At 71.9% G+C, this 57,671-nt stretch carries 39 protein-coding genes (1 of these 39 cut by a window edge); 23 read left to right on the forward strand and 16 right to left on the reverse strand.

Going from position 1 to position 57,671, the window contains the following annotated elements; genetic code table 11:
• Positions 1-56 precede the first annotated feature (56 nt).
• The 10 genes from H9Y04_RS03975 to ispG all read left to right on the forward strand — a co-directional run bounded on the left by H9Y04_RS03975 (position 57) and on the right by ispG (position 18,484).
• Entirely contained in the window at positions 57-1,703 is a 1,647-nt protein-coding gene (locus H9Y04_RS03975; RefSeq protein WP_187812234.1) for a PucR family transcriptional regulator, read from the forward strand.
• A 252-nt stretch (positions 1,704-1,955) separates the two neighbouring features.
• A complete protein-coding gene (locus tag H9Y04_RS03980; RefSeq protein ID WP_187812235.1) occupies positions 1,956-3,401 on the forward strand; it encodes an aldehyde dehydrogenase family protein in 1,446 nt (481 codons plus the stop codon).
• 91 nt (positions 3,402-3,492) lie between these two features.
• Complete coding sequence (locus tag H9Y04_RS03985) at positions 3,493-5,691, forward strand: serine/threonine-protein kinase (RefSeq protein WP_187812236.1); 2,199 nt, start codon at positions 3,493-3,495, stop codon at positions 5,689-5,691.
• 163 nt (positions 5,692-5,854) lie between these two features.
• Positions 5,855-7,885 (forward strand): outer membrane protein assembly factor BamB family protein, encoded by a 2,031-nt coding sequence (locus tag H9Y04_RS03990; protein WP_187812237.1) that lies wholly within the window; start codon positions 5,855-5,857, stop codon positions 7,883-7,885.
• A gap of 10 nt (positions 7,886-7,895) precedes the next feature.
• On the forward strand, positions 7,896-10,439 hold the full coding sequence (locus H9Y04_RS03995) for a serine/threonine-protein kinase (RefSeq protein WP_187812238.1): 2,544 nt from the start codon (positions 7,896-7,898) through the stop codon (positions 10,437-10,439).
• Between the two features lie 183 nt (positions 10,440-10,622).
• The gene (locus H9Y04_RS04000; RefSeq protein ID WP_187812239.1) at positions 10,623-12,560 is read left to right on the forward strand and encodes an acyl-CoA dehydrogenase family protein; all 1,938 of its coding nucleotides are present in this window, start codon (positions 10,623-10,625) and stop codon (positions 12,558-12,560) included.
• Positions 12,561-12,659: 99 nt separating this feature from the next.
• Positions 12,660-14,486, forward strand: coding sequence for an arabinofuranosyltransferase (locus tag H9Y04_RS04005; RefSeq protein WP_187812240.1), 1,827 nt, complete (start codon positions 12,660-12,662; stop codon positions 14,484-14,486).
• A 54-nt stretch (positions 14,487-14,540) separates the two neighbouring features.
• Positions 14,541-15,857 (forward strand): 1-deoxy-D-xylulose-5-phosphate reductoisomerase, encoded by a 1,317-nt coding sequence (gene dxr, locus H9Y04_RS04010; protein WP_236070576.1) that lies wholly within the window; start codon positions 14,541-14,543, stop codon positions 15,855-15,857.
• On the forward strand, positions 15,854-17,155 hold the full coding sequence (locus tag H9Y04_RS04015; protein ID WP_187812241.1) for a M50 family metallopeptidase: 1,302 nt from the start codon (positions 15,854-15,856) through the stop codon (positions 17,153-17,155). Before dxr ends, H9Y04_RS04015 begins: the two co-directional genes overlap by 4 nt.
• A 171-nt stretch (positions 17,156-17,326) precedes the next feature.
• A complete protein-coding gene (ispG, locus tag H9Y04_RS04020) occupies positions 17,327-18,484 on the forward strand; it encodes a flavodoxin-dependent (E)-4-hydroxy-3-methylbut-2-enyl-diphosphate synthase (protein ID WP_187812242.1) in 1,158 nt (385 codons plus the stop codon).
• Between the two features lie 628 nt (positions 18,485-19,112).
• Here the strand turns inward: ispG and H9Y04_RS04025 are convergent.
• Positions 19,113-19,655, reverse strand: coding sequence for a precorrin-3B C(17)-methyltransferase (locus H9Y04_RS04025; protein WP_187812243.1), 543 nt, complete (start codon positions 19,653-19,655; stop codon positions 19,113-19,115).
• Between the two features lie 883 nt (positions 19,656-20,538).
• On the opposite strand from H9Y04_RS04025, the gene H9Y04_RS04030 reads away from it, so the two are divergent.
• From H9Y04_RS04030 to H9Y04_RS04040, 3 genes are all read left to right on the forward strand, one after another.
• Positions 20,539-21,381, forward strand: a complete 843-nt coding sequence (locus H9Y04_RS04030; RefSeq protein ID WP_187812303.1) for a GNAT family N-acetyltransferase — start codon at positions 20,539-20,541, stop codon at positions 21,379-21,381.
• A 77-nt stretch (positions 21,382-21,458) separates the two neighbouring features.
• Complete coding sequence (locus H9Y04_RS04035; protein WP_187812244.1) at positions 21,459-22,001, forward strand: GNAT family N-acetyltransferase; 543 nt, start codon at positions 21,459-21,461, stop codon at positions 21,999-22,001.
• 127 nt (positions 22,002-22,128) lie between these two features.
• Positions 22,129-23,823: a proline--tRNA ligase gene (locus H9Y04_RS04040; protein ID WP_187812245.1), complete on the forward strand. Its 1,695-nt coding sequence runs from the start codon at positions 22,129-22,131 to the stop codon at positions 23,821-23,823.
• 238 nt (positions 23,824-24,061) lie between these two features.
• Here the strand turns inward: H9Y04_RS04040 and H9Y04_RS04045 are convergent, their stop codons facing one another.
• The 3 genes from H9Y04_RS04045 to H9Y04_RS04055 form a co-directional block, all read right to left on the reverse strand.
• On the reverse strand, positions 24,062-24,964 hold the full coding sequence (locus H9Y04_RS04045; RefSeq protein ID WP_187812246.1) for an aminoglycoside phosphotransferase family protein: 903 nt from the start codon (positions 24,962-24,964) through the stop codon (positions 24,062-24,064).
• A 134-nt stretch (positions 24,965-25,098) separates the two neighbouring features.
• Positions 25,099-25,584, reverse strand: coding sequence for a ferritin-like domain-containing protein (locus tag H9Y04_RS04050; RefSeq protein WP_187812247.1), 486 nt, complete (start codon positions 25,582-25,584; stop codon positions 25,099-25,101).
• Positions 25,581-26,108, reverse strand: a complete 528-nt coding sequence (locus tag H9Y04_RS04055; RefSeq protein ID WP_187812248.1) for a hypothetical protein — start codon at positions 26,106-26,108, stop codon at positions 25,581-25,583. Before H9Y04_RS04055 ends, H9Y04_RS04050 begins: the two co-directional genes overlap by 4 nt.
• Before the next feature lie 283 nt (positions 26,109-26,391).
• Between H9Y04_RS04055 and rimP the strand changes: the two genes are divergently transcribed.
• The 9 genes from rimP to H9Y04_RS04100 all read left to right on the forward strand — a co-directional run bounded on the left by rimP (position 26,392) and on the right by H9Y04_RS04100 (position 39,066).
• Positions 26,392-26,922, forward strand: a complete 531-nt coding sequence (gene rimP, locus H9Y04_RS04060) for a ribosome maturation factor RimP (protein WP_187812249.1) — start codon at positions 26,392-26,394, stop codon at positions 26,920-26,922.
• 2 nt (positions 26,923-26,924) lie between these two features.
• Entirely contained in the window at positions 26,925-27,911 is a 987-nt protein-coding gene (nusA, locus tag H9Y04_RS04065) for a transcription termination factor NusA (protein ID WP_187812250.1), read from the forward strand.
• 182 nt (positions 27,912-28,093) lie between these two features.
• Positions 28,094-28,372 (forward strand): YlxR family protein, encoded by a 279-nt coding sequence (locus tag H9Y04_RS04070; protein WP_187812251.1) that lies wholly within the window; start codon positions 28,094-28,096, stop codon positions 28,370-28,372.
• Positions 28,373-28,520: 148 nt separating this feature from the next.
• On the forward strand, positions 28,521-31,598 hold the full coding sequence (gene infB / locus H9Y04_RS47690; protein WP_187812252.1) for a translation initiation factor IF-2: 3,078 nt from the start codon (positions 28,521-28,523) through the stop codon (positions 31,596-31,598).
• 199 nt (positions 31,599-31,797) lie between these two features.
• Positions 31,798-32,091 (forward strand): DUF503 domain-containing protein, encoded by a 294-nt coding sequence (locus H9Y04_RS04080; protein ID WP_187812253.1) that lies wholly within the window; start codon positions 31,798-31,800, stop codon positions 32,089-32,091.
• A 48-nt stretch (positions 32,092-32,139) separates the two neighbouring features.
• Positions 32,140-32,580, forward strand: coding sequence for a 30S ribosome-binding factor RbfA (rbfA, locus tag H9Y04_RS04085; protein ID WP_187812254.1), 441 nt, complete (start codon positions 32,140-32,142; stop codon positions 32,578-32,580).
• Entirely contained in the window at positions 32,577-33,482 is a 906-nt protein-coding gene (gene truB / locus H9Y04_RS04090) for a tRNA pseudouridine(55) synthase TruB (protein WP_187812255.1), read from the forward strand. Before rbfA ends, truB begins: the two co-directional genes overlap by 4 nt.
• A gap of 376 nt (positions 33,483-33,858) precedes the next feature.
• On the forward strand, positions 33,859-37,380 hold the full coding sequence (locus H9Y04_RS04095; protein ID WP_187812256.1) for a S1C family serine protease: 3,522 nt from the start codon (positions 33,859-33,861) through the stop codon (positions 37,378-37,380).
• A gap of 735 nt (positions 37,381-38,115) precedes the next feature.
• Complete coding sequence (locus H9Y04_RS04100) at positions 38,116-39,066, forward strand: bifunctional riboflavin kinase/FAD synthetase (protein ID WP_187812257.1); 951 nt, start codon at positions 38,116-38,118, stop codon at positions 39,064-39,066.
• A 95-nt stretch (positions 39,067-39,161) separates the two neighbouring features.
• Here H9Y04_RS04100 and H9Y04_RS04105 read toward each other — a convergent pair whose 3' ends face one another.
• From H9Y04_RS04105 to H9Y04_RS04145, 9 genes are all read right to left on the reverse strand, one after another.
• Positions 39,162-41,303 carry a serine/threonine-protein kinase gene (locus H9Y04_RS04105; RefSeq protein WP_187812258.1) on the reverse strand — a complete coding sequence of 714 codons (2,142 nt, stop codon included), beginning with the start codon at positions 41,301-41,303 and terminating at the stop codon, positions 39,162-39,164.
• Between the two features lie 52 nt (positions 41,304-41,355).
• A complete protein-coding gene (locus H9Y04_RS04110; protein ID WP_187812259.1) occupies positions 41,356-43,557 on the reverse strand; it encodes a protein kinase domain-containing protein in 2,202 nt (733 codons plus the stop codon).
• Between the two features lie 192 nt (positions 43,558-43,749).
• Positions 43,750-44,724 (reverse strand): protein kinase family protein, encoded by a 975-nt coding sequence (locus H9Y04_RS04115; protein WP_187812260.1) that lies wholly within the window; start codon positions 44,722-44,724, stop codon positions 43,750-43,752.
• 96 nt (positions 44,725-44,820) lie between these two features.
• On the reverse strand, positions 44,821-45,801 hold the full coding sequence (locus H9Y04_RS04120) for an ABC transporter ATP-binding protein (protein WP_187812261.1): 981 nt from the start codon (positions 45,799-45,801) through the stop codon (positions 44,821-44,823).
• Positions 45,798-46,838: an ABC transporter ATP-binding protein gene (locus tag H9Y04_RS04125; RefSeq protein ID WP_187812262.1), complete on the reverse strand. Its 1,041-nt coding sequence runs from the start codon at positions 46,836-46,838 to the stop codon at positions 45,798-45,800. The genes H9Y04_RS04120 and H9Y04_RS04125 overlap by 4 nt, the downstream gene beginning before the upstream one ends.
• Positions 46,835-47,818 carry an ABC transporter permease gene (locus tag H9Y04_RS04130; RefSeq protein WP_187812263.1) on the reverse strand — a complete coding sequence of 328 codons (984 nt, stop codon included), beginning with the start codon at positions 47,816-47,818 and terminating at the stop codon, positions 46,835-46,837. The genes H9Y04_RS04125 and H9Y04_RS04130 overlap by 4 nt, the downstream gene beginning before the upstream one ends.
• Positions 47,815-48,891, reverse strand: coding sequence for an ABC transporter permease (locus H9Y04_RS04135; RefSeq protein WP_187812264.1), 1,077 nt, complete (start codon positions 48,889-48,891; stop codon positions 47,815-47,817). Before H9Y04_RS04135 ends, H9Y04_RS04130 begins: the two co-directional genes overlap by 4 nt.
• A 62-nt stretch (positions 48,892-48,953) precedes the next feature.
• Entirely contained in the window at positions 48,954-50,882 is a 1,929-nt protein-coding gene (locus H9Y04_RS04140; protein ID WP_187812265.1) for an ABC transporter substrate-binding protein, read from the reverse strand.
• Positions 50,883-51,337: 455 nt separating this feature from the next.
• Positions 51,338-54,469 (reverse strand): SCO5717 family growth-regulating ATPase, encoded by a 3,132-nt coding sequence (locus H9Y04_RS04145; RefSeq protein ID WP_187812266.1) that lies wholly within the window; start codon positions 54,467-54,469, stop codon positions 51,338-51,340.
• A 943-nt stretch (positions 54,470-55,412) separates the two neighbouring features.
• On the opposite strand from H9Y04_RS04145, the gene H9Y04_RS04150 reads away from it, so the two are divergent.
• On the forward strand, positions 55,413-56,651 hold the full coding sequence (locus tag H9Y04_RS04150; protein WP_214660830.1) for an outer membrane protein assembly factor BamB family protein: 1,239 nt from the start codon (positions 55,413-55,415) through the stop codon (positions 56,649-56,651).
• Between the two features lie 92 nt (positions 56,652-56,743).
• On the opposite strand, the gene H9Y04_RS04155 is transcribed toward H9Y04_RS04150, so the two are convergent.
• The 3 genes in view from H9Y04_RS04155 to mycP are tightly spaced (at most 51 nt apart) and all read right to left on the reverse strand, a layout consistent with a single transcriptional unit that may run on beyond the window.
• Positions 56,744-57,049 (reverse strand): WXG100 family type VII secretion target, encoded by a 306-nt coding sequence (locus H9Y04_RS04155; protein ID WP_187812268.1) that lies wholly within the window; start codon positions 57,047-57,049, stop codon positions 56,744-56,746.
• 43 nt (positions 57,050-57,092) lie between these two features.
• A complete protein-coding gene (locus H9Y04_RS04160; protein ID WP_187812269.1) occupies positions 57,093-57,434 on the reverse strand; it encodes a WXG100 family type VII secretion target in 342 nt (113 codons plus the stop codon).
• Between the two features lie 51 nt (positions 57,435-57,485).
• On the reverse strand, positions 57,486-57,671 hold the 3' portion of the coding sequence (gene mycP, locus H9Y04_RS04165; RefSeq protein WP_306660110.1) for a type VII secretion-associated serine protease mycosin. Its footprint extends 903 nt past the window's final position; the window shows 186 of its 1,089 coding nt (coding positions 904-1,089); its start codon lies beyond the right edge, outside the window — the gene reads right to left on this strand; its stop codon occupies positions 57,486-57,488.

Below are 57,671 nucleotides of genomic sequence, written 5' to 3' on the forward strand. Positions count from 1 at the left end.
GTGCGCCCCCAACGCACCCCGGCCCACACATCTCCCCCACGGATTACGGAAGGCCCATGCCGCCCACCCTCGCCTCGCTCGTCCATCACTCCGCGCTCAAGCTCCGCGTGCGCGCCGGACAGGACCGGCTGGACACTCCGGTGCGCTGGGCCCATGTCAGCGAACTCGCCGATCCCGTCCCGTACATGGAGGGCGGCGAGCTGCTCCTGATCACGGCGCTCAAGCTCGACGCCGAGGACCACGAAGCCATGCGCAGCTATGTGAAGCGCCTGGTCGACGCGGGCGTGATCGGGCTCGGCTTCGCGGTCGGCGTCAATTACGAGGACATCCCGGACGCGCTGGTCGAGGCCGCCTCCGGCGAAGGTCTGCCGCTGCTCGAAGTGCCGCGCCGCACCCCCTTCCTGGCGATCAGCAAGGCGGTGTCGGCGGCCATCGCGGCCGATCAGTACAAGTCCGTGACGGCCGGCTTCGCCGCGCAGCGCGAGCTCACCAAGCAGGCGCTCGCGGGCGGCCCCGAAGGGCTGCTCGCCGCGCTCGCCGCGCAGGTCGACGGCTGGGCCGCGCTGTACGACACGTCGGGCGCCGTCGTCGCCACCGCGCCCGACTGGGCCGCGCGCCGGGCCGCCACGCTCACACCCGACGTGGAACGCCTTCGTTCACGGCCGGCCCCCGCGAGCCTGGTGGTCTCCGGGGCGGACGACCGGGTGGAGCTGCACTCCATCGGCGCCGGACGCCGGCCCCGTACGGCACTCGCGGTCGGCACCGCGAGCAGCCTCGGCACGGCCGAGCGCTATGCCGTGCACTCCGCGATCGCCCTGCTCACGCTGACCACCGAACGGTCACGGACCCTGCACTCGGCCGAGCAGCGCCTGGGCGCGGCGGTGCTGCGGATGCTGCTCGCCGGGGAGCCGACCCATGCCCGTACGGTCGCGGGCGATCTGTACGGCGGACTGCTCGACGCGCCGTTCCGGCTGCTCGTCGCCGAGACGGTGTCGGCCTCGGCCCGGGTGCACGCGGATGTGCACGCGCCGCTGCCGCCGGAGCCGGCCGCGGACGCGGCGGCCGAGGAGGATCCGCTGGTGGCCCTGGCCGACGTGGTCGAGGCCGCGGCCGCGCACTCCGGTGAGGCGGTCCTCGTCGTACCCGACGGGGGCGACCGGCTCGTGGTCCTGATGACCGACGGGGGTGCGGCGGCCTCCGCCTGCGTCGAGCACGCCCGGCAGCTGGAGCGGGCCCGCGCGGCGGGGCGCGACCAGCCCGCGCCCGAGACCGACGACCTCGTGGTCGGGCTCTCCGCGCCGGCCGGTCCGATCGCGGCGGCGGCCGCGTACAAGCAGGCCGAACAGGCGCTGTCGGTGGCCCGGCGCAGGGGCCGCTTCCTGGTGGAGCACGAGTCTCTCGCCGCGGGATCTGTGCTTCCGCTGCTCGCCGACGATGCCGTACGGGCCTTCGCGGACGGGCTGCTCAGGGCGTTGTACGAGCACGATGCGACGGGGCGCGGGGATCTGGTCGAGTCGTTGCGGGCGTGGCTTTCACGGCATGGGCAGTGGGACGCGGCGGCGGCGGATCTGGGTGTGCACCGGCATACGTTGCGGTACCGGATGCGGAGGGTCGAGGAGATCCTGGGCCGTTCGCTCGACGATGCGGATGTCCGGATGGAGCTCTGGCTGGCGTTGAAGGCCACGGCTGCGGCGTCCGAGTGACGGTGCGGATCCGTGGGTGGGTGGCGCCTGCGGCGGGCCCTTCTCCCCGCCCCGCCCCTTCCCGAAACCGGGGGCTTCGCCCCCGGACCCCCGCATCCGCACTCCGTGCGGGTCTGCTCAAGCGCCGCAGGGGCTGAATTGGCCAAGTTGGCCACCCGACTGCTCCACCCCGGACAAACGCCTTGGCCGCTCCGCACCCCTACCGTGGAAAGTGACCCCACACCCGAGCAGCACCCGCGGAAGGGCCCGGCCATGACCGAAACCCATGCCTTCTGGCTCGCCGGCCGCCAGGCCACCGGCGAGACCACCCTCGATGTCACCTCTCCCTGGGACGGCCGTACGGTCGCCGCGGTGAGTGTGCCGACCGATGCCCAGGTCGAGGAGGCGGTGGCCGCCGCGTACGCGGTACGGGACGAGTTCGCCGCGACCCCCGCCCATGTGCGGGCCGCCGCCCTCGACCACGTGTCCAAGCGGCTCGTCGAGCGCACCGAGGAGATCGCCCGGCTGATCTCCGCCGAGAACGGCAAGCCCATGAAGTGGGCCCGCGGCGAGGTCGGCCGTGCCGTCTCCGTGTTCCGGTTCGCCGCCGAAGAGGCCCGCCGCTTCAACGGCGGCGAGGCCCAGCGCCTCGACACCGACGCCGGCGGCCAGGGCCGTCTCGCCCTGACCCGCCGCTTCCCCAAGGGCGTCGTGCTCGGCATCGCACCGTTCAACTTCCCGCTGAACCTGTGTGCCCACAAGATCGCCCCGGCCATCGCGGTCGGCACCCCGATCATCCTCAAGCCCGCCCCGGCCACCCCGCTGAGCGGCCTCGTCATCGGCGAGCTGCTCGCCGAGACCGAGCTGCCGGCCGGCTCCTGGTCGGTGCTTCCGGTCGCCAACGACCACATGCCGCAGCTGGTGCAGGACGAGCGGCTGCCCGTCATCTCCTTCACGGGTTCCGACAAGGTCGGCTACGCGATCATGGACTCGGTCCCGCGCAAGCACCTCACCCTGGAGCTCGGCGGCAACGGCGCGGCCGTGGTCCTCGCCGACTGGGCGAGCGACGAGGACCTGGACTGGGCGGCGACCCGTATCGCCACCTTCTCCAACTACCAGGGCGGCCAGTCCTGCATCTCGGTGCAGCGCGTCATCGTCGACGAGTCGCTGCACGACCGTCTCCTTCCGCGCATCGTCAAGGCCGTCGAGGCCCAGGTCACCGGCGACCCGTCGGACGACAGGACGGACGTGGGCCCGCTGGTCAGCGAGGACGCCGCCCGCCGTGTCGAGTCCTGGGTGGACGAGGCCGTGAAGGCCGGCGCCCAGCTGCTCACCGGCGGCCGCCGCGACGGCGCCTCGTACGCGCCGACGGTCCTCACGGACGTGCCGGCCGATGTCACGATCTCCTGCGAGGAGGTCTTCGGACCCGTCCTCACCGTGCAGAAGGTCAGCGGCGAGGCCGAGGCCTTCGCCGCCGTCAACGACTCCAAGTACGGCCTGCAGGCAGGCGTGTTCACGCACGACGTGCAGACCGCCTTCCGCGCCCACCGCGCCCTCGAGGTCGGCGGCGTGATCGTCGGCGACGTGCCCTCGTACCGCGCGGACCAGATGCCGTACGGCGGCGCCAAGCAGTCCGGCGTCGGCCGCGAGGGTGTCCGCTTCGCGATGGAGGACTACACGTACGAGCGCGTGATGGTCTTCACCGGCATCCAGCTCTGACGAACCCCGGCGGCCGCCGGCCGGCTCCGGCGGCTCCGACAGGGGAACTCCCGCTACTGAGGCGGGAGTTCCCCTGTCACCATGGGCCGCCATGGGGGAGCGGGAAGCGCAGCGCATCGGGCCGTACACCGTCGTCGCCGGGCTCGGCGAAGGCGGCATGGGCGCGGTGTATCTCGCGCGGGACGCCCGCCGACGGCCGGTCGCGGTCAAGGTCCTGCGGCCCGAACTCGCCCGCGACCCGGGCATGGTGCGCCGCTTCCGGCGCGAGGCCGACACCGCTTCGGCGGTACGGGGCCGTGGCGTGGCCCGGCTGCTCGGCCACGACCTCGACGGGCCGCTGCCCTGGATCGCCGCCGAATTCCTCGCCGGCCCCACCCTGCACGAGGCCGTCGGCCTCTGCGGCACCTTCGACGAGGCCGGTGCGCGGGCGCTCGGTGCCCGACTGGCCCGTGCGCTCACGGTGATTCACGGGGCCGGCCTGGTGCACCGCGACCTCAAGCCGTCCAACATCGTGCTCACCCACGACGGCCCGCGCGTCATCGACTTCGGCATCGCACGGCCCGAGCACGGCCTCACCCTCACCGATCCGGGCACCGCCCCCGCCACCCCCGGATACGCGCCGCCCGAGCAGGTCACCGGGCGCCGGTCCGGGCCGCCCGCCGATGTGTTCGCGCTGGGCGCGGTCCTCGTCTTCGCCTGTACGGGACGTGCCCCGTTCGGATCGGGGCATCCGGCGGCCGTCAACTTCCGTGTCGTACACGAGAATCCTGACCTGGACGGGGTGCCGCCCGCGCTGACCGCACTGCTGCGGGACTGTCTGGCGAAGGCCCCCGGGGCCCGCCCGGCGCCCGGCACCCTGGCCCGGCTCCTCGGACGCACAGGGCACAGTGGGCGGGCGGCGCGCGCCGGGCGGACGGAGCGCGGTGAGCAGGCAGCACGCGCTGAACTGCCTTGGCGCCGTGCGCCGTTGCGCGAGGAGATCGAGCGGCGGACCCGCCAGGCCGAGCAGGCGATCGCGGAGGCCGGGCAGACCGACGAAGGGAGCCGGTCACCCGGCCGGTCGGTCAGCCGCCGTACCGTGCTCGCGGCCTCCGGCACCGCCGTGCTGGCGGCGGGCGGCGGGGTGCTCGCCTGGTGGCTGCGGCGCGAGCGGCCCACGGGTCCGGAAGTCAGCGAAAGCGGTGTCCCGTACGCCGAACCGCTCGCCGACCCGCAGGTGGGATCCGTCCCCGACCCCCTGTGGACGGCCGAGGGCATCGCCCCGGACGGCCCCGGCCCCCTTGCCGTCGACCGCGTGGTCGTCGCCCCGGCCGGCGGCGGACTCGCCGCGTGGCGGCAGGACACGGGCGCCCCCGCCTGGTCCTGGCCGGGCCGCGGCGCACCCGAGCGCCGCGGGCCCCTCCTCGCGGTGGGGCGCACGCTGTACGTGGTGACGCCCGGCGGACGGCTCACCGCGCTCGACGCCCGCAGCGGTGAGGCCGCGTGGGACACGACGGAGGCCGAGGCACTGCAGGCGCTCGCCGCCGACCGTGCGCAGGTGTACGTGCTCGACGCCCAACGGCGGGTCGCGGCCGTCGCGTTGAGCACCCGCGAGGTGCGCTGGCGCTCCGCCGAGACCGTCGCCTCCGAAGGGCCGGTCGGCGCCGCCGTGGCCGACGGCCGGCTGCTCGTCTGCGCGCGCGAAGGGCAGGGCGTCGCGTTCGATCTCCTGACCGGCGAGGTGTGCTGGCGCAAGGACTTCGGGCCGGTCGCACCGTATCTCGCGGACACGGGTCTGACGCCCGCCGTGCACGGTGACGCGTTCTGCGTGGGCGGCGCACGCCTCGCGGTCGTGCGGGCCCGCGACGGCAAGGAGCGCTGGGCGCAGGACGACGACTCCGAGTTCGGCGAGCGGTCCTGGGGCGCACCGGCCGTCGTCGGGGACCGGCTCTATGCGCCGCACCCTTGGGCGACCCGGCGTGAACTGCTCTGCCTGGACATGGCGAACGGCTCCCGGATCTGGGCCACCGACGTCGGCTACGCGCAATCCTTCAGCTTTGACGACGAAGTGCTGCCGGTGCAGCCGCCCGTACAGGAGGGCAAGGCGCTCTACGTACCGCTCGGCGTGCAGCACCGTGACAACGAGGAGCGCCGGCACGACCAGGGCGTCGCCGCCCTCGACGCCGCCTCGGGGACCAAGCTGTGGGTGCACAGCGACGACTCGGGACAGCCGGGCTGGCGGCTCGCCGCGGCCGCGGGCCGGATGTTCGTGGCGCACGGAGAGCGGTTACGGGCGATGCCCACGTGGTGAGTGCGACGGGTGAGCTCCCGCCTCGGAGGTCCAGGGCCGCGCACCCTCATGAATCCGGCATTCCGGGACTACCCTGAGCCGGGTCCCGCCGTGGCACGACGGGACTGTGGCGCGCGCCGATCCTGGCCGGGGGGCGGGAGGCGGGCGCTCGGGGGACCTATCGATGGAAGACCTGCACCAAGGAGATCCGCGCGTCCTCGGTTCGTACCGGCTGCTCGCCGTGCTCACCGAGGCGGGTGGTGAACGCCGCTACCTTGCCCATCGGCCCGGGGGTACGGGCCACGTCGACATCACCCTCGTACAAGGGGACTTGGCGCGCTCGGCCGACCTGCTGCGGTCCGCCGCCGGGCCCGGCCTCGTGGCGTACGCCGACGCAGGGACCGAAGCGGACGCGCCCTGGCTGGCCTGCGTCCATGTCCCGTCCCTGACCCTCGCCGACGTGCGCGGACTGCTGTACGCGGGGCTGCCCGAGCCCGCCGTACGAGGCATCGGCGCGACGCTCGCCGGCGCCCTCGCGCGGCTGCACGCACTGGGCGCGGCCCACGGGGCGGTCACCCCCGGCGGGGTGCTCCTCGGGGCCTCGGGCGCGCGGCTCGTCCGGCCGCGCGGGACGGGACGTCCGCCGGACGACGTGGCCGCGCTCGCCGCCGTGCTCGAGGACGCGGCCGGCGGGCGCCCGCCGGACCGCGAGCTGCTCGACCGGTGCCGCGCTCCGGATCCCGTATTACGGCCGTCCGCCGCCGAGTTGGCCGCCCACTGGGCCGGACAGACCTCGTACGCCCTGCCCGCACGCCTGGTCGGGGCGCTCGCGCGGGAGGCGGAACAGGCCCTGGAACGCGAGGCGGTCCCGCCGCCCCCACCGCCCGCACACGCACCCGAGCCGCCGCCGGACGCCACGGCGGGCCGGCGCGCGGCACCGGCCCGCCGCACCCTGCTCGCCGCGTCGGCCGGAGTGCTCCTCGGCGCAGGCGGGGTGGCCGGCTGGGTCATGGGCCGCGGCGGCACCACGGCACTCACCTCGCCCGGCGCCCGGCCGGCCACGAACCGGCGCGCCACCCGCGTCCCGCGCGGTGTCGCACCCCCCACGCTGTGGCGGTACGACGCGAAGTCGAAGCAGCGGATCGCGCTGCCCGTCGCCCTGGGGGAGGGCGAGGTCTGCTGCATTCTGGAGTCCTCGCGGCTCGCCGCGGTCCACACCGGAACCGGTGAAGTCCTGTGGACCCACGAGGACTTGCCGGAGCAGGAGCCCGTGCTGACGCTCGCCGACCGGATCGTGACCGTACGGGCCGGGCGGATCGCCGCGTTCTCCCCGCGTACCGGCGAAGAACTGTGGACCGAACCCATGAGCGTCATGTCGGGCCGGGGGAGGATCGGCCTCATGGGCGGCTCCGCCGAGCAGCGCCTCGCCCTGTACCACGCCGTGCCCCCGGAGGGCGGCACCCCCGAAACGCATCAGCCGTACGTCGTGGCCCTGGGCGTGGACGACAGGGCGGAGCGCTGGAAGGTGAAGGTCGCCTCCGGTGCCCGGGGGGACGTGGTGGCGATCGCGGTACCGGGGCTCGATGACGTCTGGCATCTGATGCAGCGCCGCTACCCGGGCGGCGCCCGCATCATCCGCGTGGACGTCGCCACCGGCCGCGTCCGCTGGGACCGGGTCCACGACTGGCCCGAGGACCTGATGTCGGTGGTCAACTACGACCCGTACTCCGAGCAGTTCATCGCGCTCCTGCACGGCCGGCTGCGCGCCGCGCGGGCCGACGCGGACGCGCCGCACTGGAGCCTCGACCTGTACGAGGAGCCCGCGGGCGAGCAGTCCCGCAAGCCCCACACCACACAACCCCGACGGATCAAGGGAGTTCCCGGTCCGCTGTACTTCGTCGCCGGTCCGCATCAGAGCGTGCACGCCGTCGACCTCGGACGCCGTCGTGAGCACTGGCGCCACCGGCTGCCGGCCGACCCGCTCCGCGACAGCGTGACCGGCCAGGCGGTCCCGCCCTGGGTGCGGGTCACCGAATCGGGCCGCACGCTCCTGGTCGGACACCGCCTGGGCGTGGTCGCCCTCGACCCGGCCACCGGCGCCGAACGCTGGCGCTACGCCGTCGCGGAGGGCTCCGACGGCTACACCGTCCACTCGGCGGGCCGGCACGCCATGGTCGTCAACGGGCAGTCGGTCTATGCCCTTCCGGTTACGTGAGGACGCTGCGATGACGGACGAGGAACGCGGACGGGGCGGCGCGGACGCACCGGAGGATGGGCGGGAACCGGAGGACGGGCGGGTGCCCGAGGACGGACAGCCCGAGGACGCGCGGACACCGGAGGATGCGCGGCCCGTGGAAGACGTCCCGACGCCCGAACCGGACCAGCGGACACGGAAGTTGAGGCCGAGCCGTTCCAGCGGCGGGGGACCGCAACGGCCGGCCGCCGGCCCTGCTTCGCCCATCACCCCCACCCCAACCCCCGCCCGTACAGAACCCCTCGCCGCACCCCCCGCCCGTACAGAACCCCTCGCCCCCCTCACGCCCGCCGACCCCGAAGCCATCGCCGGCCACACCCTCCTCGCCCGCCTCACGCCCGCCGACCCCGAAGCCATCGCCGGCCACACCCTCCTCGCCCGCCTCGGCGCCGGGGGCATGGGCACCGTCTATCTCGCCCGTACGGCCACGGGCCGCACCGTCGCGCTCAAGACTCTGCGGCCCGAGCACGCACGGGACGCGTCCCTGCGGCAGCGGTTCGGTGCGGAGATCCGGGCCGCCCACCGGCTCGGCGGCGCCGGGTACTTCCCCGCGTTCGTCGACGAGGGCGAGGACTGGTTCGCGACGGCCTACGTCCTCGGACCCTCGCTCGCCGAGGCCGTCACCGCGTACGGCCCCTGGCCCGAAGCAGCCGTACGCGCACTCGCGGCCCGGCTCGCCGACGCGCTGGGCGAGTTGCACGAGGCGGGCTACGTCCACCGGGACCTCAAGCCCTCCAACGTCCTGATCACCCCGGCAGGCCCCCGCCTCATCGACCTGGGCGTCGCCCACCTGCGGGGTGCGGCGCAGGAGCCGGGAGCCCGCCCCGGCACCCCCGCCTACATGGCCCCGGAACGGGCCTCGGGCGAAAGTCAGGGCGACGAGTCCGCCGACGTGTACGCACTCGGCGCCCTGCTGGTCTTCGCCGCCACGGGACGCCCGCCCCACGGCGAGGGCGAGGCGGCCGACGTGCTCTACCGGATCACCCACGAGCAGCCGCACCTCGACGCCGTACCGGACACCCTGCGCACGCTGACCGCCGCCTGTCTGGCCAGGGACCCGGCCGCCCGCCCCACACCGGCCGCGGTGCGCGAACAGGCCGCCGCCACCGGCTGGTTCGGGGACCGGCTGCCCCCGGCGGTGCTCGCCGACATCGGCGCCCGTACGGAAGCCGCCGGCAGCATCGGCGTACGACGGCATACGGCGGATCCGCGGAGCGAGGCACGCCCCACCCGCCGGGCCCTCCTCGCCGGCGCGGGGGCGCTCGCCGTGGCGGCGGCGGGCGGTGCCACCTGGTGGCTGGCGAAAGACGACGGCGGGGCGCCGGACACCCCGGCCAAGGGCCCGGCGAGGAAGCCGACCCGTGACCCCGGCGGAGCCCCGAGGCCGCTGTGGACCTTCCGCGGCGAACTCGGCGACAAGGGCTTCGTGACCGCGTACCCGTTCGGCGACATCGTGGTCGCGACCGGGGAGGCCGAGGGTTCCCTGATCGGGCTCGACGCACGGACCGGCGCCGAACGCTGGAGCGTCACCGAGGGCATCGGGCTCGGCCCGGCCCCCTGCGCCGGAGCCTGTGTGCAGCCGACCGCGGAGCCCGACGGCCGGCTCGCGGTGGTCGAGGCGGCGGACGGGCGCACCTGGATGACCGGCCCCCTCGACCTGGACATGACCCGCATGCTGACCCCGTTCGCCGGCTTCGACGAGCGGGCTGTGTACCTCATCGGCCACCGTCCGGGCGCCGCCTCCACCGGGCGCCCGCAGGACGTCGACCGCTTCCTCGTCGCGTACGACGTCAAGGCCCGCAAGGTGCGCTGGCGCAGGCAGCTCGCCCGCAGCCCGATCGTGCTCGAACCGATGGTCGGCGACAAACGCATCGGCGTGCTCCTGGAGACCGACGCGGTGACCGCGTACCGGATGGACGACGGCAGGGCGGTGTGGCGGCGCGAACTGGCCACCGAGGGGACCTTCATCTCGACCGAGACCGGCGCCGCCCGCCGCGGCATCGCCGCCGACCACCGCACGGTGGTGGTCAGCGGCCGCGGTCTGCTCGTCCTCGAACTCGCCACGGGCAGGACCGTCTGGAGCCTCGATCCCGAGGAGGCCGAGGAGGGCATGACCGACAAGCAGAAGGGCCGGACCCTCTACGGGACAGCGCTCATCGAAGGCGACGAGATCTACCTGTCGTTCCTCAACCGCGAGATGTGGGTGATCCAGCGGAACAAACGCAAACGGGCCCGCAAGGAAGGCTCCTGGCGCTGGCAGTCCACCGTGCGGCTCGCCCCGCCGCCCGCCGCGGCGCCCGTGGCGGCCGGCGGCCTTCTCTTCCCGCCCGTCTCGCCGGACGTGGACGTCGCGGCCGTCGCCGTCGACCGCAGGACCATGAAGACGGTCTGGACGTACACGATCCCCGACGAACCGCAGGACACCTCCGCCGTCACGCGCTACGCCGCCGAGAAGAACCGCCTGTACATCACGCGGGGCCGCACCCTGACGGTGCTCCCCGTGGACGCCGGCTGAGCGGGCGCCTCCCCCTCCCTGCGCGAGCGCCTCCCCGGCCCCGCGTACGGCGAACGCTGCGCGAGGACTGGTGGGCAGGGGACGAATCGGGTACCAACGATCCAGTAGCACCAGCCAGTAACCGACCGGGTCAAGATCGGGTCAATCGGTCCGGCGGCCCCACCCCACGGCGAGGTGAGCCCGATGAGCGCACCAACTTCGAAACCGTCCGTGAGCGAGCGCGAAGCCCGGCAGGTCGCGGAGGCGGCCCGCGAGCAGGACTGGCGCAAACCCAGCTTCGCCAAGGAGCTGTTCCTCGGCCGCTTCCGCCTCGATCTGGTCCACCCGCACCCCATGCCCGCCGACGAGGACGCCCAGCGCGGTGAGGAGTTCCTGGCCAAACTGCGGGACTTCTGCGAGTCGAAGATCGACGGGGCGCGGATCGAGCGCGAGGCGAAGATCCCCGACGAGGTGATCAACGGGCTCAAGGAGCTCGGCGCACTCGGCATGAAGATCGACACCAAGTACGGCGGCCTCGGACTGACGCAGGTCTACTACAACAAGGCCCTCGCCCTCGTCGGCTCCGCCAACCCGGCGCTCGGCGCGCTGCTCTCGGCCCACCAGTCGATCGGTGTGCCCCAGCCCCTGAAGCTCTTCGGCACCCAGGAGCAGAAGGACACCTTCCTGCCGCGTCTGGCCCGCACCGACATCTCCGCGTTCCTGCTCACCGAACCGGACGTCGGCTCCGACCCGGCCCGCCTCGCGACCACCGCGATCCCCGACGGCGAGGACTACATCCTCGACGGCGTGAAACTGTGGACCACGAACGGTGTGGTCGCCGACCTCCTCGTGGTCATGGCCCGCGTCCCCAAGTCCGAGGGCCACAAGGGCGGCATCACGGCCTTCGTCGTGGAGGCCGCCGCCGAGGGCGTCACGGTCGAGCACCGCAACGCCTTCATGGGCCTGCGCGGCCTGGAGAACGGCGTGACCCGTTTCCACCAGGTCAGGGTCCCCGCGTCGAGCCGTATCGGCGCCGAGGGCGCGGGCCTGAAGATCGCTCTCACCACCCTCAACACCGGCCGGCTCTCGCTGCCCGCCATGTGCGTGGGCGCGGGCAAGTGGTGTCTGAAGATCGCCCGCGAGTGGTCGGGGGAGCGGGAGCAGTGGGGCAAGCCGGTCGCGCACCACGAGGCCGTCGGCGGCAAGATCTCCTTCATCGCCGCGACCACCTTCGCGCTCGAGGCGATCCTCGACCTCTCCTCGCAGATGGCCGACGAGGACCGCAACGACATCCGGATCGAGGCCGCGCTCGCCAAGCTGTACGGCTCCGAGATGGCCTGGCTGATGGCCGACGAGCTGGTCCAGATCCGCGGCGGCCGCGGCTTCGAGACGGCGGAGTCCCTCGCCGCACGGGGGGAACGGGCGGTCCCCGCCGAACAGGTCCTCCGTGACCTCCGTATCAACCGGATCTTCGAGGGCTCCACCGAGATCATGCACCTCCTCATCGCCCGCGAGGCCGTCGACGCCCACCTGAAGGTCGCGGGCGACCTCATCGACCCCGACAAGTCCCTCTCGGACAAGGCGAAGGCCGGCGCCAGGGCCGGCGGCTTCTACGCCCGCTGGCTGCCGAAGCTGGTCGCGGGCCCCGGCCAACTCCCGCGTACGTACGGGGAGTTCCACCCGGAAGGCCACGCCGACCTCTCCGGCCACCTGCGCTTCGTCGAACGCACCTCGCGCAAGCTGGCCCGCTCCACCTTCTACGCCATGTCGCGCTGGCAGGGCCGTATGGAGACCAAGCAGGGCTTCCTCGGCCGGATCGTCGACATCGGCGCGGAGCTCTTCGCGATGAGCGCGGTCTGCGTACGCGCCGAACTCCTGCGCACCACCGAGGACTACGGTCGCGAGGCCTACCAGCTGGCCGACGTCTTCTGCCGCCAGTCCCGCATCCGCGTCGACGAACTCTTCAACCGCCTGTGGACCAACACCGACGACCTGGACCGCAAGGTGGTCAAGGGCGTCCTGTCCGGCGCGTACGAGTGGCTGGAGAGCGGCATCGTCGACCTGAGCGGCGACGGCCCGTGGATCGCGGACGCGACCTCGGGACCGTCCAAGGTGGAGAACGTGCACCGGCCGATCCGCTGACGGGCGTTGCCGGGTGGCCAGATGGCCACCCGGCAACGGCTCGATGAAGTCTTCGCGTACCGGGCGAACTGCCGATAATTCGCCCTCGTTCACGAGGACATGACCTCGCTCACCGTGCGGCAGCGCACCAAGCCCGCCCCGGCCCCTGCCGGCCTGCCTCCCGCCCCGGCTGTTCCCGGCCGCCACCTGGCCCTCGGGGCGGTCCTGGCCGTGACCGCCGCCCTTCTGGTCCAGTTCGCCGCGGCCCGCTTCCCCATCGCCGAACCCACCCGCGCCGACACCGTCGCCACAGCCGCCGCGACCGCCACGCTCCTGGCCGCGCTCGCCTGGCTCACCCTGCGCGGCCGGCCCGGCCTCGCCGCGTACCCCCTGCTCGGCGCACTCCCCGCCGGCATCCTCGCCCTGCCCCTGCACGGCACCCCGCTGTTCCTCGGCGGCCTCACCGGCGACAACCAGTTCCGTACGCAGTACGTGACGCGGTACGCCGCCGAAGCAGGGCTCGCGGACGTCACCTTCGAAGGACTGCCCCCGCTCTACCCGCCCGCCTGGTTCTGGCTCACCGGACGCGCCGCCCACCTCGCCGGCGCCGAGGCCTGGACCGCGTACAAGCCGGCCGCGATCACCACGGTGGCGCTCGGCACCGCGCTCGCGTACGGCCTCTGGTCCCGGATCGTGACGCCCCGCTTCGCCCTGCCGCTCGCCGTGGCCACCCTGCTGAGCGCGTTCCAGGCAACCGCGTTCGGCGTGCACGAGCCGTACGCGTGGATCGTCGCCGCCCCCATGCCGCCGCTCGCCGTGCTCGCCCACCGCGCCCTCGCGGCCCGCCGCGCCCCGCGCGCCGTCCTGCTCGGCTGCGGGCTCTACCTGGGAATCGCCGCGCTCACCTACACCCTGCTCGCCGCGTTCTGGGCCCTCGCCCTGACCGTCATGGCCCTCACGTTCCTGCGCCGCCGCGGACTGCGCACCCTGCTGCTGCGGCTGAGCGCGGTGGCGGCCGTCGCGCTCCCGCTCGCGCTGATCGTCTGGGGTCCCTACCTCGCCGCCGCGCTCCCCGCCGGAATGCCGCCCAATCCCGCCCTGCGATACATCCCCGTACAGCAGACCTCCTTCCCGCTGCCGATGACCGAGCCCTCCGTCACCGGCGTGCTCTGCCTGGCGGGCACGGCCTGGCTGCTTGCCCGCGCCCACCGCGACACCCTCGCCCGCGCCCTGCTCACCCTCGTCGCCGCCTGCTATCTGTGGTGCCTGCTCAGCCAGTTGGCGGTCCTGCTCGGCGCTAGCCTGCTCTCCTTCCGCGTGCACCCCGTGCTCTTCGCCGCGCTGTACGCTTCCGGCGTACTCGCCGCGGCCGAGGCGCTGCCGTGGCTGCGCGAGCGGATCCGGCCGGCGGCGGTGGCCGCCCTGGCGGCCGTGCTCGCCCTCGGCGCCGTACAGACCGTCCCCGACGCGCTGCACCACGAGTTCGACACCGCCTACGGGCCGCGCCCGCCCGCCGACATCATCCGCGTCCTCGCGCAGATCACCGGCCGCCCGCCCCAGGAGCTGACCGTCCTCACCGACAACTGGCGCCTCATGTCCGGCGCCGCCTACCACGGCTATCTCACCGCCGAACCCGTCTACGCCCACCCGCTCGCCGACTTCGCCGGCCGCACCGAGGAGGTCCGCGCCTGGTCCCGGCTCACGGACCCCGCCGCCTTCACCGCCCGCCTCGACCACGGCCCGTACGACGCCCCTGAGGCATTCGTGCTGCGCCGCGCCCCGCACGCGTACGAAATCGACCTCGGCCGCGACAACTACCCGCACCAGCCCAACCGCATCAGCCTGCCCACCCGCCTGCCCGCCGCGCTCTTCGACCCGCGCCGCTTCGAGCGCCGCGACGCCGGCCCGTACACCGTTCTGGTGCGGAAGGAAGTGATCCATCCGTAGGGGAAAGGTGACACCCGGTCCTGGGAGCACAGGCGAAGGGGCAACAATGGGGGAATGAGCGACAGTCCAGCCCCCCTCGCCGATCCGCATCTCGTCTTCGACCCCGTCTCCCTCGAAGACGGAGCACGCGAGCTCGCGCTCCTCGGCTCCACCGGTTCGATCGGCACCCAGGCCGTCGACCTGGTCCTGCGCAACCCCGACAGGTTCAAGGTCACGGCCCTGTCCGCGAACGGCGGCCGGGTCGGACTCCTCGCCGAGCAGGCGTACCGCCTGAAGGTGCGCACCGTCGCGGTCGCCCAGGAGGAGGCGGTGCCCGCGCTGCGCGAGGCGCTCGAGGCGCAGTACGGAAGCACCGAGCCGCTGCCCGAGATCCTCGCCGGACCCGACGCCGCCACCGAGGTCGCCGCCTCGGACTGCCACACCGTGCTCAACGGCATCACGGGTTCCATCGGACTCGCCCCGACCCTCGCCGCTCTGGAAGCGGGCCGCACCCTCGCGCTCGCCAACAAGGAGTCGCTGATCGTCGGCGGCCCGCTGGTCAAGGCGCTCGCCAAGCCCGGGCAGATCATCCCGGTCGACTCCGAGCACGCGGCCCTGTTCCAGGCGCTCGCCGCCGGCACCCGCGCCGATGTGCGCAAGCTCGTGGTGACCGCGTCCGGCGGCCCCTTCCGCGGCCGTACGAGAGCGGAACTCGCGGACGTCACACCCGAGGACGCGCTCGCCCACCCGACCTGGGCCATGGGCCCGGTGATCACGGTCAACAGCGCGACACTCGTCAACAAGGGCCTCGAAGTCATCGAGGCGCACCTGCTCTACGACATCCCCTTCGACCGCATCGAGGTCGTCGTCCACCCGCAGTCGTACGTGCACTCCATGGTCGAGTTCACCGACGGCTCCACCCTTGCCCAGGCCACCCCGCCGGACATGAGCGGACCGATCGCGATCGGCATCGGCTGGCCCGAGCGGATCCCGGACGCGGCACCCGCGTTCGACTGGACCAAGGCCTCCAGCTGGGAGTTCTTCCCGCTCGACACCGAGGCCTTCCCCTCGGTGGGGCTCGCCCGGCATGTGGGGGAGCTCGCGGGGACGGCTCCAGCAGTGTTCAATGCCGCCAACGAGGAGTGTGTGGAGGCCTTCCTGAAGGGTTCGCTTCCGTTCAACGGGATCATGGACACCGTCACCGAGGTCGTCGCCGAACACGGCACACCCCGTTCGGGAACTTCCCTGACCGTTGCGGACGTCCTCGATGCGGAGACCTGGGCGCGCGCCCGGGCCCGCGAACTGGCCGGGCTTCCGGCCCGATCCACCCGTACGTCCCGTACTTCCGGTACGGATGAGACCCAGCAGGCGACCGCGGAGGCTCGTGCATGACGACCTTGATGATGATCCTCGGCATAGTCGTCTTCGTGATCGGCCTGCTCTTCTCGATCGCGTGGCACGAGCTGGGGCATCTCTCCACGGCCAAGATGTTCGGGATCCGCGTACCGCAGTACATGGTGGGCTTCGGGCCCACCCTCTGGTCGCGGAACAAGGGCGAGACCGAGTACGGCATCAAGGCCATTCCGCTCGGCGGCTACATCCGCATGATCGGCATGTTCCCGCCTGGCCCGGACGGCAAGCTCGAAGCGCGCTCCACCTCACCGTGGCGCGGGATGATCGAGGACGCGCGGTCGGCCGCCTTCGAGGAGCTCAAGCCGGGCGACGAGACGCGGCTCTTCTACACGCGCAAGCCGTGGAAGCGCGTGATCGTGATGTTCGCCGGGCCGTTCATGAACCTCATCCTGGCCGTCGCGATCTTCCTCGGCGTCCTGATGACCTTCGGCTGGAACGAGCAGACGACCACCGTCAGCCGCGTCTCCGACTGCGTGATCTCCGCCAGCGAGAACCGTACGAAGTGCGCGAAGGGCGACCCGGAGACGCCGGCCAAGGCCGCGGGCCTCCAGGCCGGCGACAAGATCGTGGCGTTCAACGGCGAGCGGCTCGACGACTGGTCCACGCTCCAGTCCAAGATCCGCGACACCATCGGCCCGGCCACGATCACGGTCGAGCGCAAGGGCACCGAGAAGGTCCTGCACGCCGACCTGATCAAGAACCAGGTCAGCAAGACCGACGGTGACGGCGGCTATGTCGAGGGCCAGTACGTGGACGCCGGCTTCCTCGGCTTCACCCCGGCCTCCGGGATCGTCGAGCAGTCCTTCACCGAGTCCGTGGACCGCATGGGCGAGATGATGCAGAACGGCGTGGAGTCCCTGATCGCCCTGCCCTCCAAGATCCCCGCCCTGTGGGACGCGGCCTTCGGCGACGGCGAACGCGCGCAGGACTCCCCGATGGGTGTGGTGGGCGCGGCCCGCGTCGGCGGCGAGGTGTTCACGCTCGACATCCCGCCGGAGAACCAGATCGCGATGATGCTGTTCCTGGTCGCGGGCTTCAACCTCTCGCTCTTCCTGTTCAACATGCTCCCGCTGCTCCCGCTCGACGGCGGTCACATCGCGGGCGCGCTCTGGGAGTCGCTGCGGCGCAATGTGGCGCGGCTCCTGAAGCGCCCCGACCCGGGGCCCTTCGACGTCGCGAAGCTGATGCCGGTCGCCTACGTCGTGGCCGGAATCTTCGTCTGCTTCACACTGCTCGTACTGATCGCGGACGTCGTCAACCCGGTCAGAATCAGCTGATAACTCTTGCTTCACGGCGGTCGGGCACGCTATGTGCCCGGCCGCCACCATTGAGTGGACTTACGGCGCTGGTGTGCTCGGGCCAAGGCCCGTGGCGTAACCTCGAACGCCGGAGCCCGCCCATCCGGGGACTTCCGGGTCCATGATCCACACCTTGGGGTTGCACAGCAGATGACTGCGATTTCTCTGGGAATGCCGTCCGTACCGACCAAGCTCGCCGAGCGCCGTCGCGCACGGCAGATCCAGGTCGGCACCGTGGCGGTCGGCGGCGATGCGCCCGTCTCGGTGCAGTCGATGACCACCACGCGCACCTCGGACATCGGCGCGACGCTGCAGCAGATCGCCGAACTGACCGCGTCCGGCTGCCAGATCGTGCGCGTCGCCTGTCCCACGCAGGACGACGCGGACGCGCTCGCGACCATCGCGCGCAAGTCCCAGATCCCGGTGATCGCGGACATCCATTTCCAGCCGAAGTACGTGTTCGCGGCGATCGACGCGGGCTGCGCCGCGGTCCGTGTGAACCCGGGCAACATCAAGCAGTTCGACGACAAGGTCAAGGAGATCGCCCAGGCCGCGAAGGCCGCGGGCACTCCGATCCGCATCGGCGTCAACGCCGGTTCGCTCGATGCGCGTCTGCTCAAGAAGTACGGCAAGGCGACCCCGGAAGCGCTCGTCGAGTCGGCCCTGTGGGAGGCCTCCCTCTTCGAGGAGCACGGCTTCCAGGACATCAAGATCTCGGTCAAGCACAACGACCCGGTCGTGATGGTCAACGCCTACCGCCAGCTCGCCGCCCAGTGCGACTACCCGCTGCACCTCGGCGTCACCGAGGCGGGCCCGGCCTTCCAGGGCACGATCAAGTCCGCGGTCGCGTTCGGCGCGCTGCTCTCCGAGGGCATCGGCGACACGATCCGTGTGTCCCTCTCGGCGCCCCCCGCCGAGGAGGTCAAGGTCGGCATCCAGATCCTGGAGTCCCTCAACCTGCGTCAGCGCCGCCTCGAGATCGTCTCCTGCCCGTCCTGCGGCCGCGCCCAGGTCGACGTCTACAAGCTCGCGGACGAGGTGACCGCCGGTCTCGAAGGCATGGAGGTCCCGCTGCGCGTCGCGGTCATGGGCTGCGTCGTCAACGGCCCGGGCGAGGCCCGCGAGGCCGACCTCGGCGTCGCCTCCGGCAACGGCAAGGGCCAGATCTTCGTCAAGGGCGAGGTCATCAAGACCGTCCCCGAGTCGAAGATCGTCGAGACGCTGATCGAGGAGGCGATGAAGATCGCCGAGCAGATGGAGAAGGACGGCGTCATGTCGGGCGAGCCCTCGGTCTCGGTCGCGGGCTGACCCTCTTCTTTTCTTCGCTTACGCCCCGTGGGACAAGGATCCTGCGGGGCGTTGGCGCGCCTGGGCCTGGGCGGCGGCCGGGCTTGGCGCCCACGCTTGGCGGCACGCGCCTCCTGGCGGCATGGGCGCGCACCCCGGCGGTACGCCGCCTTCCGGCAGGACCGGCAGGACCGGCAGGACCGGCAGGACCGGCAGGACCGGCAGGACCGGCAGGACCGGCAGGACCGGCAGCACCGGCGTGCACGGCGGCAGAGCCGTCGGGCCTTGGCGGGAAAGGCCGGCTACCTGGCTGAGGCGGGCGGGTCTCCTGGCAGGGGCGACGGCGTTGTGGCTGAGGCGGGCGGGTCTCCTGGCAGGGGCGACGGCGTTGTGGCTGAGGCGGGCGGGTCTCCTGGCAGGGGCGACGGCGTTGTGGCTGAGGCGGACGGGTCTTCTGCCAGGGTCGATGGCTTCGTGGCTGAGGCCGTCGGGTCTTCTCTCAGGGGCGACGGGATTCATTGGCTGGGCCGACGGGCTTCCTGGCGCAGAGGGCAGGCTTTCGTGGCTGGGCGACGGGCCCCCTGGCACACGGGGCAGGCTTTCGTGGCTGGGCCCGGCGGGCTTCCTGGCAGGGGAGCGTCGCGCCGCGTCAGTGTCCGCCGTCTCCGGGAAGGCACGTGCCGTCGTTGGTGCGGCCGGCCACTTCGGCCCGCGCCAACCCCTCCGCATCCAGCGATCCGTTGACACACACCTTGCCTTCGCCACCGCCGACGGAGAGCCCGCCGTCGGGGACGCCGAAGCCGGCCGCCTTCACCTCGACGGAACTGGTGGGCAACCCGAGCGCCTCCGCCGCCGCGGCCCGCGCGGCCGCTTCGTCGGCCCCGGCCCCGAGCTCACGCAGGGCCGCCTCCAACGCCGCCCTCTTGCCCTCGGCATCCACCCGCTCCTGAGCGGTGATCGGCATCTCGGCGCGGAACGCGTGATTCTCCGCGTACTTGTCCGCCTCACTGGACGTGATGCACGGCGAGGGCTCGCCCTGCTCGACCGTCTCCGGCGGACAAAGCCCCAGCACACCGGAGCTCGCGGACGGTCTGCTCCCTGCCGTCCGCGGATCGTCCTGCACCCGCGCACATCCGGCCGCCATCACCACGGCCCCGAACACCACGACGCCCACCACACGAGTCCCCCACACGCGCGCCATTGTGCCGGTCCGGCCGGACACGGACCGCGGAACGGGAGATTGCCCGGCGCGGGGGCCAGGCCGGGACAGGCCACGTACCGGCCTCTGTGAACTTCCCGGTACGGGAGGCCCGGCACCAGGAGCCCAGGGGACGGGTGCCCGGAGAAGCCCGTCGCGGTGCGTCGGCCAAGCCGGTCTGCCGGAGTGGGCGGCCCAGAGGGCTCGGGGCGTCAGCCCCCGACCAACTCTCCGCAGCGGAGCAGCGGGGTAGCGGAGCAGCGGGGCAGCGGGGTAGCGGAGCAGCGGGGCAGGCAACCAGGGCACAAACCAGCCGTGCCTGGAGTGCCGGCGCCGGGGCCCAGAGGGAGGGCCATGGGGCTGGGGCGTCAGCCCCGCACCCCGATCACCGCCGCGCAGCGGCGGACAAGCGAGAGGTGCGAGCCGGCCGTACCCCGCGCAGCGGCGGAACAGCGCGGGGTACGCGCCGGCCGTTCCCGGTGCGAAGTCCCGGTGTCGGGGGTCCAGGGGGCGGAGCCCCCGGAGGTGTCCGGTGCGGAGCGGCGGCCGAAGGGGGCTGGCGGCGTGGGGCGCTGGCGGCGTGGAGGTCTGGGGGCGTCAGCCCTCAGGGCACCCTTCCGCCGCGGAGCGGCGGAGCAACAAGGGGCGAGAGCCCAGCCGCTCCCGGGGCGGCGCGCCAGGAGCCAGGAGCCGGGGGCCAGGGGCCGGGGCCGGAGTCCCCGCACCCGACCACCGCCGCGGAGCGGCGGAGCGGCATGGGGCGCGAGCCCCGGGGCACCCACGGAAAGGTCCCCGAAAACGCGAGGGGCAACCCACCCGCAGCCCAGGTACAGTGCGGAGATCCGCAACCCGTACGGTGAGGCTTCCGCGAACAGTGTTGACCCAGACGACCACCAGGGTCCTCGAACCCGGCGATCTCGACGCCGCGCTCGAGATCCTGGAGCGCGAGCCCGTGCACAACGCCTTCGTCACCAGCCGGGTCCAGGTCGCAGGCCTCGACCCCTGGCGCCTCGGCGGCGAGATGTGGGGCTGGTACGAGGGCGGCAGGCTCCGCTCGCTCTGCTACGCGGGCGCCAATCTCGTCCCCATCTGCGCGGGCCCCGAAGCCGTACGCGCCTTCGCCGACCGCGCCCGCCGCGCCGGCCGCCGCTGCTCCTCGATCGTCGGCCCCGCCGACTCCACCACCCTGCTGTGGAAGCTCCTCGAGCCCAACTGGGGCCCGGCCAGGGAAGTCCGCGCCCACCAGCCCCTCATGGTCACGGACCGGATGCCCGAGGACATCACCCCGAACCCGTACGTCCGCAGGATCCGTAAGGACGAAATGGACGTGATCATGCCGGCGTGCGTGGCCATGTTCACCGAGGAGGTCGGCGTCTCGCCGATGGCCGGCGACGGCGGCCTGCTCTACCAGGCGCGCGTCGCCGAACTCGTCGGCGCCGGACGGTCCTTCGCGCACATCGAGGGCGGCAAGGTCGTCTTCAAGGCCGAGATCGGCGCCGCGACCCCGACCGCCTGCCAGATCCAAGGCGTCTGGGTCGACCCCGCGTACCGCGGCCAGGGCCTGTCCGTCACGGGCATGGCGGCCGTCCTGCGCTATGCACTTGCCGACGTCGCCCCGGTCGTCAGCCTCTATGTCAACGACTACAACACGCCCGCGCGGGCCGCGTACCGCCGGGTCGGCTTCGAGGAAGTCGGCGCGTTCATGAGCGTCTTGTTCTGAGGCCTTCTCGGAGACCTGTTCCGAGACCTGCCCGGAGACCTGTTCTGACCACGCCCACCGGGCGTTAGGGTTCCCGCATGACAGACGACGTCGTGATCGGGGCCCTCGACCTCGCGCTGCGGGTCGACGAGGCGCTGGCCGTACAGGCCCGGGCCTTCGGGCTGAGCGACGACGAGATCGCGGTACGCCGACAGATCGTGCTGCGCCACCTCGGCTACCCCGGCGCGAGAGCACTGGGCGCGACCACCCCCGACAACCGTCTCGTCGGTTTCGTCTACGGCATGCCCAACGACCGCAGCCACTGGTGGTCCACCGTCGTCGAACCGTATCTGCGCAGCCGCGGCCTGGACTTCTGGCTGGACGACTCCTTCGTCATCACCGAACTCCACGTCGACCCCGGCCACCAGAACCAGGGCATCGGCCGCGCCCTGATCACCACGATCACCGACGCCGCCGCCCAGCCCCGCTCGATCCTCTCCGCGATCGACCGGGAGAGCCCGGCCCGCGGCCTGTACCGCTCCCTCGGCTACGAGGACCTGGCCCGCCAGGTCCTGTTCCCCAGCGCCCCGAAGCCGTACGCGGTGATGGGCGCCCCCCTGCCCCTGCGCAGAGCGCATTGAGCGCATTGAGCGCACCGGGCCTCACCGGGCGCAGGGGGCGAACCCCAAACCGATTACCGCCGACCGCCTGCCCCCGGCTAACCTCCAACGCACACACCACGAACAAAGCCCGCAGGAGAGCAGAACCATGGCCCAGGTCACGCGCATGTCGAAGTTGATGATCAAGACACTGCGCGACGACCCGGCGGACGCCGAGGTCCTGAGCCACAAGCTGCTCGTCCGCGCCGGCTATGTCCGCCGTACCGCCGCCGGTGTCTGGTCCTGGCTGCCGCTCGGCCTGAAGGTGCTCTCCAACGTGGAGCGCGTCGTACGCGAGGAGATGGACGCCGTCGGCGCCCAGGAGGTGCTGCTCCCCGCGCTGCTTCCGCGTGAGCCGTACGAGGCGACCGGCCGCTGGGAGGAGTACGGCGCCGAGCTGTTCCGCCTCAAGGACCGCAAGGGCGCGGACTACCTGCTCGGCCCGACCCACGAGGAGATCTTCACCCAGCTGGTGAAGGACCAGTGCTCGTCCTACAAGGACCTGCCGGTCATCCTCTACCAGATCCAGACCAAGTACCGCGACGAGGCCCGTCCCCGCGCCGGTGTGCTGCGCGGCCGCGAGTTCCTGATGAAGGACTCGTACTCCTTCGACACCGCCGACGAGGGCCTCGCCGAGTCCTACGCGCTGCACCGCGCCGCGTACCAGCGGATCTTCGAGCGCCTCGGCCTCGACTACCGCATCTGCGCCGCGACCGCCGGCGCCATGGGCGGCTCCAAGTCCGAGGAGTTCCTCGCCCCGGCCGCGGCCGGCGAGGACACCTTCGCCGACTGCCCGAACTGCGACTACGCGGCCAACACCGAGGCGATCACGTACGCGCTCAAGCCGGTGGACGCCGAGGGCGTCGGTGCCGTCGAGGAGCTGGACACCCCGGACACCCCGACCATCGAGACCCTCGCCGCCCACCTCGGCGTCGAGGCCTCCGCGACCCTCAAGAACCTCCTGGTGAAGGTCGACGGCGAGATCTTCGCCATCGGTGTCCCCGGCGACCGCGAGGTCGACATGGACAAGGTCGAGGCGCACTTCGCCCCGGCGCTCGTCGAGCTGGTGACGGCCGAGGACTTCGAGGGCCGCGACGATCTCGTACGGGGATACGTCGGCCCGCAGGGTCTGGAGAAGGTCACCTACCTCGCCGACCCGCGCATCGCCCCCGGCACCTCGTGGATCACGGGCGCCAACAAGGAGGGCAAGCACGCGAAGAACGTCGTCGCGGGCCGTGACTTCGAGGTCTCCGAGTACGTCGACGTCGTCGTGGTCCAGGAGGGCGACCCCTGCCCGTCCTGCGGCGCCGGCCTCAAGCTGGACCGGGCCATCGAGATCGGCCACATCTTCCAGCTCGGCCGCAAGTACGCCGACGCCTTCCAGCTCGACGTGCTCGGCCAGAACGGCAAGCCGGTCCGCGTCACGATGGGCTCGTACGGCATCGGCATCTCGCGTGCCGTCGCCGCGCTCGCCGAGCAGTCGGCCGACGACAAGGGCCTGGTCTGGGCCGCAGAGGTGGCCCCGGCCGACGTGCACGTGGTCGCCGCGGGCAAGGCCGCCCAGATCGAGCTGGCCCTCGAGGTCTCCGAGCAGCTCAAGGCCAAGGGCCTGCGGGTTCTGGTGGACGACCGCGCGGGCGTCTCGCCGGGCGTGAAGTTCACGGACGCCGAGCTGATCGGCGTCCCGAAGATCCTGGTCGCGGGCCGCCGTACGGCCGAGGGCGTCGTCGAGCTGAAGGACCGCCGCACGGGCGAGCGCGAGGAGCTGCCGGTGGCGGAGGCCGTGGCACGCCTGGTGGGCTGAGGCCGCGCCGCCGGCGGGTGACCGAACGGCACTGGCGGACGACCGCAGGGCGCCGCCGAAGGATGACCGAAGGGGCGGGCCCGGCCGGCACATCGCGTGCCGGCCGGGCCCGCCCCTTCGCCGTCCTGTCCGGTCCGTGCGCCGCCGCTGTTGTCAGTGGGCGCCGATAGCCTGGAAAGGGCTTCGGCCCCCGGGCGGGAGGGGGCTGCCCGCACACGAAGGCGCCCCCCCCAACCACCTACAACCAGGCCGCGAACTCCAACAACAACTCCGAGTCCGCCACCCGCCCGACCCGCCGCGCCCGCACCCCGGACTCCACCGCCCGGAACAGCGTCCAGCCGCGCAGCCGTGCCGCGTCCACGTCGAGGGACTCCGCCAGGCGCTTGACGCGGCGGCGGGTGATCGACGAACCCGACGGCGAGCCGACCACGTCCTCGACCCGGTCGCGTACGAGCCGGGCCAGATCGAAGGCGCACTCGCCGACCACCGGGTCCGGACCGACCGCGAGCCACGGCAGCCGCTCCGCCGAGAGCACCTTGCTCTGCCGGAACGTGCCGTGCAGGAGCCGCTCCTCGGGCGGCGTGGCCAGGAGCTCGTCGCGCGCGGCCAGGGCCTCCGTGACCAGCGGCTCCACCGGATCCCCTGCCGTCAGCGAGGCGCGCATCGCCTCGGCCTGCCGCCCGGTGCGCTCCGCCACGGTCTCGAAGGGGAACGCCGGCGGCTCCACCCACAGACGCCGCAGCGCCCCGGCGGCCTCCAGCATCGACTTGGCCTCGGGCAGCGAACGTACCGACATATCGGCATGGAGACGTTCGAGCAGCATCCCGCAGGCCGCCTGGTCCGCCGGGCTCAGCAGCCGCGCGGCGCCATGGCCGTCCCAGTGCGCGAGCGCCGCGGCCTCCGCCGCGGGACGCGATCCGGGCGGCGCCAGCTTGAGCGCCGCGGGTGTGCCCGCGGCATCCCGTACGAGCGCCACCAGACTCGAGCGGCCACCCGGCAACTGCAGCCGCTCCACGGTGAGTCCGCCCTCGGAGACGGCTGTCTCCAGAAGCCGCGGCAGTGCGTCGAGCCAGCCGTCGTCGGCCTCACGGACACTCTCGCCGAGCGCCCGTACCAGCCGTGTCGGCGCTTCGAAAGCCATGCGCCAGTGTGTCCTTTCGCCCTGCTGTCTGCGGCCCGCAGCCGCTCCTCAAGTCTGCGGTCTGCGCCCCGCACCCGCCGCCAGGGCCCTGGACGCAACGCCCGTCGAGCCCCGGCCGACCCCCTCGTCGGCCCTCAGGTCCGCGGCTTCGTCGCCGTCGCGCCCGCGGCCGGGTCCAACCGTTCCGCGAGACCAGGGAAGGCTACGCTGCCGCCCCGCCACCGCACCGCGCGGACCGCCGCCTCGCGCAGCACGTCCGCCGCGGCCCGCCGCCGTTCGCCCGCCGTGGCCCGTACGACATCGGCGTACACACCCGCGACCTTGTCCTCCAGCTCGGCCGCGAGCCGCGTCGCCGCAGCCGAGTCCGGCACCGGGAACGGCAGCGCATAGGCCGCCGCGGCCTGCTCCGGCAGCGCGCCGAGGTCGCGCAGCGTGCGCTGCAGCTCGTCGCGCCGCGAGCGGTGCGCGTCGTACGCCGACCGCGCCTCGTCCCTGCGCCCTTCGCGGATCCGCCCGCCGACGACCCCGTACCCGTAGACCGCGGCATGCTCGGCCCGCAGCGCCGCCTGGTACGCGGCGATCTCCGCGGCCCTGTCGCTCTCGTCGCGCTCGTCGTTCATCGCCCCGCCTCGCTCAGCAGATACGCGTGTACGTCACCGGCGGCCGCGATCGACGCGAGCAGCCGGGCATCCTCGGCGGGCAGCTCCGCCAGCGCACCGCGCCGGCTCTTGGCCAGCGCCCGCTCGGCGTCGGCAAGCCGCCGCAGGGTCACCTTCTCGCCGAGCGGCGCCTGAACGGGCGCGCTGCGCGCGGGACTCGGGCTCGCCTTCGGTGCGCCGCCGAGCGCCTTCACATGGGCGAGCACGTTCGCACGCAGCGGTCCGAGCCGGTCCGTGAGCGCGGGATGCGCGGCGAGCGCGGCCTCGTACTCGGCGAGCAGCCCGGAGCTGTCCTTGGCGATCTGTGCCCGCACCTGCGCGGCGCTCGGCCTGCGGCCCGCGGCTCCGGACGAGCCGGTGTCCTCGCCGTCGTCCGAGCAGGCGGTGAGCAGTGCGGCACCCGCGGCCGTCACGGCCCCGGTCAGCAGACTCCTGCGGCGCGGCCCGGTACGGGCGGGCCGGGGGAGCGGTTCGTCGTACGGCACGGCGGACGTCCTCGGGGCGGTCAAGGGGCACGGTGGTGGTCCCCGGGGAACGGGGCAGTGATCACCGTACCCGCGCAAGGGTTCGGGAACGGTGAGCGGGACACCCCACGGCGCCGTGATGCGCCCGACTGCGCCCCGATGCCGCCCCGCGGGGGCCGCGCGGCACGCATCGCGGCGGCGGTGACCGGCGACGGGCGGGCGGCAACACCCCGCGCGACCGGATACCCTTTGACCTGACACGCGAGAAACCCACAACAGCACACGCGGCCGAGGAGTCACCCGGATGAGCACCACCCAGAGCGAGAGGCTGCGCGGTCTGCTTGAACCGCTCGTCGGCGCCAAGGATCTGGATCTCGAAGAGATCACTGTGACTCCCGCCGGTAAGCGTCGTGTGCTGCGTGTCGTGGTCGACTCCGACGAAGGCGTCCAGCTGGACACCTGTGCCGAGCTGAGCCGTGAGATCTCCGAGAAGCTGGACGAGACCGACGCCATGGGCAATGGCGAGTACGTCCTCGAGGTCACCTCTCCCGGAGCCGACCGCCCCCTCACCGAGCACCGCCACTATGTGCGTGCGACCGGCCGCCTCGTGAAGTTCCAGCTGACCGAGGGCGGCGAGCTGATCGCGCGCATCCTCGGCGTGGACGAGGAGGGCCTCGACCTCGAGGTCCCGGGGGTGAAGGGCCGCAAGCCCACCTCCCGCCGTATCGCTTTCGACTCCGTCGCCAAGGCGCGGGTGGAGATCGAGTTCAACCGCAAGAGCAAGAACGAATCCGACGTAGACGTAGCAGACGTAGACGCAGAGAAGGAGGCGTAGCCGTGGACATCGACATGAGTGCCCTGCGGGGTCTGGTCCGGGAGAAGGAGATCTCCTTCGACCTCCTCGTCGAGGCGATCGAATCGGCCCTCCTGATCGCCTACCACCGCACCGAAGGCAGCCGCCGCCGGGCGCGTGTGGAACTCGACAAGAACACCGGCCATGTGACGGTGTGGGCGAAGGAAGACGCCGAGGACCTCGAAGAGGGCCAGGAGGCGCGCGAGTTCGACGACACCCCCTCGGGCTTCGGCCGGATCGCCGCGACCACCGCGAAGCAGGTCATCCTGCAGCGGCTGCGCGACGCCGAGGACGACGCCACGATGGGCGAGTACGCCGGCCGCGAGGGCGACATCGTCACGGGCGTGGTCCAGCAGGGCCGCGACCCGAAGAATGTCCTTGTCGACATCGGCAAGCTCGAGGCCATCCTGCCGGTGCAGGAGCAGGTCCCGGGCGAGGAGTACCCGCACGGCCAGCGGCTGCGCTCGTACGTGGTGCGCGTGGCCAAGGGTGTGCGCGGCCCGTCCGTGACGCTCTCGCGCACGCACCCCAACCTGGTCAAGAAGCTCTTCGCGCTGGAGGTCCCCGAGATCGCCGACGGTTCCGTCGAGATCTCCGCGATCGCCCGCGAGGCCGGCCACCGCACCAAGATCGCCGTACGGTCGACGCGCTCCGGTCTGAACGCCAAGGGTGCCTGCATCGGCCCGATGGGCGGCCGCGTGCGCAATGTCATGGCCGAGCTCGGCGGCGAGAAGATCGACATCGTGGACTGGTCCGACGACCCGGCCGAGATGGTGGCCAACGCGCTCTCGCCGGCGCGGGTCTCCAAGGTCGAGATCGTGGACCTCGCGGCCCGTTCGGCCCGTGTGACGGTCCCCGACTACCAGCTCTCGCTGGCCATCGGCAAGGAGGGCCAGAACGCCCGCCTCGCCGCACGGCTGACCGGCTGGCGGATCGACATCCGGCCGGACACGGAGCAGGCCGGGGAATAGCGAAGGGGGTGCGGGAGCGTTGAGCTCCCGTGCCCTCGGCCGGTTGTGGCACGTGGCCCCGGCCGATCACGGCGCAAAGATCGCGCCGACGGCGGCGCAAAGATCGCGCCGTATTTGAAGCGCTCAGTCATTCGAATCTTGCCCCGAAGGGGTGAGGTCGGTGCGGGGAGGTAGACTTAACGATGTCTGGCCGGACGCACGCCCGCGCCTGCCCTGAGCGAACCTGTGTGGGATGCCGGGAGCGAGCGGCCAAGCGCGATCTGCTGCGGACCGTGTTGATCGAGGGCGCATGTGCCCCCGACCCGCGCGGTACGCTGCCCGGCCGGGGTGCGTATGTACACCCCGCCCTGGTCTGTATCGACACGGCGGTCCGCCGCCGGGCGTTCCCGAGGGCGCTGCGCGCCGAGGGACCGCTCGACACCGCGGCCCTGCGCCGGTATGTCGAGCAGGCGCAACCGTAAGAAGACGTGCCGCACGGAGCCCCGTGCGGTCTAGGTACCCCGCGAGTTGGAAGTAGGTCGAGATTGCGATGAGCACTCGATGAGCACGCGATGAGTACGCCCATGAAGTAGCGACGGTCCGGCGTAACCCGGACCTAAAAGGAGCGAAGTGGCTAAGGTCCGGGTATACGAACTCGCCAAGGAGTTCGGAGTTGAGAGCAAGGTCGTCATGGCCAAGCTCCAAGAACTCGGTGAATTCGTACGTTCGGCGTCCTCGACGATCGAGGCGCCCGTTGTACGCAAATTGACTGACGCATTGCAGGGACCCGGTGGCGGCGGCGCCGCCAAGAAGGCGTCCCCTGCCAAGCCTGCGGCGCCGAAGCCGGCCGCCGCGAAGCCGGCCGCATCGGCTCCGACGCCCGGGGCCCGCCCCGCCGCGCCGAAGCCCGCGCCGGTGACCCCCAAGCCCGCGGCTGAGAAGCCCGCGGCCCCCGCGCCCGGTCCGCGTCCCGCGGCCCCGGCCCCCAAGCCGGCCGTGGCGCCCAAGCCCGCGCCGGCCACTCCGGAGTTCACCGCGCCTCCGGCCGCCCCCGCGGCGCCGAAGCCTGCCGGTGAGCGTCCCGCACGTCCCGGTGCGCCCAAGCCCGGCGCTTCCCGTCCGGCCCCCTCGCAGGGTGGTCAGGGCGAGCGCGCCCCGCGTCCCGGCGGCGCCGCGCGTCCCGGTGGCCAGGGTGGCGCCGGTGCCCCGCGTCCGGGCGGCCGTCCGGCCGGCCCGCGTCCGGGCAACAACCCCTTCACGTCCGGCGGTTCCACCGGCATGGGCCGCCCGCAGGCGCCCCGTCCCGGCGGTGCCCCGCGTCCGGGTGGCCAGGGTGCGCCCGGCGGCCCGCGTCCGCAGGGCGCCGGCCAGGGCGGTCCCCGTCCCCAGGGTCCGGGCGGTCCCCGTCCGACTCCGGGCGGAATGCCTCGTCCGCAGGGCGGCGCTGCCGGTGCCGGCGGTCCCCGTCCCGGCGGCGGCAACCGTCCGAACCCGGGCATGATGCCGCAGCGTCCCGCTGCGGGCCCGCGTCCCGGTGGTGGCCCCGGCGGTGGCCGTGGTCCCGGTGGTGGCGGTCGTCCCGGCGGTGCCGGTGGCGGCGGTCGTCCCGGATTCGCCGGTCGTCCGAGCGGTCCCGGTGGCGGCGGTGGCGGTTTCGCCGGTCGTCCCGGTGGTCCCGGTGGCGGCGGCGGTGCCGGTCGTCCCGGTGGCGGCGGCTTCGGTGGCGGCGGTGGCCGTCCCGGATTCGGTGGTCGTCCCGGTGGTCCGGGTGGCCGTGGTGGCACGCAGGGCGCCTTCGGCCGTCCCGGCGGTCCCGCGCGTCGTGGCCGCAAGTCGAAGCGGCAGAGGCGCCAGGAGTACGAGGCCATGCAGGCCCCGTCGGTGGGCGGCGTCATGCTGCCCCGCGGCAACGGCGAGACCGTTCGCCTGTCGCGTGGTGCTTCCCTGACCGACTTCGCGGAGAAGATCAACGCCAACCCGGCGTCGCTCGTCGCCGTGATGATGAACCTCGGCGAGATGGTCACCGCCACGCAGTCCGTCTCGGACGAGACGCTGCAGCTGCTCGGCGGCGAGATGAACTACACCGTCGAGATCGTCAGCCCGGAGGAGGAGGACCGCGAGCTTCTCGAGTCCTTCGACATCGAGTTCGGTGAGGACGAGGGTGGCGAGGAGTTCCTCGTCGCGCGTCCGCCGGTCGTGACCGTCATGGGTCACGTCGACCACGGTAAGACCCGCCTTCTGGACGCGATCCGCAAGACGAACGTGGCCCAGGGCGAGGCCGGTGGCATCACCCAGCACATCGGTGCCTACCAGGTCACGACCGAGGTCAACGACGAAGAGCGCAAGATCACCTTCATCGACACCCCGGGTCACGAGGCGTTCACCGCCATGCGTGCCCGTGGTGCCAAGTCGACCGACATCGCGATCCTCGTGGTGGCGGCCAACGACGGTGTCATGCCGCAGACGATCGAGGCGCTGAACCACGCCAAGGCGGCCGACGTGCCGATCGTGGTCGCGGTCAACAAGATCGACGTCGAGGGTGCCGACCCGACCAAGGTGCGCGGTCAGCTGACCGAGTACGGCCTGGTGGCCGAGGAGTACGGCGGCGACACCATGTTCGTCGACATCTCCGCCAAGCAGGGTCTCAACATCGACTCTCTGCTCGAGGCCGTGGTCCTGACCGCGGATGCCTCGCTCGACCTGCGGGCCAACCCGGAGCAGGACGCGCAGGGTATTGCGATCGAGGCCCACCTGGACAAGGGCCGTGGTGCTGTCGCCACCGTCCTCGTCCAGCGAGGCACGCTGCGCGTCGGCGACACGATGGTCGCCGGTGACGCGTACGGCCGCGTGCGCGCCATGCTCGACGACAAGGGTGAGAACGTCGAGGTCGCCGAGCCCTCGACGCCGGTTCTCGTCCTCGGTCTGACCAACGTGCCGGGCGCCGGCGACAACTTCCTGGTTGTCGACGAGGACCGCACCGCGCGTCAGATCGCCGAGAAGCGTGCCGCCCGTGAGCGCAACGCCGCGTTCGCCAAGCGCACCCGCCGGGTGTCCCTCGAGGACCTCGACCAGGTGCTCAAGGCGGGTCTGGTGCAGGACCTCAACATCATCATCAAGGGTGATGCGTCCGGTTCCGTCGAGGCCCTTGAGGCCTCGCTGCTCCAGCTCGACGTCGGCGAAGAGGTCGACATCCGGATCCTGCACCGCGGCGTCGGTGCGGTCACGGAGTCCGACATCGACCTGGCGATGGGCTCCGACGCCATCGTGATCGGCTTCAACGTGCGCGCCGCAGGGCGTGCCGCGCAGATGGCCGAGCGCGAGGGTGTGGACGTCCGTTACTACTCGGTCATCTACCAGGCGATCGAAGAGGTCGAGGCGGCCCTCAAGGGCATGCTCAAGCCGGAGTACGAAGAGGTCGAGCTCGGTACGGCGGAGATCCGCGAGGTCTTCCGCTCGTCCAAGCTGGGCAACATCGCCGGTGTGCTCGTCCGGTCCGGCGAGGTCAAGCGCAACACCAAGGCGCGCCTGCTGCGCGATGGCAAGGTCATCGCGGAGAACCTCACCATCTCCGGTCTGCGCCGCTTCAAGGACGACGTCACCGAGATCCGCGAGGGCTTCGAGGGTGGTATCAACCTCGGAAACTTCAACGACATCAAGATCGACGACGTCATCGCGACGTACGAGATGCGCGAGAAGCCGCGCGGCTGATCGCGTCATCGATCACGCTGCGTGATCCGGGGCCGGTCGACGGAGAAATTCCGTCGATCGGCCCCGGCCGTTGCGGGTACGGTTTGTCAGATCCCTCCGGCCGGGGGTCCGGGGGTTGTCCCCCGGGACAACGCAGCGCACGCCCCTGACAAAGGCCAGGGCGCCGTCTAACCCGTACCGGCGGGATATCCGGACCTATATGTACGTGGGGACTCTGTCCTTCGACTTGCTCCTCGGCGACGTACGGTCGTTGAAGGAGAAGCGTTCCGTCGTCCGCCCGATCGTCGCCGAGCTGCACCGCAAGTTCGCGGTCAGCGTGGCGGAGGTCGGCGACCAGGACCTCCATCGCCGGGCCGAGATCGGCGTCGCGATGGTCTCCGGGGACACGGGGCACCTGTCCGAAGTGCTCGACCGGTGCGAGCGGCTGATCGCTGCCCGCCCCGAGGTGGAGCTGCTCTCGGTGCGCCGGCGGCTGCACGGGGACGATGATTGACGTACGCAAGAGACGTACGTACGGAAAGAAACAGAGGGAGACGGACCAGTGGCCGACAACGCGCGGGCGAAGAAGCTGGCGGACCTCATCCGGGAAGTGGTCGCACAGAAGCTGCAGCGTGGGGTCAAGGACCCGCGCCTGGGCTCGCACGTGACCATCACGGACACGAGGGTCACCGGCGATCTGCGGGAGGCGACCGTCTTCTACACGGTCTACGGCGATGACGAGGACCGTGAGAACGCGGCCCGTGGCCTGGAGAGCGCCAAGGGCGTTCTGCGGTCCGCGGTGGGTGCGGCCGCCGGTGTGAAGTTCACGCCGACGCTGACCTTCGTCGCCGATGCGCTGCCGGAGACCGCCAAGACCATCGAGGACCTCCTCGACAAGGCACGGGCCTCCGACGCGCAGGTGCGTCAGGCGTCCTCGGGCGCCGCTTACGCCGGTGACGCGGACCCGTACAAGAAGCCGGAAGAGGACGACGCTTCCGAATGAGCAAGCAGCAGCAGACGCCGGACGGCCTTGTCATCGTCGACAAGCCGTCCGGCTTCACTTCGCATGACGTGGTCGCCAAGATGCGCGGCATCGCCAAGACCCGCAGGGTCGGCCACGCCGGCACGCTCGATCCGATGGCGACCGGTGTGCTCGTGCTCGGTGTGGAGCGCGCCACCAAGCTCCTCGGGCATCTCGCCCTGACGGAGAAGGAGTACCTGGGCACGATCCGGCTCGGGCAGAACACCCTGACGGACGACGCCGAGGGCGAGATCACCTCGTCGACGGATGCGTCCCGGGTGACGCGTGAGGCGATCGACGCAGGGATCGCCAAGCTGACCGGCGAGATCATGCAGGTGCCGTCCAAGGTCAGCGCGATCAAGATCAATGGCGTGCGGTCGTACAAGCGGGCGCGCGAGGGCGAGGAGTTCGAGATTCCGGCGCGGCCGGTGACGATCTCCTCGTTCACGGTGTACGACGTGCGGGACGCGGTGGCCGAGGACGGGACCGCGGTGATGGACCTGGTCGTGTCGGTGGTCTGCTCCTCTGGCACGTACATCCGTGCGCTGGCCCGGGACCTGGGTGCGGATCTCGGTGTGGGGGGACATCTGACGGCGCTGCGGCGTACGCGGGTCGGGCCCTACAAGCTGGACTCGGCGCGGACGCTGGACGAGTTGCAGGCCTCTTTGACGGTGATGCCGGTGGCGGAGGCTGCGGCTGCGGCGTTCCCGCGGTGGGATGTCGACGACAAGCGGGCGCGGCTGCTGCTCAACGGGGTGCGGATCGAGATGCCCGAGGAGTACGGGTCGGGTCGCGCTGTGGCCGTGTACGACGCGTCGGGTCGGTTCGTGGCGCTGGTGGAGGGGCTGAAGGGCAAGGCCAAGAGTCTGGCTGTCTTCGCCTGAGTCCCTCGTCGTGCCAGTGCGCTGCGCGTGCGGTTCGTCTTCTGGGTCGGCGCCGGGGTGGGGTACCTGGTTTTCGGGCAATGCGGGCCGGTACCGAGGGACTCGCGTTGTCGTCTCGGGCCGCCCGAAAACCGGGCACCCCACCCCGTCCCCTCCCGCCGTCCCGCGGCTGCGGGCCGGGTGGGGTGCGGGTCTCACAGTCCATCGTGTCGCTCCTGCTGTCGGATCGTGGCCGGGCGTGGGCAAACCCCGTTCACCCGTTCAGGCAGGCGCTCGAAGCACTTCGCCGGTACACAGGGGGCGCATCCGATTGCGGGGGTTCCCTGCGGAACAGCTCTCCCTACGGTCGTAGGAGAGCGCCGCGGGGAGGACGAGGATGGCCGGGGGTCGCGAGGAACTGGTCCGGATCTGTGATCTGGCGGGCCGGCCCCGCGGCACCGGTTTCGCGGCGGACGAGGACGGGACCGTCGTCACCTCCCACGAGGCGATCGACGGGCTCGCGCGCATCGTGCTGCACGCCGGCGGCGGCCGTACGTGTGTGGTCGACGCCGATGCCGTCGTCTCGTTTCCCGAGACCGATCTCGCGCTCGTACGGACCGAGGGTCTCGGCCTGAGGGCGCTGCCCCTGTCCGTACGGGAACATGTCGAACCCGGCGCGTACGTACGCATCGCCGCGCTCGGATGGCGCGAGGCGCGGGTGCTCGACGCCGAGGCGCAGGTCACGTACACGGCGACGGACCGTTTCCATCTGCTCGGCGGCGTACTGGAGTTGGCCGTCGGGACCGATGCCGCCGATGCGCTGCAGCTCGGCGGGGGAGCGGCCGGCGGGCCCGTGGTGGACACCGCGACCGGGGCCGTGCTCGGCGTGCTCGGGACCGCGCTCGACGCGGGGCATCGCGCGGCGGGTTACGCGGTGCCGCTGCGGGCGGCCGCCCGGGCCGACGCGAGCGGGGTGCTCGGGGAGCTCCTGACGCGCAACGCGGCGAGTGTCCCGGCGTACGGGCGCGATCTCAATCTGGCGGGCGCGCTGCAGCTCAGTGCCATCTCCGTCGGGTCCGATCTGCCGCGCGAGGAGCGCGAACCCGTCCAACGGGTGGAAGTGACAACGGAGTTCGAGGCCTTTCTGGAGTCCGCGCAGTGCGTCCTCGGGCTCGTCGGCGACCCCGGCAGCGGCCGGACCACCGAGCTCGGCGCGCTGGCCCGGCGCCGCGCGCGGGGCGGCGCGCCCGCGCCCACGGTGTGGCTGCGCGGAGCCGGGCTGCAGGCCGGGGACGCCTCGGTGGCGGACGCGGTGGGGCGGGTGCTCGCGCACGCCGGACGGATCGTGGCCGCGTCCGAGGGCGTGCCGGTGGCGGACGAAGAAGACGGTGAGCTCGGGGACATCGGGCCCGACCGGATCGCCCGGCTCGTACGGGACGCGGGGCGGCCCCTGCTCGTCCTCCTGGACGGGCCCGAGGAGATGCCCCCGCAGCTCGCGCACCGCCTCGCGGAGTGGAGCGCGGGGAGCGGGGAGTGGCTGCGGCAGACCGGGACACGGCTGGTCGTCGCCTGCCGGCCCGAGTACTGGGAGCAGGCGGGGGCCCTGTTTCCGGGAAGCGCCCTGTACGGCTCCACGCAGGGCGGGCGGCTGCCCGCCTGCGTACGGCTGGGCGAGCCGGCGGGGCGGCAGGCGGGCTGGGTGCGGGCGCTGCACGGTGTGCCCGACGGCGCGCTGGCCGCGGCGGACGCCGCACACCCCTTGGCCGTACGCCTGTTGGGCGAGGTGCGGGACGCGCTCGGCGAGGCCGTGGACGGGTGCCCCGACCGGGCCGAGATCTTCTCCGCGTATCTGGATCTGCTCTGCCTGCGGATCGCCGTACGGCTCGCTGCCCTGCAGGACGTACGAGGCCCTGCTGTACGGCGCCTCGCGGCGAAGGTCTCCGGGCGGCTGCACGAGGCCGCGCGACGGTGTCTGGGGCCCGGGCAGGGCGAGCTGGACCGGGAAGCCTTCGAGGAGGTCTTCCCGTGGGCCACGGGGTGGGCGTCCGCCGTGCTGACCGAGGGCGCCCTGGTGCCCGCGGGGGGCGGGTACCGGTTCGCGCACGAGGAGTTGGCCGACTGGATCCAGGGGGCCCATCTCGACCTGGACGCGGCCCTGTTCGCGCTCGTGCACCGCTGGCGTGCGGAGCCCGAGGAGCGCGCTTCCGTCCCGGCCCGGCTGCCCGCGCGCACGGACGGCCCGCGCCGGCGCCCGCGCAAGGCGGCTGCCGGCCCGGGGCCCGTGCACCCGCTGCCCGTTCCGCGGCACCGCATCGGCCCCGTCCTGCAGGCCCTGCTGCTCCTCGAACGCCAGCAGGGCCCCGACCAACTCCGCCGCCGGCTCGACGAACTCACCCTCGCCGCCGACCACTTCGCCGAACACGGACTGCGCACGACCCCCAGCTGGGCGGCCGGCACCCGGCGCAACCCCGCCGACGCCGCCTGGTGGGCAGTCCACCTCCTGACCGAGACCCTGCTCCGGGTCCCGGACGCCCGTCCGTACATGCCCGTCCTGCGGCTGCTCGCCGACCGGATCCTGACGCGGGGCCCGGTGCGCGGGGTGTACGACGGGTTCGGGCCGTGGTTCTGGCGGGCTTTGCCGCTGCCCGCGCAGGAACGGCTTGAACTCCTGCGGCGCCTGGTGGTGGCCGACACCGAGGGCGGCGAGCGGTGCCTCGACACGGTCGCCGCACTGCTCAAGGCCGAACCCGCGCTCGTACAGCCGCTGTTGACGCAGTGGTTCGGCGACGACCGGCCACTGGCCGCCGCGCCCGCCGCCACCGTCGCCGACGCTGCCCAGGCCCTTCTGCACACCCACCGCCACCGCGCGCTCGACGACCTGACCGAGGCCCTCGTCGACTGCGGGCACCCCCGCGGCGACGAGCTCCTCGCGACGCTCGCCGAGGAGGAGCCGTCGGCCCTGTGCCGAGCGGTCGACCGCTGGGCGCACGACGACCGTGCGGCACGGCGGGTCGCGGCGGCCGCGTACGGGCTGAGCGCGGCGCTGCACGTGGACACGGAGGCCGACCGCACGCTGCTCCGCTATGCGGCGCTCGCGCTCCTGGCAAGGCCCGAGGACGGCGCGCTGCACGGCGCGGCGCTCTCCCTGCTCGTCCGCGACCCGGTCACCCGCGCCCGGCATCTGCCGCTCGCCCTGAAGCGGTACGCATCCGGCGACCCCCAGCTCTCCTCGGCCGCCCTCGCCACGGCCCTCACCACCCACCCCGAGCCCGTGCTCGGCGCGTTCCGGTCCCGGCTGCGGGAACCGGGGGCGGGGTCGGCCGAGGTCCTCGAGGCGCTCGCCGGGGTCACCACGCCGGCCGTCGCGCGCCGTGTGACGCATCTCGTACGGGACTTCCTTGAGCTGCGGCCGGAGGCGGCCGTCCAGGCCGGGGTGTACGTGGACCGGCGCCTGGAGCAGGGGGCCCAGGCGCGGGCCACGCTCTTCCCGCTGGTCACGGACCTTCTGCAGAACGGACCGCCCGAGGTCCGCCGCGCCCTGGCCGGTGTGCTCGCGGCGCCCGGCAGGGGCGGGCCCTCGTCGCGGGTGCTGCGCGGCGAACTGCTCGACGTACTCCTCGAGCTGGAGCACGATCCGGCCGTCCTCGACGAGGTGCTCACGGTGGCGGTCCGTACGGGAGGCGTGGACTGGTCCCGCACACGGGACCTGGTCCGCCGCTGCGGGCTCCTCCTGGTGCGCACCCCGGAAGGCGCCGCGTCCTACGACCGCCGCCTGGTCTCCCTCGCCCACGCGTGCCCGGACTTCGCTCGTGCGCTGGCTTGTTGGCTGGAGGAGTCGGCGGGGGTGTGGACGGTGTTGGTGGGGCCGAGTGCGCGGCGGATGATTGTGGAGGGGGTGGGGGTGCGGGTCTCGGCTTGAGGGTGCGGGGTGCTCGGCCTGAGCGTGCGAGTGCTCGCCTTGAGCGTGCGGGTCTCGGCTTGAGCGTGCGGGTGTTCGGCCTGAGCGTGCGGGTCTCGGCTTGAGTGTGCGGGTGGGCCGGGCTGTTGGTTTGGTTCCGGCCCGGGTGGGGCTGGGCTGTCGGCTCCCGGCCCGGGTGGGGCCCAGGTGGGCCCGGGTGGGTGTGCGGGCCGGATTGAGGTTCGGCCTGGGCCGCGGTCTCGTCGCGGTCTGCGGGCGGGAGCCGCACCCCCACCGGGCGGGAGCCGCGGGACGGCGGGAGGGGACGGGGTGGGCTACCTGGTTTTCGGGCGGTCCGAGACGGCCGGGTGAGTCCCTCGGTACCGGCTCACATTGCCCGAAAACCAGGTACCCCGCCCCGGCACCGACCCAAGACGAACCGCAGGCGGCACACGCACCGGTGGAATGCCGTAACGCGGGCGAGGCCAGGTAAGCGCTGGCCCGCAGTCAGGCACGCGCCGCCCCGCAGGCGTACTGCATGACAGCGCACCGGCGGAGAGCCGTAAGCCAGCCGAGGTCAGGGACGCATCGCTCCCGGGCGCACCGGACGCGCAGCGCACCCCGCGACGCAGCCGGAACGTTCGCAGGCCGATGCCCCCAGCGGGCCCCCGGGGGCGGGGTGGGCGGAAAAGGCATGGCACTCTTAGTCCTGCGCAAACAGAACAACACACACAGGTTCGGCGAGGAGCAAACACCGTGCAGCGCTGGCGTGGCTTGGAGGACATCCCCCAGGACTGGGGGCGCAGCGTCGTCACCATCGGCTCCTACGACGGAGTGCACCGCGGTCACCAGCTGATCATCGGCCGCGCGGTGGAACGCGCCCGCGAACTGGGCATCCCGAGCGTGGTCGTCACCTTCGACCCCCACCCCAGCGAGGTTGTCCGCCCCGGCAGCCACCCCCCGCTGCTCGCCCCGCACCACCGCCGCGCGGAGCTGATGGCCGACCTCGGCGTGGACGCCGTGCTGATCCTCCCCTTCACCGCGGAGTTCTCGAAGCTCTCGCCCGCCGACTTCGTCGCCAAGGTGCTCGTCGACAAGCTGCACGCCCGCGTCGTCGTCGAAGGCCCCAACTTCCGCTTCGGCCACAAGGCCGCCGGCAACGTCGAGTTCCTCGCCGAGCAGGGCCGTACGTACGACTACGACGTCGAGGTCATCGACCTCTTCGTCAGCGGCGAGGCCGGCGGCGGCGAACCCTTCTCCTCCACCCTGACCCGCCGCCTCGTGGCGGAGGGCGACGTCGCCGGCGCCGCCGAGATCCTCGGCCGCCCCCACCGCGTCGAGGGCGTCGTCGTCCGCGGCGCCCAGCGCGGCCGCGAGCTGGGCTTCCCGACGGCCAACGTCGAGACCCTGCCGCACACCGCGATCCCCGCGGACGGCGTCTACGCCGGGTACCTGCACGTCGAGGGCGAGGCCATGCCCGCCGCGATCTCGGTGGGCACCAACCCGCAGTTCGACGGCAAGGAGCGCACCGTCGAGGCGTACGCCATCGACCGCGTCGGCCTCGATCTGTACGGCCTGCACGTGGCCGTCGACTTCGTCGCGTACGTACGGGGCATGGCGAAGTTCGACTCGCTCGAGCAGCTGATCCAGGCCATCGCGGACGACGTCCAGCGTGCGAAGGCACTGCTCGCCGCGCACGAGGCGTAACCGGATCCCGCACGAGCCTCGGCAGCATCCCGCACGAGCCGCAGCCGCATCGCGCACGAAGCAAGGCCGGTCAGGCCCGAAGCGCTGGCGGTGTTTCAGAACACCGCCAGCGCCACCACCTTGCCGCCGCTCTGGGCGAAGACCCGGTTGCCCCCGGCGGCGATCGACTGCTGTTCGGCGTGCGGCAGGTCGTAGTGGAGGGCGATCCGTCCGTCGGCGACGGTCACGGCGCTGACCATGAGCTTGTCCTCGATGCCGGGCATGTCCTCGGAAACGGTCCGCAGGTACCAGGCACCGCTCCCCTGGACGAGTACGGGCCGGCCGTGGTTCGCCGGCCACTCGCCCTTCCACACCTCGCTGCCGTCGCGCGCGTCGAGGCACCGCGGGTAGACGCCGGCGCCGACGTAGACGGAGCCCGCGTGCACGGTGGCCGGCCCCCAGTTCTGGACCTCGCCCTTCCAGTTCTCGGCCCCGGCCTGCCAGATCTCCTTGCCGTCGCCGAGCCGTCGGGCGGACAGTCGGGTACCGCTGAGGAACACCTTGTCCCCGTCGACCGTCGTATCGACGACGGCGTCCCTGCTGCCCTGATGCGACCACGCGACCTTGCCATTGCGCGTGTCGAGCGCCACGACGCCGCCTTCGTCGGTCCCGATCACGAGCCGTCCCCGGGCCGCCGCCGCGGATGCCGCTCCCTGTCCCTTGAAGGCCGCCGGAGCGCTCGCCGTCCACCGCACCTTCGCGTCGGACCTGCCGACGCTGCGCAGCTTCTTGCTCCTGGTCAGGAAGTAGACCGCGTCATCGTCCGCCGCGAGCAGGTGCTGCACCTCGGCCGCCGGGCAGGTCCACTTGGCGACGCCGGTGGACGGCACGTACGTCCGCAGCGTCCCCTCCTCGTCGGCCGCGGCCACGAGCCGGTCGGACAGGGACAGGAAGTTCGCCTGCGCGCGGATGCCGGCGGCCTGCCAGCGGCGCTTTCCGTCGCGTACGTCGTATGCGGCGATGCCCCCGCTCCCGGCGGCGAAGACGAGGACGTCGCGCACCGGGAGGAGACCCGGTGCGTACACGTCGGCCTCGTCTTCGAGGGACCAGAGCAGTGTGGGGGCCGGGTCCCCGATCGACACGCGGCCTCCCAGCTCCTCCAAGGCCTGCTCAGGGGTGCGCGCGGCGGGCGGGATGTCGAAGGGATCGTTCTTCGCCGGCGGGCGGGCACCGTCGTCGCCCGTGCCCCGGCCGGCCAGCCACCACACGCCGGTACCGCCCGTGGCCGCGACGACCGCGCCCGCTGCCGCAAGGCCGGTGAGCAGCCGGCGCCGCCCCGGCGACGGCGCCTGGCCGCTTGCGGTGACCGCGCCCTGCTGGGCGAGCCGGGCGGCCGCACGCTCGCGCTCCTTGATGGCGTCGGCGAGCGGACCGCGCCGCCAGTGCCGCTCGGTCCCCTTGGCGGGCGCCATCGCCTGTTCGATCTGCGCGGGCGTGGGCCGCAGCGCCGCGTCCTTGGCGAGGCAGGGTGCCACGAGCGCCGTCAACTCCGGTGACAGCCCGGCGAGTTCGGGATCGCCGTGCACCACCGCGTACTGCACGGCCGCCACATGCCCGCCGTCGAACGCCCGCCGCCCGGTGGCCGCGTACACGAACACCGCACCCAGCGAGAACACATCCGCAGGGGGTGCCACGCGCTGCCCGAGCACCTGCTCGGGTGCGCCGTAGCCGGGAGTGACCGGCACCTGCCCGGTCGTGGTGAGCGTCAGACCGTGTTCGGGCCTGGCGATGCCGAAGTCGATGATGCGGGGGCCGCTCGCGGTGAGCACGATGTTCTGCGGCTTGAGGTCGCGGTGCACGAATCCGGCCGCGTGGATGTCGGCGACCGTGCGCGCCAGCGACGCGGCGAGCGCCCGCAGCGCGGCCTCGTCGAGCGGCCCGAACCCGTCGACGGCCTGGTCGAGGGTGAGACCCGCGAGGAACTCCGTGGCGATCCACGGCCGCCCGCCCTCGGTCCACGCGCCGAGCACGGCGGCAACTCCCGGACTGCGTACGGCCTGTGCGGCCTGCGCCTCGCGCACGAAACGCTGTGCGAGGTCCGTGTCGTGCGCCAGCTCGGGCCGCAGCACCTTGACCGCCGCGAGGGTCCCGGCCGCGTCCTGACCCACGTACACCTTGCCCATACCGCCTTCGCCGAGTACGCCGGACAGGCGGTACGGGCCTAGGCGGACGGGGTCTCCGGGGCCGAGCGGGGTCATGGCGGGGGTCCTTCGTGCAGTGCTTGCGGGGGACGGGCGGCAGGGCGGCAGGTCATCTCAGGGGATACGCGCTCATGGTCTCCTCGCCCATCCCGAGGACGAGCCTGTCGGGCAGGTCAGGGTAGAAGCGCGTCGCGCTGGTCTTGTACGTGTAGCCGGTGTCGTGGGTCCGCAGATCGACGGCGTGCAGCTGAACTCCGTTGCGGTAGTAGCCGTACCGCTTGGTCACCAGCGGACGCCAGGCCAGGGAGACCTCACCGACCTCGCTCGACGTCTCGGTCCACCTGACCTGGCCGCTGTCGGCGGCGAGCGCTCTGAGGCCGGTGCCCCGCCCGACCGCGTACACGACACCCGAGGCGTACGTGGGCGGGCTGTAGGCGACCCCGGCCGGGCTCGTCCACACCTCGTCCCCGTTCTCGATCCGCCATGCCCGCAGACGGTCGCCGCCGAGGTAGATCCGCCCGTCCCCGAGGGCCAGTTCGCTCTGCAGCGCCTCGAGATCGCCGGCCTTCCCGTACGGCTTGTCCCAGACGACCTCGCCGCTTCGGATGTCCCGTACGACCACGCGTACGGTCTTCGGCTCGGTCTCCTGCAGCGTCACCAGGCGGTCCCCGACGACCTCGGCCGCCAGGAAATGCAGCCGCATGCTCTTGTCCGGGCGCGCGGGCAAGGCCTTGGACCACAGTGTCCTGCCGGTCTTCACATCGGCGGCGCGCAGCGTGAACTTCTGTGAGGCGAGAAAGCCGAAGTCCGACGCCTTGCCGGAGCCGACCGCGACGTAGGCCACCGTGCCCGCGACACAGAGCAGTTGGTTTCCGTCGAGGGCGGCGTTGGTGCCGTCGAGGACGGCCGGCGTCGGCTGCACGGATTCCTGGCGTTGATTCCAGGTCGCGACCGTGACCGAACTCATCACGACCGGGCTGTTGCTCTCGAGCGTCGGGGCGAGCCGGTACTCGGTGCCTGCCACGACATCGACCTGCCAGGGCAGTCCGCGCGCGGTGATGCCCTTCGTGCGCGCGCCGGTCTCCGGGATGTAGCGCACCGTGGAGGCGTCGAAAGGGAGATGGATGGACCCCTCGACGGGATAGGGCACCGCAAGGCCCCATTCGAAGAGGCGGTACGAGGCCGAATCCGCCTCCCAGAGCGGGTCCGCGTTCCGTGTCTGCTCGGGCCCCGCGGGCTTCTCGCCGGCACTGCTCCCGCCGTTGTCCCGCGAGGAGTTCCACCACCAGGCGCCGCCGCCCGCGAGCGCCGCGACGGCCGCCGCGCCGCCGCCGAGCAGGAACCGGCGCCGTGAGGCGCCCGCGCGTTTCACCGGCTCCGACGGCCCGTCGGGGCCTGCCACGTCGACCGGCGCGGGCATCCGCCGGGGCGAGATCTGCCAGACGGCGGCGGCCCGCCGTCCGATCTCGGCCATCAACGAATCGGGCAGCTGATCGGCGAACTCGCCGCTGCCGTCGTGCAGTTGAGCCGCCAGCTCCAGGACCCCGGGCCGCTGCGCCGGATCCTTGGACAGGCACCGCGCGAGTACGGGTACGAGCGACGGCGGCACGCCGGTCAGGTCGGCCTCCGCGTACCGCACCCGGTACAGCAGGTCGGCCGCCTGCCCGGTCCCGAACGGCCCGCTGCCCCTGGCCGCGTACACCAGCACCCCGGCGAGCGCGAAGACATCGCCCGCTGCGCCGTGCTCCTGCCCGGTGGCCTGCTCGGGCGACATGAAGGCCGGGGTGCCGACGGCCGATCCGGTACGGGTCAGCCGCTCGTCCCCGACGGCCCGCGCGATCCCGAAGTCGATGACCTTGGGACCGTACGCCGTGACAAGGATGTTGGACGGTTTGAGGTCCCGGTGGACGACCTCGGACCGGTGCAGCTGGTCGAGCGCCGCGCACAGAGCGGCTCCGAGCGCACGCACGGCCTGCTCGGGCAGCGGCCCGGCGGCCTCCACCGCCTCGTCGAGCGCGGGCCCGAGCACGTACTCGGTGGCGAGCCAGGGCGTGGCCGCGAGCGGATCGGCGTCGACGACCCTCGCCCCGAACTGCCCGCCGATGACACGGGCGGCGTCGACCTCGAGCCGGAAGCGCGTCCTGGCGTCGGGAGTGTCGGCGATCCCCGGGTGCATGGTCTTGAGCGCGACCGTGGCACCGCCGGGCGTACGAGCGACGTACACGGTCCCCATGCCGCCGCTGCCCAGGCGGGCGATGAGGCGGAAGGGGCCGAGGGCGGCGGGGTCGTCGTGGGTCAGGGGTGCGGGCATCAGGGCTTCAGACTGTCGACTTCAGGTGGGTGGGCTTGAGGGCTGTGGGCTTCGGCGCCGGTTTCAGGGCGGCTGCGGGCTTCACTTCTGTGGGCTTCACTTGTGTGGGCTTCACGGCTGTGGCCTTCCGGTCCATCGGCTTCCGGTCCATCGGATTCAGGGCCGTCGGCTTCAGGGCTGTCGGCTTCGGACTCACGAGAAGGAAGGCGCGGCCGCGCGTGCCGCCACCGCCGCGCCGCCCGCCCCCGGATCGAGCTCGGCACCGAGCACGATCGCGGCCTGGTGGGCGAGCGCGGCGCCGATGCGGGGCGGCAGCCAGCCAGGGGTGAGCAAGGCGGTGGCGCGCTCGGGCGCACCGAACCCGGCGGGCTGCTGCGCCGCCGCGCGATCGCCGTCGGCCAGCTCCCTTACGCAGGCGACGAGTTGCAGGCGATCGGCCGGATCGCGCGCCAGGCAGCGCGTCACGACGGGCCGGAGCCACCCGGGCAGCTCTTCCCGCTCCGGCGCCGTGCTCCCAGTGGCGGCGAAGGCGAGCGTCGCACCCAACGCGTACACATCACCCATGGGACGCGGCACTCCGCCCGCCCTCTGCTCGGGCGCGAGGACGCTCGCGTCGATCCCGGCAGCGCCGCGCCGTGCTGTGCCGTCGGTCGCGGCGGCGGTGCGTACGGCTCCGTATCCGCCGAGCCGGGGCCCGTCGTGGGCGAGAAGGACCGCGGCGGGCGAAACTCCCGCGTGCGTGAGGCCCTGCCCGTGGATCACGGAGAGCGATTCGGCGAGGGCGACGCCGAGGGCCCGCACGGTTCGCTCGGGCAACGGGCCTCCGTGGAGCGCGAGCGCGGCGGGCAGAGGCAGCACCGGCAGATACGGGCTGGCGTGCCACGCCCCGTGCCCGGCCGGCGCCACCTCGGTGGCGGGCAGCGCCCAGCGGCCCACCAGGTAACGCGAGGCATCCGCCTCGGTCAGGAAGCGTGCGGGGTCGCTTCCCGGAAGCGGGCTGCTGAGCAGGACGGTGCGCTCTCCGTCCGGCGTACGGCCGATGTACCGCAGGGCGGGCGGCACACACCGGCCGGAGCCACTGCCGCTCGCATCGAGCGCCGCAAGCACGGCGTAGGGCCCGATCCACTGCACGCCCGTCCCGTGCCCCGCCCGGCTCCCGCTCTGCATCTGCAAACAGCTCCCCACCCGTATGGCTCAAGCGCCGTGAGCCTACTAGAGGGGCTGATGGGGTGCGGGTGGGGGATGAGGCGGGCGGCGCCGCTCTCAACGAGGCGCTGTGACGCTCGCCCAGTGACAGGCCACCTGCCGCTCCCCACCCCCCGAGAGCACCGGCAGCGTGACCGTACGGCAGGACGCCGCCACCCCGGCCCGCTCGGCTTCGCCCGAAGCCAGCACCTGGCATCGTGCGTGGAAGCGGCAGCCGCCGGGGATCCGCGAGGGGTCCGGCGGCTCGCCGGTGAGGACCACCGGCTCGCCCGGCGCCTCCGGCAGTACGGACAACAGGGCCTGTGTATACGGGTGTTGGGGCGAGGTCAGGACCTCCTCGACCGTGCCCGTCTCCACGATGCGGCCCAGGTACATCACCGCCACGCGGTCCGCGATGTTCCACGCGAGCCCCAGGTCGTGCGTGACGACCAGTGCCGAGAGCCCCAGTTCGGTGCGCAGCGAGAGCAGCAGTGCCAGGATCTCCCCGCGTACGGAGGCGTCCAGGGAGGCCACCGGCTCGTCCGCGACGATCAGTTCGGGTTCGAGCACCAGCGCGCCCGCGATCACGACGCGCTGGCGCTGGCCGCCCGAGAGCTCGTGCGGATAGCGCAGGAAGAAGCGCTCCGGCGGTCGCAGACCCGCCCGGGACAGCGCGCCCGCGACGGCTTCGCGCTCGTCACCCCCGTATCCGTGGATCCGCAGTCCCTCCGCCACCGCGTCGTACACCGTGTGCCGCGGATTGAGGGAGCCGCTCGGGTCCTGGAGGACCAGTTGCGCGCGCTTGCGGTAGGCCTTGAGGGCCTTTCCGCGGTACGTCAACGGGGAGCCGTCGAAGCGGACTTGGCCCGAGGTCGGCGGGACCAGGCCGAGCAGGGAGCGGGCCAGGGTCGTCTTGCCGCAGCCGGACTCGCCGACGAGGGCCACGATCTCGCCGCGCCTGATGTCCAGGTCGACCCCGTCGACGGCCCGCGCCTCGGGCGCGCCGCGCCGGCCGGGGAAGGTGACCCCGAGACCTTCGGCACTCAGCAAAGCACTCATCGCTCACTCCCCACCGAGGCGTCCGAAGCATCCGAAGTGTCCGAGCCGTCCGCAGCATCCGACACGTCCGCAGCACCCTGCGTGCTCGCTTCCCGTACGTGCACACACGCCGCCCGCCGCAACTCACCGGCCCCGACCAGGACTTGGTCCTCCGTCGTGCAGGAATCCAGCGCCACCGGACACCGCGGATGGAAGGTGCAGCCCGACGGCAGATCGGAGGGATCCGGTGGATCCCCGGGCAGTCCCCGGGGCGCGAACCGCGACGACGGGTCCCCGATCCGCGGGAACGCCGCCGACAGCGCCTTGCCGTACGGGTGCAGGGCGTCGTCGTACACCTCCTGTGCGGGCCCTTCCTCGACCACGCGGCCCGCGTACATGACCGTGAGCCGGTCGCAGGTGTCCGAGAGCACCGCCAGATCGTGGCTGATCATGATGAGTCCGAGGTCCTGTTCGGCCACCAACTCCTCGATCAGGCGCAGGATCTGCGCCTGGATCATCACGTCGAGCGCGGTCGTCGGCTCGTCCGCGATGATCAGGTCGGGCGCGCAGGCCAGCGCCATCGCGATCATCACGCGCTGCCGCTGACCGCCCGAGAGCTCATGGGGATACGCCTCGGCGCGTGCGGCGGGCAGCCCCACGTGTTCGAGGAGCTCGGCGACCCGCTCCCTCACCTTGCCGGGCGGTGTCGTGCGGTGCAGCCGGATGGGCTCGGCGATCTGGTCGCCGATCCGGTGCACCGCGTTCAGCGAGTGCATGGCGCCCTGGAAGACGATCGACGCCCCCGCCCAGCGCACCGCCCGCAGCCGGCCCCACTTCATGGCGAGGACGTCCTCGCCCTTCAGCAGGATCTGCCCGGTCACCTTCGTGCCCGCGGGCAGCAGGCGAAGCAGCGCAAGCGCCAGGGTCGACTTCCCGCAGCCGGACTCGCCCGCGATGCCCAGCTTCTGCCCGGCGTCCACCGTGAGGTCGACGCCGCGTACGGCCTGGGCGCCATTCGCGTACGTGACATGCAGATCACGTACCTCCAAGAGGCTCAACGGGCCACCCCCAGCCTGGGATTGAGAACCGACTCGACCGCGCGCCCGCACAGCGTGAACGCCAGCGCCACCAGGGCGATGGCGAGTCCGGGCGGCGCCAGGTACCACCAGTGTCCGGCGCTCACGGCGCCCGCCTCGCGAGCGTCCTGGAGCATGCCGCCCCAGGAGGTGACGGTGGGATCGCTGAGCCCGAGGAACGCGAGCGTCGACTCGGTGAGGATCGCACTGGAGATCACCAGTGTGGTCTGCGCGAGGACCAGCGGCATCACATTGGGCAGGACGTGCCGCAGCATGATGTGCCCGTGTCCGCCGCCGAGCGCGCGGGCCCTTTCGATGTACGGGCGCGACTCGACGGCCAGGGTCTGGGCGCGCACCAGACGGGCGGTGGTCGGCCAGGTGGTGATGCCGATCGCGAGGATCACCGTCCACATCGACCGGTCCATCACGGTGGCGAGCGCGATGGCGAGCACCAGCGTCGGCATCACCAGGAACCAGTCGGTGACGCGCATCAGGACGGTCGCGTACCAGCCGCGGAAGTGCCCGGCCACGATGCCGACGACCGTGCCGATCGCCACGCACAGGAAGGCGGCGAGCAGACCGACCGTCAGTGACACCCGTGAACCCCAGACGAGCAGGGCGAGCACACTGCGGCCGAACTGGTCGGTGCCGAGCGGGAATTCACCGCTCGGATCCTCCATGGCCTGGCCCGGGGCGTCGGTCACGGACTCCGAGTCCGCGCCCACGAGCAGCGGCGCGCAGATCGCGATCAGAGCGATCAGAATCAGGGCTGCCAGGCCCCAGAGTCCGCTTCTGTGGGTCCGGTACTCCTTCCAGAAACGTGCGAGCGAGCGGCGCATCCGTGCGGCCTTGAGCGCCCGGGGGCTCTTCGCGGTGGCGGCCTTCTCGGCGAGCGGCCCGGCCGGGGCCGAGGGCTCGGTGGTCAGCGGGGTCTCGCCGGTGATCGGCGGTTCTGCGGTCATCGGCCCACCCGGGGATCGAGCAGCGGATACAGCACGTCGGCAAGGGTGTTGGCGAGGATCACCGCGGCCGCGAAGAGGAAGAACAGGGCCTGCACCAGGGGCAGGTCGGGCCCGGCGAGCGCCTCGTAGAAGAGACCCCCGAGCCCCGGCCAGGAGAACACCGTCTCGACCAGGATCTGTCCGGCGACCACATGCCCGAGGTTCACGAACATCAGCGTGAAGGTGGGCAGCATCGCGTTCGGCACCGCATGCCGGCGCCGTACGACATCGTCGCGCAGTCCCTTGGCGCGCGCGGTGGTCAGATAGTCGCTGCCCATCTCGTCGAGCAGCGAGGACCGCATCACCAGGAGCGTCTGCGCGTAGCCGACCGCGACCAGCGTGATCACCGGCAGGATCATGTGGTGCGCCACGTCGATGACGTACGCGAATCCGGTTTCGCCGCCGGATTCGAGACCGCCGGTCGGGAAGAGCCCGGGAATGGGCCCGATGCCGACGGAGAACACGATGATGAGCAGCAGTCCCAGCCAGAACGACGGGACGGAGTAGAGCGTCAGGGCCAGCGCGCTGTTGAAGCGGTCGCTCCGGCTGCCGTGCCGCCAGGCGGTCCGCGTCCCGAGGAAGAGGCCGAGCGCGGTGAAGAGGAGGAAGGCGGTGCCCGTGAGGAGCAGCGTGGCCGGCAGCGCGGCGGTGATCTTGTCCATCACCGGCGCGTGGAACTGGTACGACATACCGAAATCGCCGGACAGCGCGTCCCCGATGTAGTCCAGGAACTGCTGCCACATCGGCTGGTCGAGCCCGAACTCCCGCCGCAGGTTCTCCAGTTGCTCACTGGAGACCGGGCGGCCGCCCGTCATGTGCTTGACCGGGTCGCTGGGGATCAGGCGGAAGAGGAAGAAGCTCGTGACGAGCACGGCGAACAGGGAGACCGCGGCCCCCACGATCTTGCCCGCCGCATAACGGAGATAGGCCTTGGTGTTGCGCGCGCGTGGTCCGCGGCCGGCCGACGGCCCGGCGGTATCCGGGCCGTCGGCTTCCGCGCTGTGCACGAGCGCCGGAGTGCTCTCAGCTGTCATGGGACTCTCGTTACTCGTGCGTCGGCAGGTGCTTTCGTCAGCAGCTGCTACGTCGGCAGGTGCTATTCGCGGTCGTCAGCGGTCGCCGCCCGCCTGCGGGAGAGGAAGAACGCTGCGCCGCCGAGGACGAGCACACCGGCGATCACACCGATCACGATGCCGGTCGAACCGCCGTCGTCACCGCCGTCGCCGGACCCCGAGCCACCGCTTCCGGCACTCGCCGGCTCCGCCGACCACCAGCTCCAATACCCGTCCTGGCCATAGATGTTGCCGGAGGCCTCGGGCATCGTCTTGATGGACTTGATCTGGTCGGTGCGGTACGCCTCGACGGCGTTCGGATACGCGATGACGTTCATGTAGCCCGAGTCGTACAGCCAGGACTGCATTTCCTTGACGGTCGCCGCGCGCTTGGCCGCATCGTATTCGGCGAGCTGCTTCTTGTAGAGCTCGTCGAACTTCTTGTCGCAGATGAAGTTGTCCGTGGCCGCGCTCTCCTTGGCCTTCTCCGGCAGCGCCGCGCAGGTGTGGATGCCGAGCACGAAGTCCGGGTCCGGGTTCACCGACCAGCCGTCGAAGGCGAGGTCGTACTCACCCGCGTACCAGGGCACGGAGACATCGTCGAGGCACTGGACCTCGAGCCCGATGCCCAGGTCGCCCCACCATTCCTTGAGGTACTTGCCGATCGCCTTGTCGTTGGGGTCGGTCGCGTGGCACAGGATCCGGAAGTCGAGCGGCTTGCCGTCCTTGCCGACGCGCTTGTCGCCCTTCATCGGATACCCGGCCTCGTCGAGCAGCTTGGCGGCCTTCTCCGGGTCGTACGCGAGCTTCTGATCGCCTTCGGGCTTCCAGAAGTACGACTCGAAGCGCGGCGGGATGTACCCCTCGCCCTCGACCGCGTGGCCCTGGAACACCTTGTCGACGATGGTCTTGCGGTCGACGGAGAGGAACAGCGCCTGGCGCACCTTCTGGTCGAGCAGCGCCGGATGGCCGTCACCGAACTTCTTGCCGTCCTTCGTCTGCGCACCAGGGTTGGTGGCGATGGCGAAGAAGCGGCGGCCGGGGCCCTCGTTGACCTTGATGTTCTTCTCGCCCTTGAGGCTTGCGGCCTGAGCGGGCGTCAGGGCCGGCGCACCGGCGACGAAGGAGACCTCGCCCTTCTTGAGGGCGGCGACGGCGGCGTCCTGGTCCTTGTACGTACGGAAGACGAGCTCGTCGAACTTCGGGGCTCCGCGCCAGAATTCCTTGTTGGCCTTGAGCTTCACGTACTGGTCGGTCTTGTAGTCCGTGAGGACGAAGGGCCCGTTGCCCACGATCGGGAACTTCTCGTCGTTGTTGAACTTCGAGTAGTCCTTGACGTCCTTCCAGATGTGCTCGGGCACGATCGGGACGTCCAGCGAGGTCATCGTGGCCTGCGGCTCCTTGAGCTCGATCACGAGCTCGGTGTCGCTGGGCGCGGTGACCTTCTTGAAGTTCGCGACGAAGCTGCCGTTGGCCTGGGCGGCGTTCTCGTCGGTCATCATCTTGTTGAACGTGAACGCCGCGTCCTTGGCGGTGGCCTGCTTGCCGTCCGACCACTTGGAGTCGTCGCGGATCGTGTACGTCCAGGTCAGCTTGTCCGGGGAGGACTTCCACTCGGTGGCGAAGCCCGGGATGGTCTTGTTGTCCTTGGGGTCGTAGTTGGTCAGGTACTCGTACATGAGCCGGTGGATGCTCGTGCTGACCAGGCGCTGAGCCAGGAACGGGCTCAGCGAGTCGACGCTCTGCGCGAGCGCGACGGTGAGGGTCTTGCCGTCGGCCTTGGCCTTGGTGTTTGCGTTGGCTTCGGCCTGTTGTGCCGGCGCCTCGGCGGGTGCTGCGGGCGCGGCCGGCGCTGCGGCCAGGCCGGCCGTCAAGGCGAGCGCGGCGACACCGGAGGCCACCAGGAACCGACGCCTGCGCGGGGCGGGCGGTGGTGATCCGAACTGCGGGGCGTGCTGATCTCTTACGTTCATGGGTCGGTGACCTCGCGTCATCGCTCGCATGGAAACGGCAGGAACAAGCGCCGAAGGGTCTGAGTGGTCTGTGTGTCTATCAGCGGTGGTCTAAACATGTCAACGGTCGCCGTAGGCCGCTTGGCCTGCGGTAACGACCTTGTGGGGCTGACGAGTTGAGGACCTCGTGAGCGGCATTGGTCTAGTCACGTGAAAGTCCTCCATTGGCGGTTGGGGGGACCTTTCAGCCGGCCTCTGTTTGAGGAGATCTTTCAGCCGGCCGGCGTTCGAGGAGATCTTTCAGCCCCTCCGGCGTTTGAGGAGATCCGAACGAAGTTCGGATGCGGGGGTCCGGGGGCGCAGCCCTCGGTTTCGGGAAGGGGCGAGGCAGGGGAAGAAAACCCTCCCCAACGCAAAGCGGCCGCACACCTGGCGTCACACACCAGATGCACGGCCGCGAAGCCACACCCCTCGGATCACCCCTGAGGCGGCACACCCCCAGGCGGAACCGGCCCCAACTCGGGCTGCGCCCCGGCCCCTTGACCCGGCGGCGGCAACTGCGCAGGAGCAGCCTGCTGCCAACCCTGCGGCACCCCGCCGGAGTTGGGCCCGGCACCCTGCGGCGGCTGCTGCTGCGGATACGGCTGCTGCCCCCCGTACGGCTGCTGAGGCTGCTGCTGCGGATAGGGCTGCCCGGGCTGCCCCTGCGGCGGCATGGGCTGACCCGGCTGGGGCTGACCCGGCATGGGCTGACCGGGCATCGGCTGCCCCTGGCCCTGCCCGGGCATCGGGGGCGCCATGTGCGGCGGCATCCCCGTACCCTGCTGCGTCCACAGCCCCTGCTCCTGCTGCGCCCGCGCGAAGTCCTCCGCCACCATCGCGGAGAGCGTGAAGTACGCCTCGCGCGTACGCGGCCGCATCATGTCGAGATCGACCTCGGCGCCGGCCGACAGATGCTCGTCGAAGGGCACCACGACCACACCGCGGCAGCGCGTCTCGAAGTGCTGCACGATGTCATCGACCTTGATCATCTTGCCGGTCTCGCGGACACCGGAGATGACGGTGATCGAGCGCGAGACCAGATCCGCGTACCCGTGCGCCGACAGCCAGTCGAGGGTGGTCGACGCGGAGCTCGCACCGTCCACCGAAGGCGTCGAGATGATGATCAACTGGTCGGCGAGATCGAGGACTCCGCGCATCGCGCTGTACAGCAGACCCGTACCCGAGTCGGTGAGGATGATCGGGTACTGCTTGCCGAGCACGTCGATCGCGCGCCGGTAGTCCTCGTCGTTGAAGGTCGTCGAGACGGCCGGGTCCACGTCGTTCGCGATGATCTCGAGCCCGGACGGCGCCTGCGAGGTGAAGCGGCGGATGTCCATGTACGAGTTGAGATACGGGATCGCCTGGACGAGGTCCCGGATCGTGGCACCCGTCTCACGGCGCACGCGGCGGCCGAGCGTACCGGCGTCGGGGTTGGCGTCGATCGCGAGGATCTTGTCCTGGCGCTCGGTCGCGAGCGTGGCACCCAGCGCGGTGGTCGTGGTCGTCTTGCCCACGCCGCCCTTGAGCGAGATGACCGCGATCCGGTAGCAGGAGAGGACCGGCGTCCGGATCAGGTCCAACTTCCGCTGCCGCTCGGCCTCTTCCTTCTTCGCGCCGAGCTTGAAGCGCGAAGCCGAACTCGGCTGGCGGCTGCTCTTGGTCTTCTGCTTCTTGTTGATCAGGCGGTCGGAGGACAGCTCCACGGCGGCCGTGTAGCCGAGCGGCGCGCCTCCGGTGACCTGCCGCTCCCGCTGGTCGTGCGTGACGGGCTGCGGCCAGGCGGCGCCGGCGCGCGGGTCCATCGGCGGCATGGGCTGGCCCGGCTGCTGCTGGCCCGGGTGCTGGCCGGGCGGCTGCTGACCCAGATGGGGCTGCGGGGCGTGCGGGGCGGGCAGGTTGGCGCCGGGGGCCGGCGGGTTGGTGCCCGGGGCCGCCTGGTCGGTGCCCGGCTGCGGGAAGCCGTAGCCGCCCTGGGCGGCCGGGGGCTGAGGTGCCTGCGGCTGTACAGGCTGGGCCTGAGGTGCCTGCGGCTGGGCGGGCGCGGCCGGGTGCGGGAAGCCGTAACCGCCCGCGGGGGTGGGGGGCTGCCCGGGGGCGCCGGGGTGCGGGAAGCCGTAACCGGCTTGCGCGGGCTGGGAGTTGGGGGCCTGCGGCGCGGGGAACGCGTTCGGGGCCTGGGGGGCCGTGCCGGGGGCGGCCGGGTACGGCATGCCGGGCTGGGGTGCGACGGGGTGCTGCGCGCCGGGCTGCTGTGTGCCGGGCTGCGGGAATCCGTAGCCGGCGGGCTGGGCGCCGGACGGCGACGGCACCTCGGACGTCGGCCCGGGCACCGGCGACTGCTGCGGGGCGGCAGGCGCGGCGGGTCCGGGAGCCGGCACGGGCCAGGCCGGCGGAGCGCCTTCCTGCGCGACGGCCGGAGCGGGCCACTGCGGAGCGGACGCGGGTGCCTGCGGCTGTCCATCGGCGGCGGCTGGCTGATAGGCGGGCGGCAGCGGCGGCAGCTCACCGCCGGCGGGCGCGGGCGACCAGGGCTGCCCGGCAGCGTGGGGCTCGGAGGCCTGGACGGGGACGGCGTCCTGAACGACGTCGCCGGCGGGCGCGCTGTCCTGTATGTCGGCAGCGGAGTCTTCGCCGTCGGCGGCGCCCTCCGCGGAAACGGCGTCGGCGTCGCCTTCCTCCCGCACCGCATCCTGCGGCACAGAATCCTGTACCTCGTCGTCCACCTCTCCCTCCGCGTCGGCGGCACTCTCGGGCGCGGCGGATGCATCGGACACGGCCGACGTATCGGATACGGGGGTGTCTTCGGCGGACGGGGCGGAGACGGCACCCTCGCCGCTCTCGGCCGAGTCGCCAGAGCCGAAGTCGGCGGAATCGGTGCCGGAGGCGCCGGCATCGGCGGCGGTCCCGGCGGCCTCGGCCGTGTCACCGGTCGCGGCGTCGGCATCGGCCCCGGAGCCGGACTCCGAGCCGGAACCGGCGGTGGAGGCGGCAGTGGGGGCGGCCTCGGGCGAGGGCGTGCCCCCGGCCCCGGACAGCGAATCCACCGCGGCCTTGGCGGCCTCGGCCCGCTCCTCGATCTCCCGCTTCAGGGAGGCCGCGGAGAATCGCATGGTCGCCCCGCTCTCGAGGTCCCCGTTACCGGCGTCAGGAGACGCGGTCGGGGGCGCGGCCGCGATCGGGGCGGCGGGAGGTGCGGCCGGCGCCTGAGGTTCGACGGGCGCGGCCGGAGCCTGCGGCTCCACAGGCGGCGCGGGAACAGGTGCGGGAGCGGACGCGGGCTGGAAGCCCCCACCCTCCGGCAGCCCGGGCACCGCCACCGGATACCCGGAAGGCGGCGGGGGAGTGGGCGCATACCCACCACTGTCCGCCGCGGCTCCCTCACCGGACACACCGCCCGCACCGCCCGTACCGCCGGAACCCGCAGTGCTCTGCGCATTCTGCGTGTACCAGGCAGGAGGCGTGTAGTCGATGGTGAACTCGCCCGTCATCTCGACGGACTCCGCGTCGGACTGATCATCGACGGGTGTGTTCCAGCCCCCGTGGATCCCGTCCCGATCGCTGTTCACAATGCCTCCTGGTGTGGTCGAGCACCCTGCGTGCCGTGGTGGGGGCGACATGTATCGCCGATACGCCGCCATCGTCCGATCCCGGCTCTCCCCCTGGGACGCACCCGGCCCGCGCACGGGTTCGGCTGCATCCCGGACCCCAGCCTAACTATCAAGACTGTCACTACGGCAGGCCGGACAGCCCCCTCGCGACTGTCCCGTACGTCACGTCCTTCCCGCGCGTGACCTCACCACACCTCACAGTGAATCCCAAACGGGACAACACCTAACAAATCGCTACCCACTTGGTGAGCGCCCCACCGCCTGCCGCGCACCCCACCCCCACGCCCCATCCGCCGAGAATGAACAAACGGAACAGATCCACCCGCCCCGAAGAGTGACCCACACCCACCAAGGTGGACACCCCACCCGAACCCCTCCACGTTGCAATCGGAACGCCTGCCCCGCCCCGCTCCCTTCGTGAAGGGGACGGGCATAGTAGGGCGCGGCCGATCGTCGTCTTCACGATCGGTCACGCGCTCAACGGCCGCAAAGGACCGGCTTCTTGAGGGTCTTGGGGGGAGGGGGCCGCATATGTCGGCTTCCGGTCGTCCCAGGCGCATCCCGCCCACGGCCCGACGGTTCGCAGTCCGGCCCGAGTGCGCAGATCATGACGAATTCAGATGACACCTGACGAATTGGACGCCGCGTGACCATCCCGCAGCCTGCGCCACCACCACAGCCTCCCTCGCCGACTCCCCCTCAGGGCTTCGGGCCGGCGCCCTCCCCCTTCACGGAGTCGGCCATCGGCAGGCAGCGGTCGTCGAAGCGGCGATCGGTACTGATCATCACTCTGTCCGTCCTGCTGCTCGCAGCTCTCGTCGGTGGCGGCTGGGCTTTGTGGCCGGGCGGCGGAAGCGGGCAGGCAGGCGCTCCGGTCGCCGCTCCGAAGCCGGGCGATGTCGTGGACACGGTGGAGAAGAAGCCGGCGACCCCCGAAGGGGAGCTCATCGCAGAGATGGTCCCCGGCGACGACATTCCGCCCGGGGTCACCGCGCGCACCCCCGGCTCGTGGGCCACGGACAAGATCTTCGCGAAAAGCGACGGTGCCGCTGTTTACGGGTACACGACGCAAGACGCCAAAGAGGCATGGAGAATCCAACTCCCGGGTGAGATCTGTGCGGCGTCCCGCCATGTCACTTCCAGCGGAATGACCGCGGTCATCACCGAGGAGAAGCGGGGGACTGCCGGGCCGGAGGAATCCTGCTCCGAACTGACTGCCTTCGATATCGATACGGGTCGTCAGCTCTGGCGTAAGCACCTCAAGGAGGCGGAAGGCTACGCGCCGTTCATGGTCGGGGTGACCGTCAGCCAGGGTGTCGTGGCCGCGACGTGGAAGGAGGGCTCCGTCGCCTTCGACCTGGCGAGCGGGAAGCAGCACTGGACGAAGAACGCCGTTTCGACCTGTCGTGACACGGCGTTCGGCGGTGGCGCCGACCTGGTGGCCATCGTGAGTTGCGGTGACGCGGAGTACCCGGTGGTGAAGGCCCAGAAGCTGGATCCGGTCACCGGAGAAGCCCGGTGGACGTACAAGGTCTCTCCTGGCATCAAGACCGTTGAGGTGCTCTCCACTCGGCCGACCCTGCTGGGACTTTCGGCGGGTGATGCCCTCACCACCGATATCGCCGCCGTGGGTGACAACGGGAAGCTACGCTCGCTGATCCGTCTCGAAGGGGGACGCTACAAAATCGACTGCGAGACGGTCATGGAACGCTGCCGGGGTCTCGCGGTGAGCCAGGACCGGGTCTATCTGGCCACAAAGGACAGCGAATTCGATCTGGAGAAGCCCGCCAACAAGATCGTCGGGTTCGATCTGGACACTGGCAAAGTCGTCGGAAAGTCGTTCCCTGCCAGGCCGCTCCAGCCGCTGGTTCCCCTCCGGATGAGTGGAGACAAGGTGATCGCGTACCGGAGCTTGTCCAACGGTGTTGTGGTGAGCCTGGACCCTGCCACGGGCAAGCAGGAAGTCCTCATGATCCATCCGCTGGGGGACGACGACAGCCGGCTGGCGAATGCGTACCGCAGCGAAGTCCTCTACGAGCACGGCCGGTTGTTCCTGTCCAGCACGACCATGGAGCAGCCGCCCAAGGGCGAGGAGGGAGACGCGGACACGGTGGTGCTGATGTACGGACCGGCCTCATGAGGAGGGCTGTACGGCGGAGCGCCGCGTATGCGTGAAGAGACGACAAAGGGGGTGGGCACCTCCCGCGCGTGCCCACCCCCTGTCTCGAGTGTTCAGTCGGTGAAGTAGCTGGCCGCCTTCTTGTCGCCGGCCATGTAGTCACCGCCGGCACGGGCGACGATCGCACCGATCTCCTTGAGTGCCTGGTGGATTGCGCCGGCATCCGCGTCCCACGTCTTCATCTCACCGGCGAAGGCTTCCTGAGAAGTGCCTTCCCAGCCGCCCGCGACGGTGACTACGGCACGTCGGAGCGCTGCCAGGCACTCGTCCAACCGCTTGGCCTCGTTACCGAGTCCGGTCGTCATTTCGTCGAGCGTCCCGTACTTGACGAGCAGCTCACCGGGGTCATTGAACGCCATACTGGATTCCCCTTGTTTCCGGTCTGTCGAGCTCAGAGGGCGATTAGGAGTAGGAACTGAATGCGGACTTCTGCGACCCGACCTCGGGGTCGATCTTGCCCAGTTCCGCTTCGAGGGAAATCTCGAGGTCGTCCTTGTCGGACCGCATCATCTGCGCGGCGTCAAGGTACTTGTTGAGCGTCTTGTTGATGCGGTTGATCCGCTCGTTGATCTCTCGCTGCTTGGCATCGAACCGGCCGGCGGCAATGCCCTTCCAGCGACCTTCCATCGTGTCGAGGATCTGGTGCAGATTACGGACGGCACTCTGCAGGTTGTCGTTCCCGCGAACGATCTCCTTTTCGAGTCCCTGAAGCTGTTCCTCTGATAGCTTCCTACCGCCGGACATAGCAGTTCTCCTTCTCAGCTGGACTGCATGCGTATGTGTGTCAAGCGCCCGTCAGGCGGCGCGCTTTCTCCGGATTACTGCGAATCCGACCGCGGCTACGACAACCACCGCGGCACCACCGATGAGCAGGCCGATGGGGCTGCTGCTCTCGGAGCTTTCGCCCGCCGCTGCCACCTCGGCCTTGTCGTCAGCCTTTGCCTGCTGATCCTGTGACGAGGCCGATGCGGAAGGAGCGGG

Source organism: Streptomyces polyasparticus (genome assembly GCF_014493765.1).
GTDB classification, from domain to species: Bacteria; Actinomycetota; Actinomycetes; order Streptomycetales; family Streptomycetaceae; genus Streptomyces; species Streptomyces polyasparticus.

Coding starts and splice junctions, on each gene's coding strand:
- H9Y04_RS03975 (WP_187812234.1), top strand. CDS start 57: ATGCCGCCCACCCTCGCCTCGCTCGTCCATCACTCCGCGCTCAAGCTC.
- H9Y04_RS03980 (WP_187812235.1), top strand. CDS start 1,956: ATGACCGAAACCCATGCCTTCTGGCTCGCCGGCCGCCAGGCCACCGGC.
- H9Y04_RS03985 (WP_187812236.1), top strand. CDS start 3,493: ATGGGGGAGCGGGAAGCGCAGCGCATCGGGCCGTACACCGTCGTCGCC.
- H9Y04_RS03990 (WP_187812237.1), top strand. CDS start 5,855: ATGGAAGACCTGCACCAAGGAGATCCGCGCGTCCTCGGTTCGTACCGG.
- H9Y04_RS03995 (WP_187812238.1), top strand. CDS start 7,896: ATGACGGACGAGGAACGCGGACGGGGCGGCGCGGACGCACCGGAGGAT.
- H9Y04_RS04000 (WP_187812239.1), top strand. CDS start 10,623: ATGAGCGCACCAACTTCGAAACCGTCCGTGAGCGAGCGCGAAGCCCGG.
- H9Y04_RS04005 (WP_187812240.1), top strand. CDS start 12,660: ATGACCTCGCTCACCGTGCGGCAGCGCACCAAGCCCGCCCCGGCCCCT.
- dxr (WP_236070576.1), top strand. CDS start 14,541: ATGAGCGACAGTCCAGCCCCCCTCGCCGATCCGCATCTCGTCTTCGAC.
- H9Y04_RS04015 (WP_187812241.1), top strand. CDS start 15,854: ATGACGACCTTGATGATGATCCTCGGCATAGTCGTCTTCGTGATCGGC.
- ispG (WP_187812242.1), top strand. CDS start 17,327: ATGACTGCGATTTCTCTGGGAATGCCGTCCGTACCGACCAAGCTCGCC.
- H9Y04_RS04035 (WP_187812244.1), top strand. CDS start 21,459: ATGACAGACGACGTCGTGATCGGGGCCCTCGACCTCGCGCTGCGGGTC.
- H9Y04_RS04040 (WP_187812245.1), top strand. CDS start 22,129: ATGGCCCAGGTCACGCGCATGTCGAAGTTGATGATCAAGACACTGCGC.
- H9Y04_RS04045 (WP_187812246.1), bottom strand. CDS start 24,964: ATGGCTTTCGAAGCGCCGACACGGCTGGTACGGGCGCTCGGCGAGAGT.
- H9Y04_RS04050 (WP_187812247.1), bottom strand. CDS start 25,584: ATGAACGACGAGCGCGACGAGAGCGACAGGGCCGCGGAGATCGCCGCG.
- rimP (WP_187812249.1), top strand. CDS start 26,392: ATGAGCACCACCCAGAGCGAGAGGCTGCGCGGTCTGCTTGAACCGCTC.
- H9Y04_RS04070 (WP_187812251.1), top strand. CDS start 28,094: ATGTCTGGCCGGACGCACGCCCGCGCCTGCCCTGAGCGAACCTGTGTG.
- H9Y04_RS04080 (WP_187812253.1), top strand. CDS start 31,798: ATGTACGTGGGGACTCTGTCCTTCGACTTGCTCCTCGGCGACGTACGG.
- truB (WP_187812255.1), top strand. CDS start 32,577: ATGAGCAAGCAGCAGCAGACGCCGGACGGCCTTGTCATCGTCGACAAG.
- H9Y04_RS04095 (WP_187812256.1), top strand. CDS start 33,859: ATGGCCGGGGGTCGCGAGGAACTGGTCCGGATCTGTGATCTGGCGGGC.
- H9Y04_RS04105 (WP_187812258.1), bottom strand. CDS start 41,303: ATGACCCCGCTCGGCCCCGGAGACCCCGTCCGCCTAGGCCCGTACCGC.
- H9Y04_RS04110 (WP_187812259.1), bottom strand. CDS start 43,557: ATGCCCGCACCCCTGACCCACGACGACCCCGCCGCCCTCGGCCCCTTC.
- H9Y04_RS04115 (WP_187812260.1), bottom strand. CDS start 44,724: ATGCAGAGCGGGAGCCGGGCGGGGCACGGGACGGGCGTGCAGTGGATC.
- H9Y04_RS04120 (WP_187812261.1), bottom strand. CDS start 45,801: ATGAGTGCTTTGCTGAGTGCCGAAGGTCTCGGGGTCACCTTCCCCGGC.
- H9Y04_RS04130 (WP_187812263.1), bottom strand. CDS start 47,818: ATGACCGCAGAACCGCCGATCACCGGCGAGACCCCGCTGACCACCGAG.
- H9Y04_RS04135 (WP_187812264.1), bottom strand. CDS start 48,891: ATGACAGCTGAGAGCACTCCGGCGCTCGTGCACAGCGCGGAAGCCGAC.
- H9Y04_RS04140 (WP_187812265.1), bottom strand. CDS start 50,882: ATGAACGTAAGAGATCAGCACGCCCCGCAGTTCGGATCACCACCGCCC.
- H9Y04_RS04155 (WP_187812268.1), bottom strand. CDS start 57,049: ATGGCGTTCAATGACCCCGGTGAGCTGCTCGTCAAGTACGGGACGCTC.
- H9Y04_RS04160 (WP_187812269.1), bottom strand. CDS start 57,434: ATGTCCGGCGGTAGGAAGCTATCAGAGGAACAGCTTCAGGGACTCGAA.